Raw genomic sequence first — 57,671 nt, 5'->3', positions numbered from 1 at the left:
TCACTGAAGCATGCTTATGAGCAAAAAAGAGCAAACGTTAATGACGCCTTATCTTCACTTTAACCGCAGTCAGTGGGCTGCCCTGCGTGATTCCGTCCCTATGACGCTGACGGAAGGTGAAATCGCACGGTTAAAAGGGATAAACGAAGATCTGTCCCTGGAAGAGGTGGCAGAGATTTATCTCCCCCTCTCTCGCTTGCTTAACTTCTATATCAGCTCCAACCTGCGCCGTCAGGCTGTGCTGGAGCAGTTCCTCGGGACAAACGGTCAACGCATTCCTTATATCATTAGTATTGCAGGCAGCGTGGCCGTGGGTAAAAGCACCACCGCGCGTGTCCTGCAGGCACTATTGAGCCGTTGGCCAGAACACCGCAGCGTGGAGCTGATCACAACAGACGGCTTCCTGCATCCGAACGAAGTATTAAAAGAACGCGGGCTGATGAAGAAGAAGGGCTTCCCGCTGTCTTATGATATGCACCGTCTGGTGAAATTTGTCTCTGACCTGAAATCTGGCGTGCCTCACGTGACTGCGCCGGTCTATTCGCATCTGATCTACGACCGCATCCCGGGTGGAGATAAAACGGTAGTCCAGCCAGATATCCTGATTCTGGAAGGGCTAAACGTCCTGCAAAGCGGTATGGACTATCCTCACGATCCGCATCATGTCTTTGTCTCGGATTTCGTCGATTTCTCTATTTATGTCGATGCGCCGGAAGACTTGCTGCAGAACTGGTACATCAACCGCTTCCTGAAGTTCCGTGAAGGGGCGTTCACTGACCCGGATTCCTATTTCCATCACTATGCGCAGCTTTCTGAAGAAGAAGCGATCAATGTGGCAACAGGACTCTGGAATGAGATCAACTACGTAAACCTTAAAGAGAACATCCTGCCGACGCGCGAGCGCGCGAGCCTGATCCTCACCAAGAGCGAGAAGCACGCGGTCGACCAGATTCGCTTGCGGAAATAACAAAGCAGACATAAAAAAAACCGGCTTAGCGCCGGTTTTTTACTTTATGCATGTGGCTTCTCGCCATTTTCATCCTGATCGACCGCGAAGCAGGCAACCAGTTGACCACCATAATCCTTCAACTGAGGCTGTAGCTGGGTGCAAGGGCCAAAGCGGCGACTGCAGCGGGCGTTGAATGCACACCCCGGCGGTGGATTCAGCGGGCTTGGCAGTTCACCCGTCAGCTTAATACGCTCACGACGATCGTCCGGGTTCAGACGCGGCGTCGCAGACAGCAGCGCCTGGGTATACGGGTGACGAGGATTATTAAAGATCTGATCTTTGCTCCCCTTCTCCACGCAGCGCCCCAGATACATCACCATCACCTCATCGGCAATATGCTCTACCACCGACAGGTCGTGGGAAATGAACACATAAGACAGCCCCAGCTCCTGCTGCAGATCCATCATCAGGTTCAGCACCTGAGCACGGACGGAAACGTCGAGCGCCGACACCGGTTCATCGGCAATCACCACGTCCGGATCGAGCATCAGGCCCCGCGCGATAGCGATACGCTGACGCTGGCCGCCGGAGAACATGTGCGGGTAGCGGTCATAATGCTCGGTTTTAAGGCCAACCTTCGCCATCATTGCCAGGGCTTTTTCACGTCGCTGCTCTTTACTCAGATTGCTGTTAATCAGCAGCGGCTCTTCCAGAATCTGCCCCACTTTTTTACGCGGGTTCAAAGAACCATACGGGTTCTGGAACACAATCTGGATTTTCTGGCGACGCAGCTTCTGCGCCTGCGGATCGTGCTTGAGCAGATCCTGCCCCTGGTAATAAAGCTCCCCGCCGGTCGGCACTTCAATCATCGTCAGCAGACGGCCCAGCGTGGATTTACCGCAGCCTGACTCCCCCACCACCGCCAGCGTTTTACCGCGTTCGAGATTAAAGGAGACGCCGTCCAGTGCCTTCACCAGGCGCTCAGGGGCAAACAGCCCCTTCTTCACCGGGTAGTATTTTTTCAGGTCGATGGCCTGCAACAGCGGTTGTTGCGTGGTGGCCTGTTGCGTACTCATAGTGTTGGCCTCCCGGCATCATCGAGTGGGTAATGGCATTTCGACTGACGACCGTCAGCAAGCTGATTCAGCTCAGGCTCTTCTGCCCGGCATTTATCTGTCGCATACGGACAGCGCGGATTAAGCAGACAACCCTGCGGACGGTCATATTTACCCGGCACCACGCCCGGCAGAGACGCCAGACGCGCTTTGTCCTGGGCAAACTCTGGCAGCGCACGTAAAAGCGCCTGGGTATACGGGTGACGCGGCGCGCGGAAGATATCGTGCGAACTGCCGGTCTCGACCACCTGGCCGGCATACATCACGATGATTTTGTGCGCCGCTTCGGCCACCAGCGCCAGGTCGTGCGTAATCAGCACCAGCGCCATATTCTCTTTCTGCTGCAGCTCCAGCAGCAGTTCGATGATTTGCGCCTGAATGGTCACATCCAGCGCCGTCGTCGGTTCATCCGCAATCAGCAGTTTTGGTCGACAGGCAATCGCCATCGCGATCATCACGCGCTGGCTCATCCCACCGGAAAGCTGATGCGGGTAAACGTCCAGACGCGATGCCGGGTCAGGGATCCCCACCAGGTTCAGCAGATCGATCGCGCGCTGGCGACGGGTTTTCTTATTCCCGCCCTGATGCACCTTAATGGCTTCCATAATCTGGAAACCGACGGTGTAGCAAGGGTTCAGGCTGGTCATCGGGTCCTGGAAAATCATCGCCACTTCCGCGCCCACCAGCTGGCGGCGCTGTTTTTCAGAAATGCGCTTCAGGTCCTGACCGTTGAACTGCAGGTTTTCCGCCATCACGCGGCCCGGGTAATCAATCAGCCCCATGATCGCCAGTGAACTGACTGACTTACCGGAACCGGATTCCCCGACAATGCCAACCACTTCGCCCTGATTTACGCTGTAGCTGATGCGGTCCACGGCGCGAAACGGAGTGCCTTCATCCCCGAAGTGCACCGATAATTTATCTACATTTAATAACGCCATCTCGTGCCTCTTACTGCTTCAGTTTGGGATCAAGTGCATCACGCAGACCATCACCCATCAGGTTAAATGCCAGCACCGTCAGCAGGATTGCCAGACCCGGGAAGGTGACAACCCACCAGGCGCTTTGTGCGAACTGCAACACGTCGGAGAGCATGGTGCCCCACTCCGGTGTTGGCGGTTGCGCACCCATGCCCAGGAAGCCAAGAGCGGCCATATCAAGAATGGCGTTAGAGAAACCAAGCGACGCCTGAACAATCAGCGGCGCAAGGCAGTTAGGGAAGATATTGACGAACATCTGGCGCATCGCACCCGCCCCCGCCACGCGAGACGCCGTGACGTAATCGCGGTTCACTTCCACCAGCACCGCCGCACGGGTTAAACGTACGTAGTGAGGGAGCGCCACGAAGGTCAACGCCAGCGCAGCGTTACCAATTGACGGGCCGAAGATTGCCACCAGCACCAGCGCCAGCAGCAGACTTGGCAGCGCCAGCATAATATCGACGATACGCATGATGATGTTATCAACGATACCGCCGAAGTAACCGGCAACCAGACCGAGCACGATCCCCATAATCAGGGACAACACCACCACCAGGCAGCCGACCAGCAGCGACAGACGCGCGCCGTACATCAGACGCGACAGCACATCGCGGCCTACATCATCGGTACCTAACAGGTGCGTCAGGCTACCGCCGTCCTGCCACGCAGGGGGGGCCAACAGCGCATCGCGGAACTGGTCCGCCGGGTTATACGGCGCCAGGACGTTCGCAAACACCGCGATCAGAATCATGATGACGACATACGCCAGCCCGACTACCGCACCTTTATTGCGTTTGAAGTAGTGCCAGAATTCCTGCAGCGGCGTCATTGGCACCGGTGCTGCGACCACTTTATTTTGAGTTACTTGTGACATGATGGCCCCTTACTTCCTATGACGAATACGCGGGTTCACCACGCCGTACAGCAAATCGACCAGCAGGTTGACGAGGATAATCATCGTCGCGACCAGCAGTACACCGCCCTGCACAACCGGATAGTCACGGCGTTGCAGCGCGTCAATCAGCCAGCGGCCGAGACCCGGCCAGGAGAAGATGGTTTCGGTCAGGATCGCCCCCGCCAGCAGTGTCCCCACCTGCAGACCAATAACGGTCACCACCGGCAGCATGGCATTACGCAGCGCATGAACGATGATGACGCGCATGCGCGTCAGGCCCTTGGCGCGCGCGGTGCGAATATAATCCTCACCCAGCACTTCCAGCATGGATGAACGGGTCATACGCACGATCACCGCCAGAGGAATGGTACCCAGCACCATGGCAGGCAGGATCATGTGCGCGACGGCATCGATGAAGTTGCCCTCTTCACCCCAGATTGCCGTATCAATCAGCATAAATCCGGTGAGCGGGTTGGAGTCATCCAGGAAGACCATATCGCTGACGCGCCCGGAGACCGGTGTCAGGTTAAGCTGCACCGATACCAGCATAATCAGCATCATGCCCCACCAGAAGATAGGCATGGAGTAGCCGGTCAGCGCCAGGCCCACGGCAGTATGGTCAAAAATAGAGCCACGTTTAACGGCAGCCAGCACCCCAACAGGAATGCCCACCGCTGTGGCGAAAATCATGGCGCAGACGCCAAGTTCGAGTGTCGCTTTAAAACGCGGCACGAACTCGTCCCACACCGGAAGACGGCTTTTCAGCGAAATCCCTAAATCGCCGTGCATGACGCCCCAAATATAATGGAGGTACTGCTGCCACATCGGCTTATCGAGGCCGAGCTCAGCCAGCAGCTGTGCATGGCGCTCAGGGGAAATACCACGCTCACCCGCCATAATCATTACCGGGTCGCCGGGGATCATATGGACGAAGGCAAAAGTGAGAAGGGTGATACCGATAAACGTGGGGATAACAAGTCCCAGACGTCGGAGGATGAACTGCAACATAACCCGGATTCTCTCTGATGACGCACAACCAATGGCGTGGCGTCTGTATTGCTCACAAATCTTATTCCCTCCCCTTTTAGAGAGGGAATAAAGCACTGCTGCCGGGTGGCGCTACGCTTACCCGGCCTACATACCGTAGGCCAGTGCAAGCGCAGCGCCGCCTGGCGTTGCTTTTAATTATTCAACAGATACGCTTTCGAAGTGGTGTTTGCCCAGTGGATCAACCACGTAGCCTTTCACTTCTTTACGCACTGGCTCGTACACGGTGGAGTGAGCAACAATCAGCGCCGGAGCCTGATCGTGCATAACAACCTGAGCCTGTTTGTACAGTTCAATACGTTTGTTGTGATCGTCGGTTGCACGCGCCGGCTGGATCAGGTCTTCAAACGGCTTGTAGCACCAGCGAGAGTAGTTAGAGCCGTCTTTCGCAGCAGCGCAGCTGAACAGGGTGGCGAAGAAGTTGTCCGGATCCCCGTTATCACCGGTCCAGCCCATCATTACCGCCTGGTGCTCACCCGCTTTGGCACGCTTCAGGTACTCGCCCCACTCGTAGGTCACAATCTTGGCCTGAACGCCAATCTTCGCCCAGTCAGCCTGAACCATTTCAGCCATACGGCGTGCGTTCGGGTTGTACGGACGCTGAACAGGCATCGCCCACAGCTCAACGGTAAAGCCTTTATCCTGTCCCGCTTCTTTCAGCAGCGCTTTCGCTTTCTCAGGATCGTAGCTGTAGTCTTTAACGTCGTCGTTATAGCCCCACATGGTTGGTGGGATCAGGTTTTTAGCTGCAACGCCAGCGCCCTGGTAAACCGCCTTGATGATCGCTTCTTTGTTCACCGCATAGGTCAGCGCCTGACGCACTTTCACGTCATCAAACGGTTTCTTCTCGGTGTTGAAGGAGAGGTAGCCCACGTTCAGACCCGCCTGTTCCAGCAGGTTGATGTTTTTATCCTGCTTCATGCGCGCGATGTCAGCCGGGTTCGGGTATGGCATAACCTGACATTCGTTTTTCTGCAGTTTTGCATAACGCACTGACGCATCAGGCGTGATGGAGAAGACCAGACGGTCGATCTTCGGCTTGGTGCCCCAGAAGCCTTCAAACGCTTTGTACAGAATACGGGAGTCTTTCTGATACTGCAGCAGCTGGAATGGACCGGTACCGATTGGGTTCAGGTCGACTTTCTCCGGCGTACCGGCTTTCAGCATGTTGTCCGCATATTCTTTGGACAGAATAGAGGCGAAGTCCATGGCCAGGTCAGCCAGGAATGGCGCTTCCGGGCGGGTCAGTACGAACTGAACCGTTTTATCGTCAACTTTTTTCACTTCAGAGATCAGGTCTGGCAGACCCATCCCTTCGAAGTATTCATAGCTGCCGCCAGAAACTTTGTGGTACGGGTTCTGGGCATTTTTCTGACGGTCGAAGGAGAACACAACGTCGTCGGCGTTAAGATCGCGCGTCGGTTTGAAATCTTTGTTGTCCTGCCACTTCACGCCCTGGCGCAGGTGGAAGGTATAGGTTTTACCGTCTTCGCTGACCTCCCACTTCTCGGCCAGACCCGGAATCACTTCCGTGGTACCGGTTTTGAATTCAACCAGACGGTTATAGATCGGTACAGAGCTTGCGTCGTAAGTCGTACCAGAGGTAAAGAGCTGTGGGTTAAAGCCTTCCGGCGAGCCTTCAGAACAGTAAACCAGGGTTTTTGCCTGTACGCTTGCTGCCACGGTCATAGCCACCAGGCTCAGACCAAGCTTCAGCATCCCTGACTTCTTCAAGGAAATACTCATTATTCTGCTCCAATGTGATGTTTTGCTTTGTTGTGTTACGCCGCCAGACCTTTATTTATTTTTTACCCGGTCCGGTCGGTGATGCCCGAAGGCTTTAAAGGGATGGAGAATCCTTTCAGAAGAGCGTTTGAGTTGCAGCGCAGATCGTCCCTGAAATGCCCCTCATGCCCTACAATCTGTCAACAGAATGTGAAAACGTCAATACAGGTGACGGGGATTTACGCTGAGTGTGAGAAACCGCAAACAAAGATTAAAAAAACCATGTATGCCAGTTTTCAGCAGGGAAATTTATGCTACTCGCTATCTTGCAGCACAAATATCTTCATATTTAGCGACAGTCAGTGATTAACTTTTATTCAGAATGGGTAAATTTTCTTGCAGAATGGTGATTATCTGAGCACTAAATACCGCGAACGTTAAAACGCACAGCGAAAAATGCTGAGGTTATCCATAAGCAACGCGAAAAAAGATCAATCTATATATAAAAAAATACAATGGATTATGTCACAAAATCGTTAACAGGCAGGGAGAAGCAGGTCTAAGGGGTGTTTTGATGACTCTGGCGGGCTAAGGCCATAATGCAAAAAGGGCTAACCTTGCGGTTAGCCCTTTTCAGAATGTGGTCGGCGAGAGAGGATTCGAACCTCCGACCCACTGGTCCCAAACCAGTTGCGCTACCAAGCTGCGCTACTCGCCGAATGCGGAGCGCATCTTACTGCTGGGGTGCGCCCTCGTCAATCCCTTATTTTCAAAAAGCCATTCAACTGGCGATATTCTCGCCAGGCGAGCTACTGCGCGGCTTTCTTGCTGCTTTCAGGGAGTTTGCACCAGTTGTTATTTTCGTTAAGACCACCGTCTGGAGAGGTGTATCCCAGGCAGCCTAAAATGGTGTCGTACAGCTCAACGTGACGACGCGGCACCTTCATATCCGCCTCTTTCTTCAGGTGAGCAAACATCTTCGCTTTCTCAGGATCTTCCAGATACTTGTCAGACATCCACACCATCATAGGTACACGGAACTGCTCCGGCGGCGCCATCTTACGTGGCGTACCGTGCAGATGCTCGAATTCATTGATGGATTCACCGTGGTCCGCCGCATAGAACACAATCGCTTTCTTATCACGCACCTGGTCAATCACCGTATCAATAAAGTGATCCACATACGTCACGGAGTTGTCGTAGGAGTTAATCAGCTGCTCTTTGGTGCAGTCTTTGTCCACCCCGACACATTCCGGCGTCCATTTCGCAAAGCTACGCGGGTAGCGTTGCGTGTAGTTAAAGTGCGACCCTTTGGTATGCAGGATAATCATGTGCTTACCATCCGGGTTACCGTTGAGAGACAATTTCATCTCATCAATCAGCAGCATGTCATCGACAGGCTTACCACGGTTACGCGCCTCCGCGCCAATCTGCTCGCGGTAGGAAATATTCTGCGCCATGGTGTTGCTGTAGAACCACATCTCGCTCTGCATCGCATAGAGGTCAGATGTAAACCCAAGCTGATGAAGCACCGAGAAGACGTTTTGCTCTTTCAGCGTACGCTGTGGGTTATCGCTCGCCCCTCCCTCACGTACAAACATGCAGCGTAAGGAGAGCTTGGTGGCGGTATCACAGGAGTAGCCGCGATAGGCAATCAGGTTTTTCTCTTGCGCCAGTTTTGGGGTTGTATCGCGGTTATAGCCAAGAATACCCATATGATCCCAGCGCGTGGTTTCCCCGATGATAAAGACGATATAGGTATCATCGATATCTTTTGGCGGGACATAGGTAAACTTCTTCGCTGGGTTCATCAACGATTTATTATCAGAAGACTCATCCACCTGCGCCCATGCATACAGCCCCAGCGCGGAGATCCAGTTAGACGGTAAATACGAGTTGGCAACCACGCCGCCGTAGCTTGGCATATCCACGCCGGAGGTACGCTCATCATACTTCTGCTTCACCTCCAGCAGACGAATTGGCCCCCAGACCATCAGACCGGCCAGCAGGACTATCGCGACGCTTCTGAAACGTTTTCCTGGCGTGCGGATCTGGTGAACCAGCGTGTACCGGCAGCGGTTACTCCAGATGAGTAGCAGCGGTAAGGCACTGACCGCCACCACCCAGAGAATAAAGTGCAACCCCACGACCTCTTTAGAGAGATCGATATCCGTGGTCATCACCGAGGCAATAATGCCGTAGCCGATAACCACGTTCATAAAGGTCATGTAATAGCTGGCCCCCGCCGAGCACAGCACGATAAACGTTGCCAGCACTCGCCATACGCGACGACCAAACAGAGTAAGAATACGGAATAAAAAGAAGGTGACCAGTACCGCGGCGACCAATTCGACAACCGCTGCAATTCCTTTCCAGACGGTAAAATCTTGCGCATAACCGTCAAACCGACGGAAAAAAACTGCGCCATTCATAAACAGGCCGATGTACAACGCCAGCAAAAAGCAGAGCTTTTGTTGCGCCATCGATTTAATGTATTTCATGCAAGCTACCCGGAAAAAGGGACAGTACCGCCGCCCACCTCGATTAAAAAGTGGGCAGATTAAACATACGCTCAGGGGATCGTTCAATGAAACGTCTACAGGCGTGGTAAGTAGACCACAGGGATGGGAAAAAGTGGCAGCAGAGTGTGTGATCGGTACAGTTATTTACAAAAAAACGAATCTGGAATTTAACGATTGAGTCAACGCTGCATTTTTTACATAAGGAAAAGGCCGGATTACCGGCCTTTCTCGTCGTCATTATGCATGAACTTCTTTGAAAACTTCGCGTTGCGGTTGGCGAATTGTGGTAGAGAGCGCCAGAGAAATAATCAACAAGGCAAATATCACACAGAAAGTCACATAGAACCCACCGAACAGGGAAGCAATCAGCGAACCGCAGATACTGCCAATCCCGAAGCCCAGATAGATAACGCCGTAGTTTTTCGCCAGATTGTTCAGGCCAAAGAACTCGCTCACCAGTGACGGGAAGACGGTAATAGTGCCGCCAAAGTTAAAGGCCACGCAGGCAATCGCCGCAAAGAAGGTCGCTTCGTTCAGCGGGGCAAACAGGAGAGCCGCCATACCGACCAGCGAAACCACCTGCCCAATCGTAATCACACGGATACGGGCGATTTTGTCAGACAGAATACCGAGCACCAGACGACCGGAGAGGTTGGCAATGGAAATCACAGTCACCGCATTGGCTGCCGTGGCCGCATCCAGTTTCACCATCCCCTGGGCAATATCCTTCGCCACACCGATGACATACAGACCGCTCATGCAGGCCGTCAGGAACATCACCGCCAGCATCCAGTACTGCGGTTTACGCATGGACTGCGCGAGGGTGAAGTCGTTCTCCACCACGCCGTTAACGGTTTTGACCGCCTGCTGCGGCGCATCGGTCATCAGCGTGGCGCCGAACAGAATCATCACCAGCACGATTACGCCCCAGATCATGAAGGTTTTTTCGAGGCCAACGGACGCCAGCAGATGGGAGTCGATAAATTTGAAGCCAAGGCTGCCGAGACCATAAGAGCCGATGGCAAATGCGGAGATCAAGCCCTTACGCTCCGGGAACCACTTCACGCAGTTCGACAGGGTCAGCAGGTAGCCTGCGCCATCGGCCAGCCCCACCAGCACGCCGGCGCTCAGCCACAGCATCATCAGGTTGCTGGAGTGCGCCGTCAGGAAAAAGCCTACGCCTAACAGAATGCCGGACGCCATGGTCACACGCTTCACACCGAAACGCTCCTGCAGCTTGCCCGCAACGGAAGACGAAATCGCCAGTCCCAGGCTCAGCAGGCCAAAGGAGAACGCGACCTGGCTGACCGGTGCACCGAGTTTGTCGGAAAGCGCACTGTTAAACAGACTCCAGGTATAAACCGAGCCCAGTGCAAACTGGGTGACAATGGTGCCAAAGAGCGTGAGCCAGCGCGTGCGGTTATAAGTTGATGTGTTCATGGCAGTTGTCCTGCAAGAGAAATTAAGGAAGTTCGCTGAGGACAACAATAAACAAAACCTTAATACGCCTGGGGTAAAACGGCATGAAATGCAGGCGGAACGGAATGAAATGCCTGGAATCGGGAATGAATGACCTGCGCCGGGAATAAAGCGATAGTGTGTTAGTGTCTGCTATCGCTGTAACCCCTGCGGTTGTTGTATTCAGGATGTTATCGTAACGTTTAAAAAAGTAACAACTCTAGAAATTCGCGCTGACACCCAGGGTGTACAAAAACTCTTCACCGGTGGTGGTATGTTCCCCCTGGGCGAGCGACGCATAGGCCGCAACATGCGTGTTAAATGGAATATCCGTTCCAACGGTTACATCCATCCAGCTACCGTTTTGCGCGGGGGCTGGCGTTTGCGGCATGCCAAACTGCGATTTCCACTGGTTTTCACCAAACTGCTGGTTGTAACTAATCTGCGCCCAGGGACGAAGATCGCCATACTGGGTATTCACACGCCACCCCAGCGTGCTGACGCTGGCATGCCAGAGCGGGTCGGTGAGTGCTTGCGTCGTCGCGCTATCACCGAACTCGTTGATCATCATGGGAGTCGTGCCGTCATAACGCCACGCCACCACCGGACCGGTGGTGATACGCGCTGAAACCGGAAAATTCCAGCCCACACTCATCGCCGCTTCCATCGTGGTGCCAGACGGTACATTCAGGGCAAGGCCTGGCGCATTTTGTGAAGACTGAATACGCTCCGCAAGAATATCCTCATAACGCGGTTGGTGATCCGCGTCCCATGTATAGCGTTCCGCCGTATTATTTTGTGCATCTGAAACGATATATTCCTGTTGCCAGGCAGACGCTGTATTACAAAAAAACAGGCAGGCTGAAATTCCCACCAGGCCAGAAACAGCATGGCGACCACTGATTTTTTTTATCATCATCAACGCGACCCCAGAGAGAGCCGAATTCGGCGATATTTGTCGTTATTCAGGAAGAGCTTATAGCCCTTGTATTAACTATTGTCTTTATAGTAAACACGTCAAGCCAGTCTGGATGAAAATTTTGCGAAATCAGTATCAATAAGGGAGATTACGGATGGAACGTTGCGGTTGGGTAAGCCAGGATCAGCTTTATATCGACTATCACGATCGGGAATGGGGCGTGCCGGAAACCGATGGCAAAAAACTCTTTGAGATGATCTGCCTGGAGGGCCAGCAGGCGGGTTTGTCATGGATTACGGTACTGAAGAAACGCGAAAACTATCGTAACGCCTTCCACCAGTTCGATCCTGTCGCCGTCGCCGCCATGACTGATGAGGACGTGGAACGCCTGGTGCAGGATGCCGGCATCATCCGCCATCGGGGTAAGATCCAGGCCATCATCGGTAACGCACGCGCTTACCTGGCAATGGAACAAAACGGCGAATCGTTTTCAGACTTTGTCTGGACGTTTGTGAATAACGATCCGCAAGTCACGCAGGCCACCACGCTCGCGGAAATCCCCACTTCCACCCCGGCCTCGGATGCGCTCTCGAAGGCTCTGAAAAAACGCGGCTTTAAGTTTGTCGGCTCCACCATCTGCTACGCCTTTATGCAGGCCTGTGGCCTGGTCAACGACCATGTTACCGGCTGCTTCTGTCATCCGGGAGGCCACCATGATCCGCAAATGGCAAAGTGAGAATACCGCGCCGCTTCTGAGCTTATGGCTTGAAAGCACCGCAGAAGCGCATCCGTTTATCGAGGCGAGCTACTGGAAAGAGAACGAGGCCATGGTGCGGGACGTTTACTTGCCGTCAGCTGAAACCTGGGTCTGGGAACAGGATGGCGAACCATGCGGTTTTATCAGCGTGATGCAGTCTCAGTTTGTTGGCGCACTGTTTGTCGCACCGACGTGCATCGGGAAAGGCATCGGGCGCGCGCTGCTGAACCACGTTCAACAGCGCTTCCCACACTTAAGCCTTGAGGTGTACCAGAAAAATATCCGGGCGGTGAATTTCTACCACGCGCAGGGCTTTCGTATCGAAGACAGCGCCTGGCAGGATGATACTCAGCACCCGACCTGGATCATGAGCTGGCAGGCGGATCAAACGCCGTTAAGGTAAGCTCGGGCCCCTGATATTTCTCAACCCAGGCCAGCGCCGTGTTCCCCGCACAACCATTCCCCAGCTTCGAGCTGGGGAGATCTTTGGTCAGCACGTTAACCGCCCCGTTTTTACAGATACCGCCTTCGGTTGGCTCAAGGTCAGGCCATGCGCCCTGGTGAATGCAAATCACGCCCGGTTTAATCCCATCGCTAACCACCGCCCCTGCCAGCACCTGTCCACGATGGTTCCAGACGCGCACCACGTCACCGTCGGCAATCCCGCGGGCTTTTGCATCGAGAGTATTCAGCGTAATCGGCTCTCGCCCTGCAACCGCATACTGCTCACGCAGAGACGTGTAGTTAAGCTGGCTGTGCAGACGATGTGCGGGATGGGCTGACAACACCTGCAGCTGCTCCGGTCGGGCGTTGCCGTGCCACTCGTCCGGCTCGAGCCACATAGGGTGTGGCGGGCAGTCGGCATACCCAAAGCTGGCGATGCGCTCGCTGTAGATCACCATCTTTCCGCTCTCGGTTTTCAGCGGGTGATTTTCCGGGTCACGGCGGAAATCAGCGAAACGGACAAACTGCGCGTTCTGTTCGCTCTCCGGCATCTCGACGATCTGGTTCGCCTCCCAGAACTCAGCGAATGGCGGAAGCGTCACGCCCTGCGCCGCGCCGCGCTGCCCGGCAATCTGATAGAAGGTTTCCAGCCATTCGAGGTCAGTTTTCCCCTCGGTGAAACGCTCGCGGCCGCCCGCCTCCCACCGCTCGCTCAGTTCAGCAAACACGTCGAAATCATCACGCGCTTCATCACGCGGGGCCACGACGCGCTTCATCGGGACCATATGCTGGTTGCTGTAGTCGCCGGTCATGGTGAGATCGTTACGCTCGAACGAGGTGGTCGCCGGGAGAACGATATCGGCGTGTTTGGCCGAGGCGGTCCAGAAGCACTCTGAAATCACCACCAGCTCCGGCTTCTGCCAGGCGCGGATCAGGCGGTTGGTATCCTGATGGTGCGTGAAGTTCGACCCGCCCGCCCACCAGACAAATTTAATATCCGGGAAGTGGCGGTCCAGACCGTTGTGCTGATAAAAACCGCCCGGGTTTTCCAGGGCTTCGACAATACGCGCCACCGGAATTTTATCCACGGCATCCACGCCTCCCTGCACCGAGCCCTGCAGAGAGGCCAGCACGGCGGCTTTACGAGTGGGGTTACCGCCGTTCGCGAAGTGATAGGAGAGACCAAAACCCCCGCCCGGCGTCCCGATCTGACCGAGCATCGCGGCGAGCGTCACCAGCATCCAGTGTTTTTGCTCGCCAAACTGCTGGCGCTGCATCCCCCATCCGGACATTAACATCGTGGTATTTTTATGGAACAACGCTGCCAGTTCTCGGAGTTTATCCGCAGGAACGCCGCAAATCCCGGCCGCCCATTCTGCGGTTTTTACCACCCCATCGGATTGACCCATTAGATATTCAGCAAATTTATCGAAGCCGGTGGTGCAGCGCGTCAGGAATTCGACATCGTGCCAGCCGTTTTCTACCAGCGTATGGGCGATACCCAGCATCATCGCCACGTCGGTGCCCATATGCGGGGCAATCCACTCGGCGCTGTCGCCAAAGAAGTCCATGGTTTCAGAACGCATCGGGTCAATGCAGATGATGCGCTTACCGCTTTTGCGCAGCGCGTCGAAATACCCAATGCCCTGCTCATCGCTGGCGTTCCAGGCAATTTTCAATGTGTTAAGAGGATTGGCGCTCCACAGCACCACTACGTCGGTATGCTCCAGCACCAGCGGCCAGCTGGTCTGCTGCTGGTACACTTCGTTCCCCCCCACGACGTACGGCATGATTGCCTGCGCCGCACCGGTGGAGTAATCCCCCAGATGACCGGTATAGCCTCCCGCCAGGCTCATATAGCGCTGCAGGAGCGTCGAGGCCTTGTGCAGCACACCGTTAGAACGCCAGCCGTAGGATCCGGCAAAAATGGAGGATGGCCCCCAGGTATCGCGGATGCGCTTGTGCTGGGTATGGATCAGCGCCAGCGCGTCATCCCAGCTCACGCGAACAAACTCATCCTGACCGCGAATACCCTGCGGCTTGTCCGGCGAAGCCAGAAAACCTTTACGCACCATCGGCCAGCGCACGCGCGTTTTGCTATGCACCTGATCGCGAACGACGGTCTGCAAAGAGTTGGAATGTTGGGTTGGCAATGCCCCGCGAGACGACAGGACATTTTCACCGTCGGTTTCGACCAGCATCGGCCCCCAGTGGGCGGCGGTCAGAATGGTTTTTGTTGAGGTGCTCAAGCGTGCGCTCCTGGTTGCGTGCAGGTTTTACGGCCTTCTTATTGAGGCAGTTTATGGTTTGTCACAAATTTCAGAGTTATACCCGGAATTTTCTCCGTATCCGGACGTCATAATCAACTGCCACGCTCGTCGTGGCAAAGAATAAAAAGGATTAAGGAAAGAAGATGAAAAAACGCGTACTCGTTATTGCCGCTCTGGTGAGCGGTGCACTGGCTGTTTCTGGCTGCACAACCAACCCTTACACCGGCGAACGCGAAGCGGGTAAATCCGGTATCGGCGCAGGTATCGGCTCGCTGGTCGGCGCAGGCGTTGGGGCGCTCTCCTCCTCCAAGAAAGATCGCGGCAAAGGCGCACTGATTGGCGCAGCCGCGGGGGCAGCACTGGGCGGCGGCGTTGGTTATTACATGGACGTGCAGGAAGCGAAACTGCGCGACAAAATGAAAGGCACCGGCGTGAGCGTCACCCGCAGCGGCGATAACATCATCCTGAACATGCCGAACAACGTGACCTTTGACAGCAGCAGCGCGACGCTGAAACCGGCCGGTGCGAATACCCTGACCGGCGTGGCGATGGTGCTGAAAGAGTACAATAAGACCGCCGTGAACGTGACGGGCTACACCGACAGCACCGGCAGCCAGGATCTGAACATGCGTCTGTCTCAGCAGCGCGCCGATTCCGTAGCCAGCTCGCTGATTACCCAGGGCGTTGAAGCGAACCGCATCCGCACCAACGGAATGGGTCCTGCTAACCCTATCGCCAGCAACAGCACGGCGGAAGGCAAAGCGCAGAACCGCCGCGTTGAAATTACGTTGAGTCCTGTGCAGTAGGTAAAAGCAAAACGGCAACCCCGTTGCCGTTTTTAGTGTTTGCGCCCTCTCCCGTGGGAGAGGGTTGGGGTGAGGGCAACAGACCGCAACCTCCGGTAAGCGTAGCGCCACCGGGCAAATTACTTGCTTCGTCAGATTTTCCCGCTAAGGTATTCTCACTAAATTCAGGGAAATCAGCGATGAGCAAACCAACCCGGGCCACCATCAGCGACGTGGCGAAAGCCGCCAAAACCGGTAAAACCAGTATTTCGCGCTACCTTAACGGCGAGAAACACCTGCTGTCCGATGCATTGCTGGCTCGAATTGAACAGGCCATTGCCGATCTCGACTACCGTCCCAGCCTCATGGCGCGCGGACTCAAACGTGGCCGCACCCGCCTTATTGGGCTTATCATCGCCGATATCACCAACCCCTATTCCGTTAACGTGCTCAGCGGTATCGAAGCTGCCTGTCGCGAGAAGGGTTTCACGCCGCTGGTCTGTAATACCAACAACGAAGTCGATCAGGAGCTGCATTACCTCGATCTGCTACGCAGCTACCAGGTGGAAGGGATTGTGGTTAACGCGGTGGGCATGCGTGAAGAGGGGCTAAACCGCCTGCAGCAGTCCTCCCTGCCCATGGTCCTCATCGACCGTAAAATTCCCGAATTTGCCTGTGATGTAGTTGGGCTGGATAACACCCAGGCAGCCACGACCGCCACCGAACATCTCATCGAACAAGGCTTCGAAGCGATTCTGTTTCTGAGCGAACCGTTGGGCATGGTTAACACCCGTCGCGAACGTCTGAGCGCGTTTCGCACCACGCTGGAACGCTATCCCGGTGTGATCGCCGAAAATGCCGAAACCCCGCTTCACGAAGCCGGGCAGCTCGACAACACCCTTCGTCAGTTCCACACTCGCCATCGCGGAATGCGCAAAGCCGTTATCTCTGCCAACGGGGCGCTGACCCTGCAGGTCGCCCGTTCACTCAAGCGCATTGGCCTGCACTGGGGCAGCGACATCGGTCTACTGGGGTTTGATGAACTGGAGTGGGCGGAGCTGGCTGGCGTCGGCATTACTACCCTCAAACAACCCACCTGGCAGATTGGCTATGCTGCTGTAGAACAAGTAGTTCGTCGTATTGAAGGCACCAGCGATGCCGTTCGCGAGCAGGTCTTCTCCGGCGAGCTGATCGTTCGCGGCTCCACCGCGCGTTAATTTTCCCTTGTGATACCGATCATAAATTCGACATCCTGACCTTTTCTTTGGAACCGGTTCCATCTAGCGTAATAGTATTGATATGTTGCGATGGAGTCCGAAGATGGACAGGAAAATTATGGTGGTCACCGCCGCGTATGGCGCGGAACAGGTGCGACAGGCAGGCGGTCAGCGGGCAATGCTTCCCGTTATTGCAGGCGCAGGGGCAGACGGCGTGGAGATCCGCCGCGAGCTGTTCAACAGCGAAGAGCTGCTGGCGCTGCCTGCGCTGGGTGAATCTATTGAGCTGCTGGGCCTGCTGGCGTGCTACTCCGCTCCTGCCGCCCTGTTTATGCCGGACGGCACCCTCAACCCGGAGCTACCCCGCTATCTCTCTGAGGCCAACACCCTGAACGCGCTGTGGCTCAAGGTTTCCCTGGGCCATTTTAGCGACGCACAGCCTCTCGAAGCCCTGCGTACCCTGCTGAACGCCAGCGGCATGGCGCTGGTCGTGGAGAACGATCAGACCGACTGCGGTCAGCTTGCGCCTATGCAGCGCTTCCAGGCCGCCTGCCGGGAAATGGCGCTCCCCGTCACGCTGACCTTCGATATGGGTAACTGGCTGTGGGTCGGTGACTCTCCCGAAGAAGCGGCCCGCCATCTGGCCTCTGCCGTGAGCTATATCCACGTGAAAGCCGCCGTGCCGCATAAAGATAACTTCCGCGCCGTCGCACCGGACCGCGCCGATGCGCGCTGGCTGGATCTGCTCAGCCAGCTGCCAGCCGATGCCCCGCGCGGTATCGAATTCCCGCTGGAAGGGGCGGATTTAACCGCCGTTACCCGCCATTACGTCAACCTGCTACGCGAGGAGTAAATCATGCACAAGACGCTGGATGTCATAACGATCGGCGAGGCCATGGCGATGTTCGTCGCCACCGAAACGGGCGAGCTGAGCGCGGTGGAGCACTTTATCAAACGCGTGGCGGGCGCAGAGCTGAACGTCGCGACGGGACTTGCGCGTCTCGGCCTGAACGTCGGTTGGGTCAGCCGCGTGGGGGACGACAGCTTTGGCCATTTCGTTCTCAACTCGCTGAAAAAAGAGGGTATTGATGCCTCAGGCGTCACCCTCGACGGACGCTTCCCTACCGGCTTTCAGCTTAAATCGAAAGTCGAAAATGGAACCGATCCCATCGTGGAGTATTTCCGTAAAGGATCGGCCGCAAGCCATCTTTCCGTGGCGGATTACCACGCCGACTATTTTGCTTGTGCGCGCCATCTGCACCTGAGCGGCGTGGCGGCAGCGCTCTCTGCCAGCTCGTATGAACTGCTGGATCATGCGGCAGCCACGCTGAAAGCCCAGGGAAAAACGATCTCTTTCGATCCTAACCTGCGCCCGGTGCTGTGGAAAAGCGAAGCGGAAATGGTCGAGAAGCTGAACCATCTGGCGTTCAGGGCGGACTGGGTTCTGCCAGGCCTGAAAGAAGGGATGATCCTGACCGGAGAAAGCACGCCGGAAGGCATTGCCGACTTCTACCTGAATAAAGGCGTAAAAGCGGTGGTGCTGAAAACCGGTGCCGATGGCGCATGGTTTAAAACGGCCGACGGCGAACAGGGCGCGGTCGCTGCGGTGAAGGTTGAGAACGTTGTCGACACCGTCGGCGCGGGCGATGGTTTTGCCGTGGGCGTTATTAGCGCCCTGCTGGAAGGCAAAACGCTGCAGCAGGCCGTCGCGCGGGGTAACAAGATTGGCTCGCTGGCCATTCAGGTACAGGGCGACAGCGAAGGATTACCAACGCGAGCAGAGCTCGGCGTTTAAATTCCCTCTCCCTGTGGGAGAGGGCCAGGGTGAGGGCAGCAAGCCACACCACATAATTAAGCCACCGTGTACCCTACAGACAACGGCGGTAACAACCTCAACAACCGAGGCAAGCCTATGAACAGTTCGACCAATGCAGTAAAACGCTGGTGGTACATCATGCCAATCGTGTTTATCACGTACAGCCTGGCGTACCTTGACCGTGCCAACTTCAGTTTCGCGTCCGCGGCGGGGATCACCGAAGACCTTGGGATCACCAAAGGTGTCTCCTCCCTGCTGGGTGCCCTTTTCTTCCTGGGCTACTTCTTCTTCCAGATCCCCGGCGCTATCTATGCGGAACGCCGCAGCGTGCGTAAGCTGATCTTCATCTGTCTGATTCTGTGGGGCGCCTGCGCGTCCCTGACCGGCATGGTGAACAATATTCCAGCCCTGGCTGCCATTCGCTTTATCCTCGGCGTCGTTGAGGCGGCGGTCATGCCCGCGATGCTGATCTACATCAGCAACTGGTTTACCAAATCTGAACGCTCACGCGCAAATACCTTCCTGATCCTCGGTAACCCGGTCACGGTACTGTGGATGTCGGTGGTGTCTGGCTACCTGATCCAGTCTTTCGGCTGGCGCGAGATGTTTATCATCGAAGGGGTTCCGGCTGTGATCTGGGCATTCTGCTGGTGGGTGCTGGTGAAAGATAAACCTGCACAGGCGAAATGGCTTTCCGAAGATGAAAAAGCGGCACTGCAGGCGCAGCTGGATAAAGAACAGCAGGGGCTGAAGGCAGTACGTAACTATGGTGAAGCCTTCCGCTCCCGCAACGTGATCCTGCTGTGCGCGCAATACTTTACCTGGAGCATTGGCGTGTACGGCTTTGTGTTGTGGCTGCCGTCCATTATCCGCAGCGGCGGCGAAAACCTCGGCATGGTAGAAGTTGGCTGGCTCTCTTCCGTACCGTATCTGGCAGCAACCATCGCCATGATCGTCGCATCGTGGGCATCGGATAAGCTGCAGAACCGTAAGCTGTTTGTCTGGCCGCTGCTGCTGATCGCTGCCTTTGCTTTCATTGGCTCCTGGGCCGTGGGTGCGAATCACTTCTGGGCCTCTTACGCTCTGCTGGTCATTGCCGGTGCAGCCATGTACGCCCCGTACGGTCCGTTCTTTGCCATCATCCCGGAAATGCTGCCGCGTAACGTGGCAGGTGGCGCGATGGCGCTGATTAACAGTATGGGTGCGCTGGGTTCGTTCTGCGGCTCCTGGTTCGTCGGTTACCTGAACGGTGCCACCGGCAGTCCGTCAGCCTCGTACATCTTTATGGGGGTGGCACTTTTCGCTTCCGTGTGGCTTACTCTGATTGTTAAGCCTGCTAATAATCAACAGCACCCTGTCGGCGCTCGCCACGCCTGAATCCTTAAAAATCAACGGAGATTAGCATGAAGCCGTCCGTCATTTTGTATAAAGCACTGCCGGAAGATCTGCAGAAACGCCTTGAAGAACACTTCACCGTCACGCAGGTGAAGAATCTGAGCCCGGAGACCGTGGCACAGCACGCCGATACGTTCGCCAGCGCCGAAGGCCTGCTGGGTTCAAGCGAGAAAGTGGATGTCGCCCTGCTGGAGAAAATGCCGAAGCTACGTGCTACCTCTACCGTTTCCGTGGGTTACGACAACTTCGACGTAGATGCCCTTAACGCCCGCAAGATCCTGCTGATGCATACGCCACATGCCCTGACGGAAACCGTGGCCGACACGCTGATGGCGCTGGTACTCACCACGGCCCGTCGCGTGGTGGAAGTGGCTGAGCGCGTCAAATCGGGCGAATGGACAAAAAGCATTGGTCCGGACTGGTTCGGCGTGGATGTTCACGGCAAAACGCTCGGTATTGTTGGCATGGGGCGTATCGGGCTGGCGCTGGCGCAGCGCGCGCATTTTGGTTTTAACATGCCGATTCTGTATAACGCGCGTCGACATCACAGTGAAGCCGAAGAACGTTTCAACGCCCGTTACTGTGAACTGGATACCCTGCTACAGGAAGCCGATTTTGTGTGCCTGGTCCTGCCGCTGACGGACGAGACACGTCATCTGATTGGCAAAGAGGCATTTGAGAAAATGAAGAAGTCAGCCATTTTCATCAACGCGGGTCGTGGCCCGGTGGTGGATGAGAAGGCGCTGATTGAAGCCCTGCAAAACGGTGAGATCCACGCCGCAGGTCTGGACGTATTCGAGCAGGAGCCGCTGCCGGTGGATTCTCCACTGCTTTCGCTGCCTAACGTGGTCGCTCTGCCCCATATCGGCTCGGCAACACATGAAACACGCTACAACATGGCGGCCACAGCGGTAGATAACCTTATCGCCGCCCTGAGCGGTAAGGTGGAGATAAACTGCGTGAATCCGCAGGTACAACGGTAGAAACGAAAAAACCCGCCAGAAGGCGGGTTTTAGAATTTTTTGCTACTGGGTTGGAAGCTTACAGGCTTACAACGTTACCAGCTGCTGGGCCTTTAGCGCCGCTTTCGATGGTGAAGGAAACTTTCTGACCTTCGTCCAGAGATTTGTAGCCTTCATTCTGGATAGCAGAGAAGTGTACGAACACGTCTTTTGAACCATCGTCAGGAGTGATGAAGCCGAAACCTTTATCAGCGTTGAACCATTTTACCAGACCAGTCATTTTACCAGACATAGAAATTACCTTATTAAAAATATATTGTGCCTTCCGGCTTGATGGGTTGCGTTACAGATTTTTAAGCGATGAAGGAAGGGTCACTACGAAGGGTATCTATGGATAACAATCTGGACTGCTTTACTAAACTGCTTTAGGTCTGTGTAACAAACCGACAGGAATAGTTATACCGATATGGTAGAGGAATGACAAGCGTTATTTTCTGTATGTATAAAAAAACCCCGCCTGAGGCGGGGTTTTTTCGGTTTATTCTGTGGCCGTAACGGCTATACTCCAGGCCTGACTAAAAGCCTGATGCTGGGAGGCCAGCGGCCCAATCAGCGTATTGTACTGACTAGCCTGCTGTGAGGTTGGGAACTGAATGCCATTGGCAACAAAGCTCACCTGAGCCTCCTGCTGGGCGATAAAGTCTCCCACCTGAACCAGCTGCTGCGTGAAAATTTGCGCGGCTGGAATCAACGGTTGCAGTGCTTCAGAAGGTTTGGTCACCACTTTCTCATACACTTTATCGAAGACCGGTTTGAGATCGTCGCCCTGCTTCAGCGCAGAACGTGACGCATCAGCCTGCATTTTCGCATTCTGCAACTGCTGGCTCAGCACGCCAAGCGCACCGTTGGACTGGCGTAGCGGTTCACGCTGCGTCATATAATCCTGTGGAACGCGGATGGCGTTCACGCTATCCACCACTGGACGGATACCGGAATCCATCGCCTGGCTCACCTGCTGTGAATAACCATAAAGAATGGCGTAATCGGACACGAAGGGGCCAAACTGTTTTTTCTGATCCGCAGTCAGCGTTGGCAACCGCTCGCCGCTGCGCATCACTGTATTCTGCAGAAAATCGATAAACGCTTTGCGCTGATCGCCTTCTTTATCAAAACACCCACTCAGGCTAACAACCATCAACAACGCCGCAATAGGCGCAAACCAGCGAGAGCAGGACTTTCCTGTCGCCATTTTATTACTCCTTTCACCCAAAAAAGCGCACACCGGCACACGCGTGCCCGACGCTGACAAGGATAGTCCAGGTCAGCCTTGCAAGATACTCTTTTCATGCAAAACGGCTATTGCCGATTTATTTCTTACCATTTACAAAAAAATACCTGGCGAAGCCGACATATGACTAATCAGGGAATTAGCATAACTATCCATATCGCTGAATCGGGTAAAGCGATCGTTACCGCACGATTAATCACAACCGCGAGGATCCTGGGTTTGTATTAGGGACTATTCTTAATTGGCTCTCTGATGTTCTTGATCACGATGTGAGATTTAAGAGGAGTCCTCAATGGAATATAAAGATCCTGAGTTTGAACTGCTGAGCAGTCTGGAACAGATCATTTTTAAAGATGTACCGCAGACGATTACCCTGCAACAAAAATCCAATCCCTTTACAGAATATGAGCAATTGCGCAAAGGGACAGGACTGAAAACGGAAGAATTCGCCAGAGCGATGGGTGTCAGCGTGGCTATGGTGCAGGAGTGGGAGTCAAAACGTGAGAAACCCACCCCAACCGAGTTAAGGCTGATGCGCCTGATTCAGGCCAACCCTGCACTCAGCAAACAGATAGCATAGTGAAGTTTGAATGCCCCCGCCTTTGCGGGGGCTTGTGTTTTAAAGGCTATCACAACGCCAGCCCGCCTCTTCCCAGACCCATTCATGCGTTAATGTTAATCCTCTTAAAAAAGCCTCATCGTGTGATACCACCAGCAGGGCCCCGGGGAAACCGGCCAGCGCCGCTTCAATCGCCTGCACCGAAGCCAGATCCAGATGGTTGGTCGGTTCATCCAGGAGCAGAAGCTGCGTGGCCTCCACACGCCACAGCACGCAGGCCAGGGCGGCCTTAAGACGCTCCCCGCCGCTGAGCGCCGCCAGCGGGAGCGTGACTTTATCGGCCCCCAGCTGAAGCTGCGCTAAACGGGTGCGCAATACCCCCTCTTCCAGAGGCGTATGACTCAAGTTGAGATGCGTCATGACCGACTGCGAAAGATCGAGCTGCGACAGATGCTGGTCGAGATAAGCACAGCTGACGGAAACTTTACAGATACCTGAACGTGGGGCGATCTCGCCGAGGATCGTTTTTAACAGCGTCGATTTTCCGCATCCGTTGGGTCCCTTTAACGCCACGCGCATCGGTCCGTCCATGCGCCAGGTGATGGGTGGAACAGGCACATGCGGCAACACCAGCTCCTCCAGCACCAGCACCTGTTTGCCCTCCGGGATCTGACTTCCCGGTAGGGTAAACATCACCGGGTTATCCTCTTCAACCCTTTCGCGAGCCTTGTTGACCGCGGCGTTCAGCACCGCATTTTGATCGCTATGCTGTTTTTTCCAGGCGCCGATCCGTTCCTTTGCCGCACCTTTATATTTGACCCGCTCAAACGAGGCGATATTCAGGGTATCGACGGTGCGTAATGTCTTTGCCGAACGCCGCTGGCTGTCAGCATGCTCTTTTTGCATACGTGCCCGGGTACGTTTGCGCTCGGTTGCAGCATGTTCCAGCGCCGCGCGGGCCGCCTGCTGTTCGGCATCGCGCTGGGTTTGATAATCCGCATAATTCCCGCCGTAGCTGCGCAGGCCCGAAGGGCTCAGTTCAAGAATACGCGGCACCAGCTCAAGAAGTTCGCGGTCATGGGAGGCCACCAGCACGCCGCCCTGAAAACGACTGAGCTGGTCGTAGAACCACGCCCGGCCTTGCCGGTCCAGATGGTTAGTGGGTTCGTCCAGCAGCAGGAAGTCCGCGTCCGCCGTAAACGCCCCGCACAGCAGGGCACGAATACGCTCGCCGCCGCTGAGTTCACCGGCAGGTTTATCCGGGTCAAACGGTGGGAGCTTCGCATTGATAAACGCCTCGCTCAGACGCTCGGCGACATCCCAGTGGCCGTCGAGCGTGTCCAGATCGTCAGGCTGGTAATCGCCGCTATCAATGCGCTTACGCGCCGCAAAAATCGCGTCGTACCCGAGCAGTTCCGCAACCGTCGTCTGCGGAGAAATAGCGTGCTGCTGCGCCACATAGACATGTGAGCCAAAGCGTTCAATATGACCGGTAGCCGGTTCATCCAGCCCCGCCAGCATGCGCAACAGACGCGTTTTTCCGCTGCCGTTGCGGCCAACCAGCGCGCACAGGGCGGGTTCAAGCGTTAGATTCAGCGGACCAAAAAGAGTATCGCCCGTCGGAAACTGACAGGTGACCTGATGCAAAATAAAAGAAGGGGACTGCGCAAAATGAGCCATAAGCACTCCTGAATGAAATCAAAACATCCCCTGCCGACGCGGTGGCGTTTAGCAAGGATCGAAATTCATCAGTCGTGTTTGTTCATTTTTGGGGGGCGCTCCAGCGCGAGAAAGTTAACGCGGATAAGGATAGCGGTAATGTGTTGAACGTTTCAAGGTTAAATTTTGGACGACTTATACTCCCTCTCCCTTTGGGAGAGGCTGGGGTGAGGGGGAACAGACGGTAATTTTGCGAGCCTCTTTCCAGAAATGGTAATATCCTCAGTGGCATAGCTCAAATCTGTTGCCGCCTGTTTTGATGAGCAGTAAGTTCTCTTCGCACCTGCAAAATCAGGTGCCGGGATTGGAACCCTGAATCACTTCACTGGCGACACAGGCTCTGTGTCGTACGGCCTGTTGCATCTCAATGGCGGGCCGAACTGGAGCGCTACTGTCAGGAGATTACGCAGATGCTGATGAACGGCTCACTGCCGCGACAATCTGAAATCGTGATGGAAGATTTGCTGTGCGAACTGGTCAGCTACTTTGCCGATACGCTAAGGGCACCGCGCTGGCTGAAGACGGATAAAGGCACAATCGCGATCGGCTAAACCTGCCGGATGACGCTGCGCTTATCCGGCCTACAAAAGCCCCATAAAAAAACCCGCCGAAGCGGGTTTTTAGCATTTGTAACAACGGGCACATTACTGCAGCAGCGAAATATCCGCTACGCGCAGGAACAGCTCGCGCAGTTTCTCGAGCATGGAGAGACGGTTAATACGCAGCTCTTTATCTTCTACGTTCACCATCACTTTCTCGAAGAAGGCGTCGATGACTTCACGCAGTTCAGCCAGCTCCACCAGCGCTTCCTGGTAGCGACCTTCCGCGAAGAACGGCTCGAGCTTGTCGCGCAGCACTACAACCTGCATCGCCAGAGCAATCTCTTCCGGCTCTTTCAGCGTCGCGGCGTTCACGCGCTCGTTCAGCGTCTCGTCGGATTTCGCCAGGATGTTGGATACACGCTTGTTGGCTGCGGCCAGGGCAGATGCCGCTTCCAGCGTACGGAAGTGGGAAACCGCCTTCATGCGTGCATCGAAATCTGCCGGACGAGTCGGACGACGCGCCAGCACCGCCTGAATGGTGTCAACGGTGTAACCTTCGTCCTGATACCACGCGCGGAAACGACCGAGCATAAAGTCGATCACATCATCCACCACGTTCGCGTTGGTCAGTTTATCACCGTACAGACGCACCGCTTCTTCGGTCAGCGTTTGCAGATCGAGGTTCAGGTTCTTCTCAACGATGATACGCAGCACGCCCAACGCAGCACGACGCAGCGCAAACGGGTCTTTGTCGCCTTTCGGATGCTGACCGATACCGAAGATACCCGCCAGGGTGTCCATCTTATCGGCAATCGCCACCGCACAGGCAACCGGGTTGGACGGCAGTTCGTCACCCGCAAAGCGCGGCTGATACTGCTCGTTCAGAGCAACAGCCACATCTTCCGCTTCGCCATCGTGACGCGCGTAGTGCATGCCCATCACGCCCTGGGTGTCGGTAAATTCGAACACCATGTTGGTCATCAGGTCGCACTTGGACAGCAGGCCCGCACGCGTCGCGTGGTTGACGTCTGCGCCGATTTCACGGGCGATCCAGCCGGACAGCTCCGCGATGCGGTCGGTCTTGTCGCGCAGCGTTCCCAGCTGCTGTTGGAACAGCACGGTTTGCAGGCGCGGGAGATGATCTTCCAGACGTTTTTTACGGTCGGTGTTGAAGAAGAACTCGGCGTCAGCCAGACGTGGGCGCACCACTTTTTCGTTACCGGAGATAATCTGGATCGGATCTTTCGATTCGATGTTCGCCACGAAGATGAAGTTTGGCAGCAGCTTGCCGTCGTTGGCATAGACCGGGAAGTACTTCTGGTCACCCTTCATGGTGTACACCAGCGCTTCAGCCGGAACGGCCAGGAATTTCTCTTCAAACTTCGCGGTCAGCACGACCGGCCATTCCACCAGAGAGGTCACTTCTTCCAGCAGGCTTTCGCTCAAATCAGCGTTACCACCAATCTGACGCGCCGCTTCTTCTGCGTCCGCTTTGATTTTGGCTTTACGCTGTTCGTAGTCGGCAATAACTTTACCGCGCTCCAGCAGGATCTGCGGGTACTGGTCGGCATTGTCGATGGTGAATTCCGGTTCACCCATAAAGCGGTGGCCGCGGATCACACGATCGGACGCCACACCCAGGATGGTGGCTGGGATGACGGTATCGCCCAGCAGCAGGGTCACGGTATGAACCGGACGCACGAAGTGCACGTCGGACGCGCCCCAGCGCATCAGCTTAGGAATTGGCAGCTTCGCCAGCGAGGTGGCGATCATGTCAGGCAGCAACGCTTCTGCACTCTCACCTTTCACATGGGCGCGATACAGCAGCCACTCGCCTTTGTCGGTGGTCAGACGCTCAGCCTGGTCAACGGTGATGCCGCAACCGCGCGCCCAGCCTTCAGCCGCTTTGCTCGGCTTGCCTTCCGCGTCGAACGCCTGGGCAATTGCCGGGCCACGTTTTTCCACTTCACGATCCGGCTGAGACGCCGCCAGATTTGCCACTTTCAGCGCCAGACGACGCGGGGCAGCAAACCACTCAATTTTACCGTGTGCCAGGCCAGCGTTATCCAGCTCAGCAGTCACGTTCGCAGCGAAAGATTCAGCCAGGCTGCGCAGGGCTTTTGGTGGCAGCTCTTCGGTGCCGATTTCCACCAGGAAAGTTTTCTCAGACATGGCCGCCTCTTATTTGTTTCGGTTGCACATCGGGAAGCCAAGGGCTTCACGGGACGCATAGTAAGCTTCTGCAACGGCTTTGGTCAGGGTACGAATACGCAGAATGTAGCGCTGACGTTCAGTCACGGAGATGGCTTTGCGGGCGTCCAGCAGGTTGAAGCTGTGGGCGGCCTTCAGAATACGCTCGTAAGCAGGCAGCGGCAGTGGAGTCTCCAGCGCCAGCAACTGCTGCGCTTCTTTCTCATACTGCTCGAAGCAGGTGAACAGGAAGTCCACGTCCGCGTATTCGAAGTTATAGGTGGATTGCTCCACTTCGTTCTGATGGAACACGTCGCCGTAGGTGGTTTTACCCAGCGGACCGTCGCTCCAGACCAGGTCGTAAACGCTGTCTACGCCCTGAATGTACATGGCCAGACGCTCCAGACCGTAGGTGATTTCACCCGTGATCGGTTTACATTCCAGACCGCCAACCTGTTGGAAGTAAGTGAACTGGGTCACTTCCATTCCGTTCAGCCACACTTCCCAACCCAGACCCCAGGCACCCAGCGTTGGGTTTTCCCAGTTATCTTCCACGAAACGGATGTCGTGAATGGTTGGATCCATACCCAGCTCTTTCAGCGACCCGAGGTACAGTTCCTGAATATTGTCTGGTGATGGCTTAATCACCACCTGGAACTGATAGTAATGCTGCAGACGGTTCGGGTTCTCACCGTAACGGCCATCGGTCGGACGACGGGAAGGCTGCACATACGCGGTCGCCATTGGCTCTGGCCCCAACGCGCGTAAGCTGGTCATCGGGTGTGAAGTGCCGGCGCCGACTTCCATGTCCAAAGGTTGAACAATGGTACAGCCCTGACGAGCCCAGTAATCCTGTAAGGTCAGGATCAGGCCCTGGAAGGTCTTGGTATCAAACTTTTGCATAGTATTTCGTGCTGGATACGTGTGGTTTTAAATGGAAGGGACCAGTATACCCGCTGGCTGCAAGATATACAGTACGAAACGGGGTTGTTTAGGGAAAATTGGGAAATAAGCAGTTAAGCCAGAACGTCGTGGACGTCTGGCTGTTGATTATACGAGCAGGCTAGCGCATGGAGAGGTGTAAAAACTGGCCGTCCGCATCAAACGAGCAGACAAAGCCCTCTTTACGTGACGTATGGCCCCGCAGCTCATAGCTTCCCTGAAAGCGGACAAACCCGGTGACATCAATGTCCTGAACGTCTGAGTTATAACGTCGGGCAGCCCTATCTTTGCAAAGCGCTTCCATATTTAGTGAACGCTCCGGGCTCATTTTGCCCTGCTGCGCTTTTTGCACAGGGGCTTCTTGTGGGGCACTGCATCCCGCGAGGATTACCAGCAGAAAGAGTGACGCCGCACGCTTCATCATCATTTTTATTACCGCCCTGGTCAGTGGCTGTTATTTTTAGTATCAAAGCTTTTATAGATTAAGGTCCGGCATTCTGCGAATCTCGCGGCCTCCCTACAAGCCTGCTGAATAAAACTCAGAATTTTCCAAACGAAGACTTTTGGACAATGGTAGTCACACTCAATTTACAGGGAATACGAGGATCTGATGCAGTCAAAAATTAACTGGATTGATAACCTGCGAGGAATAGCGTGTCTGATGGTGGTCATGATCCACACGACGACCTGGTATATCACAAATGCGCACAGCATCAGCCCCGTTAACTGGGATATCGCCAATATTCTAAACTCTGCTTCACGCGTCAGCGTGCCGCTGTTCTTTATGATTTCCGGCTTTCTCTTTTTTGGCGAGCGTAGCGCGCAACCGAGGCACTTCATTCGTATCGCGGCCTGCCTGGGATTCTACAGTGCCATTGCCTTGGTCTATATCACCCTGTTCACCTCAATTAACGCCGGGCTATCGCTGAAATACGTGCTGCAAAAACCGGTGTTCTATCATCTGTGGTTCTTCTTCGCCATTATCGTTATCTATCTGGTCTCCCCCCTCATTCAGGTGAAAAATGTCAGCGGAAAAATGCTTCTGGCCCTGATGATGGTGATCGGCATTATCGCCAACCCGAATACGGTCTCGCAGAAAATCGACGGATTTGAATGGTTGCCGGTCAACCTCTATATCAACGGCGATACCTTTTACTACGTGCTTTACGGCATGCTGGGGCGCGCTATCGGCATGATGGACACGCAAAAACGCGGTCTAAACTGGCTCTGCGCGGCGCTGTTTATTGCTGGTGTGATCGTCATTGCGCGCGGGACGCTACATGAGCTGCAGTGGCGCGGCAATTTTGCCGATACCTGGTATTTGTATTGTGGGCCAATGGTCTTTATCTGTGCCGTTTCGCTGCTCACGCTCGCCAAAAACACTCTGAACACGCGTCCCCTGCCCGTACTGAGTATGATCTCGCGGCACTCTCTCGGGATTTACGGTTTTCACGCACTGGTGATCCACGCGCTGCGGACAAGAGGCGTAGAGCTAAAAAGCTGGCCGGTGCTGGATATTATCTGGATTTTTGCCGCTACGCTCATTGTCAGCCTGCTGCTGTCGATGCTGCTGCAAAAAATAGACACCCGCCGCTTCGTCAGTTAACGCTTCGCTGCCGGGCGCGATGGTACTGGCGTGGAGAGGAGAAGCCTGCCGCCAGTGAAGCTTGTTCCACACCGCGCCCCTGCAATAGCCACTGCTCCGCCACCGCCAGACGCAGCTGCTCCAGATAATCGCGAACGCTAATCCCTAAATGTAACTGGAAAAGGCGGGTAAGGTGACGCGGGCTGACGTGCGCCAGCGCGGCGATATCTGGCACGCTCCACGCTTTTTGCGGCTCGGCGGTGAGTGCATCCTGCGCCCGATGGATGGCCGGATGAAGATGATTGCGGTAGCGTAGCCACGGAGATAGCTGAGGATCGTCACCGGAACGTCGGAACCAGACCACCATCTCACGCGCCACGGTCAGCGCCTTTTCGGGGCCGCACAGGCGGTTAATCATATGCAGCGCCAGATCGATGCCCGACGTGATCCCGGCACTGGTCCAGATATTCTCATCCTGCACAAATATCCGGTTTTCTTTAATCGTCGCCGTGGGAGCCGCGGTACGCAGACGGCTAATAACGTCATGGTGGGTTGTGCACTGTCTGTTATTCAGCAGGCCCGATTTCGCCGCCAGCAGTGCCCCTGAACAAACGCACATCACAGTGATATCCTGGCGCTGGATCTGCGGCTGCAGGCGCATCAGCCAGTGCTGAATCTGCTGCGCCTGCGGCGTGGAGAACTGAAAGCGGGAGTCGCTCACCCCCGGCAGGACCAGCAGGCTGCCGGGAGGCAGACTTTCGGGCAGCGGCTTAATGCCGCTCATCGTCAGGCCTATCGACGTCGGAACCTCAGGTTGCGGGCCAATGTAGTGCAGACGAAACGCGTCGCCAGCCAGCACAAAGGTCTCTGCCGGGCCCGTCATATCTAATGACAGCACCCCAGGCAACATCACGAACCAGACGTCGATGCGCATTACAGTGACTCCAGCGTCTCCGCTACCGTTTTAATCTCGGCAAAACGCCCGGCCAGTACCGTTTCGGTACGATGGCGAATTTCCGCTGCGCTAAGGGTAATGCCCTTGTACGTCATGGGAAACGTCAGCGTTGCCTCGCTCACAAAGGTCACAGCATAACCCAGATCGGATGCCACCCGTGCGGTGGTTTCACAGCATTGTTCAGTACGAATGCCGCAGATAACCAGCTGGTTGATATCACGTTCACGCAGCCAGCGGTCGAGCCCGGTATCCGTGAAGGCATTATGGACGTGTTTCTGGAAAACCACATCCGGCTGATGACGCAAAAAGGCCATCGGTTTGACATAGCCGCTTTGCAGCGTGAAGGGGCCGTCTTCATCAACATGAAAAATATCAACGACCGGAATACCGCGCGCTTTGCAGCCTTCAATCAGCCCCAGCATCGCCTGCTGAAAGGCAGGAATTTCGTCTTCCTGCCAGTAATGACGATGATGGAATGACTGCTGAGTATCGATGTTGATTAATGCAATGCGTGACATGATGGTTCTCCTCGCCAGTGGGTGTGACACCATACTGGCAAGGAAATGAAGGCACGCACAGACCAAAAAAGGACATCGTCGTGCCTCTGTCGGACAAGCGTGTTTACGACATCAGCGGCAGTAACTGCTGATAGATTTTGCGGAACACGTCGCGCCTTTCCGCGTAACGCGCATGGCGTGCCGCGTCAGGCAAATGCGCCTGTTCAAGCGTAAGCTGCGGCAACAATTGCGAAAGCGGTTTTTCCGGGTTCATGGCTATCTGCGCCAGTCGCGCTGCACCGAGCGCTGGCCCGACATCGCCACCGGTGCGAAAATCCAGCTGTAACCCGCTGATATCGGACAGCATCTGCCGCCAGTACGGGCTTCGCGCGCCGCCGCCTATCAGGGTGACGCTTGCCGGTTTCAGGCCGCAGTCATGCACCACGTCCATCCCGTCGGCCAGTGCATACCCCACGCCTTCCAGAACCGCACGCGCCAGTTCAGCCGGGCCATGCTGATGGGTTAAGCCAAAGAACACCCCTTTCGCTTCCGGGTTGTTATGCGGCGTACGCTCTCCAGAAAGATACGGTAAAAACCAGACTGTACCCGCACCGTCATTCGCCTGCTGGGCCGCGGAAATGAGCGCCGGAACGTCGGCCATGCCGGTGAGCTTTGCCGCCCAGTCCAGGCAAGATGCTGCACTGAGCATCACCGACATCAAATGCCACTTCCCCGGAAGGGCATGGCAGAAGCTGTGCACAGCGCTTTCAGGATTGCTGCGGTACCCGTCGCTGACGGCAAAATAGACGCCAGACGTTCCCAGCGAAAGCATGGCCTGCCCTGCCTCAACCATGCCGACACCGACAGCCCCCGCCGCGTTGTCACCGCCCCCGGCAACTACCGGTACGGCAGGCATATTCCAGCGTTCAGCAACCGCTGGCAGCAATGTGCCTGTCACCTCACTACCTTCAAACAGCGCGGGCATATGTTCACGAGTCAGATGGCAGGCATCCAGCATCGCCTCGCTCCAGTCACGTTTCGCCACGTCGAGCCACATCGTGCCGGCGGCATCGGACATGTCGGAAGCAAAATCGCCCGTCATACGAAAGCGCAGATAATCTTTTGGCAGCAAAACTTTTGCCACCTGACGGAAAATGTCCGGTTCGTGGCGCTGAACCCACAGCAATTTAGGCGCAGTAAAGCCGGGCATCATCAGGTTGCCGGTAATCTCGCGAGAGGCAGGAACACGCGTCTCAAGAAGTGCACACTCTTCTGCACATCGGCCATCGTTCCAGAGAATGGCTGGACGGAGCACACGATGCTGACTGTCCAGCAGCGTAGCGCCGTGCATTTGGCCGGCAATCCCCAGCGCGTTGACGTCACGCAGACTGTGTTGTTCACCTAAGGCCTGTATTGCACGATCCGTCGCCTGCCACCACTGCTCCGGATCCTGTTCCGACCACAGCGGATGCGGACGTGAAACCTGCAGCTTTTCTGTCTGCGTTGCTAACACGTCGCCCTGCTCGCTTAACAGGATGGCTTTCACACCCGATGTGCCAAGATCGATCCCGATGTACATATAGTGGATTCCTTAACTGAAAATGCCCGGTGGCGCTGCGCTTACCGGGCCTACATGCTGTTATTTATCGAACAGGTAGTGATTGACCAGATTTTCCAGCAGTTCCTGGTGCCCGCTCTGGTGCTGCGGTGCCAGTTTATTTTGTTCAGCGTACTTCGCAATTTCCGCCAGCGATAACTGGCCTTTCAAAATTTGCTGACCCAGCTCACTGTTCCAGCCGCTATAACGCTTCGCTACGCGTTTATCCAGCTCGCCGTCTTCAATCATGCGCGCGGCCACTTTCAGCGCCAGCGCCATCGTGTCCATCGCGCCAATGTGGCCGTAGAACAGATCGTATTTATCGGTACTCTGGCGACGCACTTTGGCGTCAAAGTTCAGGCCGCCGGTGGTGAAGCCGCCCGCTTTGATGATTTCGTACATCACCAGCGCATTCTCTTCCACGCTGTTCGGGAACTGGTCTGTATCCCAGCCCAGTTGCGCATCACCACGGTTAGCATCGACAGAGCCGAAGATACCCAGCGCAATCGCAGACGCGATCTCATGGTGGAAAGAGTGGCCCGCCAGGGTGGCATGGTTGGCTTCAATGTTAACTTTAATCTCTTTTTCCAGGCCGAACTGCTTCAGGAAGCCATACACCGTCGCTACATCGTAATCATACTGGTGCTTCGTCGGTTCCTGTGGTTTCGGCTCAATCAGCAGCGTGCCGCGGAAACCGATTTTGTGCTTATGGTCGACAACCATCTGCATAAAGCGCCCAATCTGCTCGCGCTCCTGACGCAGGTCGGTGTTCAGCAGGGTTTCATAGCCTTCACGGCCACCCCACAGGACATAGTTTTCACCGCCCAGCTGATGCGTGGCGTTCATTGCCGTCACCACCTGCGTAGCCGCCCAGCTAAACACTTCTGGATCCGGGTTGGTTGCCGCACCCGCGCCGTAGCGAGGATTAGTGAAGCAGTTTGCCGTGCCCCACAGCAGCTTCACGCCACTCTGCTGCTGCTTCGCAGCCAGCACATCCACCATCTGCGCAAAGTTGTTCAGGTACTCTTTCAGCGATGCGCCTTCTGGCGACACGTCAACGTCATGGAAGCAGTAGTACGGCACATTCAGCTTGTGGAAGAACTCAAACGCCACATCGGCTTTACGTTTCGCCAGCTCGATGGCCTCACCCGGCTGTTGCCACGGACGGTCAAAGGAACCCACGCCGAACATATCGGCGCCGTTCCAGCAGAAGGTATGCCAGTAACAGGCGGCAAAGCGCAAGTGATCTTCCATGCGCTTACCCAGCACCAGCTCATCCGGGTTGTAGTGACGAAATGCTAAAGGATTGGTCGTTTTTGGGCCTTCGTAACGAACACGATCGAGTTGGTCGAAATAAGCTTGCATATTGAGCTCCATAATCAGGGTATGCGGCGAGTCGTTGATACAGGAGTAATAGTGAATAGACATTTTGGGTTGCTCAATTACGTTATTTCACACTGCTATTGAGAGAATGCACAACTGTGCGCTGGCTCGCAAAATAAAGCGCAGGCAAACTATTTTTCGGCGTTTATTCCAGAATCAAATGTAATTAATAGGTTACGCATTTTAAAACCCGATCGCGGTCATAAATTCAGAAATAAACCAAATATCATAATGAGAAGATAAAAATCTGTAATTGCCAGCGGGCCTTTCCACGTTAAAAATTTGCTGCGTCTCAGCAATGAATGTTTCTTTTATCTCAGCAACACATACCCCTACAAAAAGGCCTAATAATTATGAAGATAAAGAACCTGACCCTAACACTCTGCACTACGCTCCTGCTTGCCAGTTTTGCCGGTCATGCCAAAGAGGTCAAAATTGGTATGGCGATTGACGACCTGCGTCTGGAGCGCTGGCAAAAAGATCGCGATATTTTTGTTAAAAAAGCAGAATCACTTGGCGCAAGCGTGTTTGTTCAGTCGGCTAACGGCAACGAAGAAACGCAAATGTCGCAAATTGAGAATATGATCAACCGTGGCGTTGATGTCCTGGTCATTATCCCCTATAACGGCCAGGTATTAAGTAACGTGGTGAAAGAAGCCAAACAAGAAGGCATAAAAGTTCTGGCCTATGACCGCATGATTAATAATGCGGATATTGATTATTATATTTCGTTCGACAATGAAAAAGTCGGGGAATTACAGGCGCAAAGCCTGATCGATAAAGTGCCTCAGGGCAATTATTTCCTGATGGGCGGTTCCCCGGTGGACAACAACGCCAAACTGTTCCGTGAAGGACAAATGAAAGTCCTTAAGCCATACATCGACAACGGGAAAATTAAAGTGGTTGGCGATCAATGGGCCGACGGATGGCTGCCAGAAAACGCGCTGAAAATTATGGAAAACGCGCTGACGGCCAACAACAACAAAATTGATGCGGTCGTAGCCTCCAACGATGCCACCGCAGGCGGTGCTATTCAGGCTCTGAGCGCCCAGGGGCTGGCCGGAAAAGTCGCCATCTCAGGGCAGGATGCCGATCTGGCCGGTGTAAAACGCATTATCGCAGGCACCCAAACCATGACGGTCTACAAACCGATTACCCAGCTTGCCAATACGGCGGCGGAAATCGCAGTGGAGCTGGGCAATGGTAAGCAACCTAAAGCAGACGCAACGCTGAATAACGGGCTTAAAGACGTTCCGGCTCGTCTGCTCACGCCAATTGAAGTCAATAAAGAGAACATTGACGCCACCGTCATCAAAGATGGTTTCCACAAGAAGAGCGAACTGTAATCCGGCGCGGCCCCTGCTCCGCGGGGGCGCATCACGTTGTACTGTTCTTCCCTCGGGTTATGTGGAGCAGTTATGCCTTATTTACTTGAAATGAAAAGCATCACCAAGCGCTTCGGCACGGTGAAAGCCGTCGATAACGTCAGTCTCCGGCTGAACCCCGGCGAGGTGGTTTCGCTGTGTGGCGAAAACGGTTCGGGCAAGTCAACGCTGATGAAAGTGCTGTGCGGGATCTACCCACACGGCAGTTACGAAGGCGAAATCGTCTTTGCCGGCGAAGTTATCCAGGCGACGCACATTCGCGATACCGAACGTAAAGGCATCGCCATCATCCACCAGGAGCTGGCACTGGTGAAACATCTCACCGTGCTCGAGAACATTTTCCTTGGGGCCGAAATTTCCCGCCACGGCGTACTGGATTACGACACTATGACGCTACGCTGTGAAAAGCTGCTGGCACAGGTGAGCCTCAACATTTCACCGGATACCCGCGTGGGGGATCTGGGCCTTGGGCAACAGCAACTGGTCGAAATAGCGAAAGCGCTTAATAAACAGGTCAGGCTGCTGATCCTTGACGAGCCAACGGCCTCGCTCACCGAACAGGAAACCGCGGTCCTGCTCAATATCATCCGCGACCTGCAAAACCACGGCATCGCCTGCATCTACATTTCGCACAAGCTGAACGAGGTTAAAGCTATTTCGGACACCATCTGCGTGATCCGCGACGGGCAACATATCGGCACGCGTGAAGCCGCGGGCATGAGTGAAGATGACATCATCACCATGATGGTGGGCCGCGAGCTGACGGCGCTCTACCCTAATGAGCCTCACACACAGGGTGACGAAGTGTTACGCGTGGAAAACCTGACGGCATGGCACCCTGTTAACCGACACATCAAGCGCGTCAATAACGTCTCGTTTTCTCTTCACAGCGGCGAAATTCTCGGCATTGCGGGACTCGTCGGCGCCGGGCGTACCGAAGCCGTACAGTGCCTGTTTGGCGTGTGGCCGGGGCGCTGGGAGGGCACTATTTATATCGACGGCCAGCCGGTGAAAATCGATAACTGCCAGCAGGCAATTGCCCGCGGCATTGCCATGGTCCCGGAAGATCGTAAAAAAGACGGCATCGTGCCGGTCATGGCGGTAGGTAAAAACATTACGCTTGCGGCACTCGATCGGTTCTCAGGTGCGCTGAGCAGCCTGGACGATGCCGCAGAGCAGCAGTGCATCCTTCAGTCGCTTGCCAGACTGAAGGTAAAAACATCCTCACCGGAACTGGCCATTGGCCGGCTGAGCGGCGGCAACCAGCAGAAGGCGATTCTGGCGCGCTGCCTGCTTCTCAATCCACGCATATTAATCCTTGATGAACCAACGCGCGGGATTGATATCGGAGCCAAATATGAAATCTACAAACTGATTAATCAGCTTGTACAGCAAGGGATTGCCGTCATTGTCATTTCGTCTGAGTTACCCGAAGTGCTCGGCCTGAGCGACCGCGTGCTGGTCATGCACGAGGGAAAACTGAAAGCCAACCTGATTAACCATAACCTGACGCAGGAGCAGGTGATGGAAGCCGCTTTAAGGAGCGAACGTCATGTCGAAAAGCAATCCGTCTGATATCAAAGTCGCTGTTCCGACGCCCGGTGCGTTCGCGGGGCTAAAAGCGTTGAACCTGCAGGTTTTCGTGATGATCGCAGCAATTATCGTCATCATGCTGTTCTTTACCTGGATGACCGATGGCTCGTACTTAAGCGCGCGTAACGTCTCTAACCTGCTCCGCCAGACTGCCATCACCGGCATTCTGGCCGTGGGCATGGTGTTCGTGATTATCTCTGCGGAAATCGACCTGTCGGTCGGTTCGATGATGGGACTTCTCGGCGGTGTGGCGGCCATTTTTGACGTCTGGCTTGGCTGGCCGCTGCCACTGACCGTGGCGGTCACGCTGGTATTGGGGTTGGTACTGGGCGCCTGGAACGGCTGGTGGGTCGCCTACCGTAAAGTGCCGTCGTTCATTGTCACCCTGGCGGGGATGCTGGCCTTCCGTGGGATCTTAATCGGCATCACCAACGGCACCACCGTCTCCCCCACCAGCGCGGCAATGTCGGAGATTGGCCAGAGTTACCTCTCAGATAGCATAGGTTTTACGATCGGTGTGATTGGGTTGCTGGCGTTTGTTGCCTGGCAGTGGCGTGGTCGTATGCGCCGTCAGGCGCTGGGTCTGGCTTCTACGGCGTCAACGTCTGTCGTGGGGCGTCAGGCGCTCACGGCAGTCATTGTGCTGGGCGCAATCTGGCTTCTTAACGACTATCGCGGTGTCCCGACACCCGTACTGCTGCTGGCGCTTCTGCTGCTGGGCGGCATGTTTATGGCCACGCGCACCGCGTTTGGCCGCCGTATTTATGCGATTGGCGGCAACCTTGAGGCCGCCCGTCTGTCGGGTATTAACGTTGAACGCACCAAACTCGCGGTCTTCGCCATTAACGGCCTGATGGTCGCCATCGCCGGGTTGATCCTCAGCTCGCGTCTGGGGGCCGGTTCGCCCTCCGCCGGTAACATTGCCGAGCTGGATGCTATCGCCGCCTGTGTTATTGGTGGCACCAGCCTCGCAGGGGGTATCGGTAGCGTGGCGGGGGCAGTCATGGGGGCATTTATTATGGCTTCGCTGGATAACGGGATGAGTATGATGGACGTTCCGACGTTTTGGCAGTATATCGTCAAGGGGGCCATTCTTTTACTGGCAGTCTGGATGGACTCGGCAACCAAGCGACGGGCCTGATAACGGTATTGTGACTTAATTGGGAAGTGAGCCATGTTTGAAAAGCGTCACCGCATTACGTTGTTATTCAATGCCAATAAAGCCTATGACCGTCAGGTTGTAGAAGGTGTTGGTGAATATTTGCAGGCGTCGCAATCCGAGTGGGATATCTTTATTGAAGAAGATTTCCGCACCCGTCTGGAAAACATCAAAGACTGGCTGGGCGATGGCGTCATCGCCGACTATGACGATCCCGTCATCGAGCAACTGCTGACCGACGTCGACGTCCCGATAGTGGGCGTCGGCGGCTCCTACCATTCGCCCGAACACTATCCGCCGGTCCACTATATTGCTACCGATAACCATGCCCTGGTCGAGGCCGCCTTTCTCCATTTAAAAGAGAAAGGCGTTCACCGCTTCGCGTTTTATGGCCTACCCGCTACCAGCGGCAAGCGCTGGGCCGTTGAGCGCGAACACGCGTTTTGCCAGCTGGTCGCGCAGGAGAAGTATCGCGGCGTGGTGTACCAAGGGCTGGAGACCGCTCCGGAAAACTGGCAGCACGCGCAAAACCGCCTGGCGGACTGGCTGCAAACGCTGCCGCCGCAAACCGGAATTATCGCCGTGACGGACGCCCGCGCGCGCCACGTACTGCAGGTCTGCGAACATTTACACATCCCGGTGCCTGAAAAACTGTGCGTGATTGGCATTGATAACGAAGAACTGACCCGCTATCTGTCTCGCGTGGCGCTCTCCTCAGTAGCGCAAGGAACGCGTCAGATGGGCTACCAGGCGGCGAAGCTGCTGCATCGTCTGCTGGATAAAGAATCTCTGCCGCTTCAGCGCTTGCTCGTACCGCCTGTCCGCGTCGTAGAGCGTCGCTCAACCGACTATCGTTCCTTAAGCGACCCCGCCGTTATTCAGGCCATGCACTATATTCGCAACCATGCCTGCAAAGGGATTAAGGTCGATCAGGTGCTGGATTCGGTGGGCATTTCGCGTTCGAATCTGGAGAAGCGCTTCAAAGAAGAAGTGGGCGAAACCATTCATGCTGTCATCCACGCTGAGAAGCTGGAAAAAGCCCGCAGCCTGCTCATCTCCACGTCACTGTCGATCAATGAAATCTCGCAGATGTGTGGTTACCCGTCCCTGCAATATTTCTATTCGGTGTTTCGCAAAGAGTATGACACCACACCAAAAGAGTACCGGGATCGCTACAGCGAGGTGCTGATATAGAAAAGAAAACGCCTTCCAGTGGAAGGCGTTTTTTGAGATTACATGTGGGCGGCGATTAAGCGCTGGTTATCCTGGTACATGGCGAACAGATAGTTGTTATAGCTCTGTCCCTTCGTCGAATACCCTTTCAGCTTGTGGATCATCGTACTGGCCGTCACTTCCTGATCCGCTTTACGCAACTGCGCGCGTGATTTACGGAATGAGGAGTAGGCCGGGTGCGTGTTCAGATTCACCACGTAGGCACTCACTGAATCTTTCACTGATTCAAACTGGGAATAGCCTTTCACCTTGCCTGGTGCATTGTTACAACGGCCTTTCCCACACTTCATACCGAAGAGGTTGTTGTTGCTGCGCGCCAGCTTAGAAGTACCCCAGCCACTTTCGGCAGCAGCCATGGTCGCAACCATGCTACCCGGGATGATATCCACACGCTCAAGGAGAGCATTCCACGGCACACGACGCGTGTTACCGTTCCAGCTCAGCTTGTAGCGCTTCGTGATATCTTTAAGACGCGCTCGTTCTGACGGCGACCAGCGGCTGTCGTACTGTTTTGAAATCAGCCAGTTACGATCCGCAGTAATCGCGGCATTTTGACTCGTGATGTAAGGCATTACCGTCCGGAGAAACGCTTTTTTCCTTGGTGTTCCGGAAGGGTATTTTCGCAAATCAGGAAGTGAACTACTCTTTGCACTATTGCGAGAATACTCTTGTTTACTGCTAACCTTACTACTTGTCGTCTGTATTACGTGGGCTTTCTTACTCGTTGTATCCGTGTGCGTCTTCGCAAGCACCTCACCCGAAAATGCCGTGGTGAGTAACATGAGTATCGCAGCCCCATATCGTCGAATGGGAGTCGATATCATTAGGTCTCCTGGTCGGATGTAATCATCCCAACACCTTATTTTTTTCACAAATTTGAGAGCGGAATCTCAAATCATATCAAAAATAGACTTCAAGAGCACGTATAGAAATAGTCCAATTCCGAAACTATGTCATCTAAAAAGTGCTCACAAAAACACCATTCCCGAAAAAATGTGTGCGGTATCGCAGTTAACTGCTTAATTTTGCGCGGGATCACTCATCCTCACGCATCCTCCTGGCAGAAAGCGATGGGGGATGAGTTTTTACCCTCCGCCTGATGGCACACTGGTCAAAAATGCCGCGACAGGAAAATGGAATGAAACGCACCGCAATAGCCTTTCTGATGTTACCCGCACTGGCACATGCAGACTGGTCATCGCCCGGGTTTACTGCATTTAGTCCCGAAGGCACGGGGATTTTCACCAGCCAGGCAAAGCTTGCGAAGGGTACGCGCCCTTTGACCGTGAGTTTTGACAACACGTGCTGGCAACCCTCAGAAGCAATAAAACTCAACGAGATGCTGTCGCTCAAACCCTGTGACGCCACGCCGCCCCAGTGGCGCCTGTTCCGCGACGGTGAATACCAGATGCGGATTGATACCCGTTCCGGCACGCCCACCCTGCTGCTGACCATTCAGAGTGCCGCAGAACAGCCGGTGGCAAACGTTATCCGCCAGTGCCCGAAGTGGGACGGTAAACCGCTGACGCTGGACGTAAGCCATACCTTCCCGGAAGGCTCCGTGGTGCGCGACTACTACAGTAAACAGACGGCGACGGTGCAGAATGGCAAAATCACCCTGCAGCCAGCCGCCAACAGTAACGGCCTGCTGCTGCTTGAACGCGCAGAAACCGACAAGCCTGCGCCGTTTAGCTGGCAAAACGCCACCGTCTATTTCGTACTGACTGACCGTTATGTGAATGGCGACCCAGGCAACGACAACAGCTATGGCCGTCATAAAGATGGCATGCAGGAGATCGGCACGTTCCACGGTGGCGACCTTAAGGGACTCGCCAGCAAGCTCGATTATTTACAGCAGCTGGGCGTAAACGCCCTCTGGATAAGCTCTCCGCTTGAGCAGATCCACGGCTGGGTTGGGGGGGGGACCAAAGGTGATTTCCCGCACTACGCCTATCACGGCTACTACACTCAGGACTGGACGACGCTCGACGCCAACATGGGCACCGAAGAGGATTTACGCCATCTTGTTGATGAAGCGCATAAACGCGGCATTCGCATCCTGTTTGATATCGTGATGAACCATACGGGCTACGCAACGCTTGCGGACATGCAGGAGTATCAGTTTGGCGCCTTGTATCTGCAGGGCGATGAACTCAAAAAGACGCTGGGAGAGCGCTGGACGGACTGGAAGCCGGGCGCGGGCCAAAGCTGGCACAGCTTTAACGACTACATCAACTTTAGCGATAAAGCCGCATGGGAAAAATGGTGGGGTAAAAAGTGGATCCGCACCGACATTGGCGATTACGACAACCCGGGCTTCGATGATTTAACCCTGTCGCTGGCCTTTCTGCCGGACCTGAAAACGGAATCCCCTATCCCGTCAGGTTTGCCAAACTTTTACCAACACAAGCCAGACACCCACGCGAAAGCCATTCCGGAATATACCCCGCGCGATTACCTGACCCACTGGCTCAGCCAGTGGGTACGTGAATACGGCATCGACGGTTTCCGGGTGGATACCGCGAAGCACGTTGAGCTTGCGGCATGGCAACAGTTGAAAGACCAGGCAAGCCAGGCGCTGGCCGCCTGGAAAGGCGCGAATCCGGACAAAAAGCTCGACAACGCGCCATTCTGGATGACCGGCGAATCCTGGGGCCATGGGGTAATGCAGAGCGATTACTACCGCCACGGTTTTGATGCGATGATCAACTTTGATTATCAGGAGCAGGCGGCAAAAGCAGTGGATTGCCTGGCCGATATGGACCTCACGTGGCAGCAGATGGCGGAAAAGCTGCAAAGCTTCAACGTTCTGAGTTATCTCTCTTCGCATGACACGCGCCTGTTCCGTGAAGGCGGCCAGCGCGCGGCCGAGCTGCTCCTGTTAGCGCCGGGTAGCGTACAAATCTATTACGGGGATGAATCTGAACGTCCGTTCGGCCCGACGGGCTCCGACCCGCTGCAGGGCACCCGCTCAGATATGAACTGGCAGGACGTGACGGGCAAACAGGCCTTAACCGTCGCCCACTGGCAGACGCTGGGTCAGTTCCGCGCCCGACATCCCGCGATAGGTGAAGGCAAACAAACCACACTGTCGCTGAAAGAAGGGTATGGCTTCGTGCGCGAGCATAATGACGATAAGGTGATGGTGGTATGGGCAGGTAATCAATAACGGCTCACTCCAGTTCCCTCTCCGACAAGGAGAGGGTTAGGGTGAGAGCAAATTCCCAGAACTATTCACTAAAAAAATCCAAACCCACCCTATAAAACAACAAATCCGACCACATCACCCGATTTGCACCAACACGGTGCTAGCGTTATGGTTACCCACTTTCAAAATCAGCCCGACAGATCACCTGCTATGACGTTTTCACTTTTCGGCGACAAATTTACCCGCCATTCAGGCATTACTCGCCTGATGGAGGACCTCAACGACGGGCTGCGCACACCAGGCGCAATCATGCTCGGCGGCGGAAACCCGGCTCAAATCCCGGAGATGAATACCTATTTCCAGACCCTGCTCGCTCAGATGCTGGAAAGCGGCAAAGCAACCGATGCGCTTTGCAATTACGACGGCCCGCAGGGTAAAACCGAACTGCTGGCACTCCTCGCCGAAATGCTGCGTAAAGAGCTGGGCTGGGATATCGAACCACAGAATATTGCACTGACAAACGGCAGCCAGAGCGCATTTTTCTACTTGTTTAATCTGTTCGCCGGACGTCGCGCCGACGGCACCACCAAAAAAGTGCTGTTCCCGCTGGCCCCGGAGTATATCGGCTATGCCGATTCGGGCCTGGAAGAGGACCTGTTTGTCTCCGCGCGCCCGAACATTGAGCTGCTGCCGGAAGGCCAGTTCAAATATCACGTCGATTTTGAACACCTGCATATTGGTGAAGAGACAGGCATGATCTGCGTATCACGCCCGACGAACCCAACGGGCAACGTGATCACCGACGACGAACTGATGAAGCTGGATGCGCTGGCGAATCAGCACGGCATTCCGCTGGTGATCGATAACGCCTACGGCGTGCCGTTCCCGGGCATTATCTTCAGCGAAGCACGCCCGCTGTGGAACCCGAACATTGTCCTGTGCATGAGCCTCTCCAAGCTGGGCCTGCCGGGAAGCCGCTGCGGCATCATCATCGCCAATGAGAAAATCATTACCGCCATTACCAACATGAACGGCATTATCAGCCTTTCACCGGGCGGCATTGGCCCGGCGATGATGTGCGAAATGATCAAACGCAACGATCTGCTGCGTCTGTCCAATGAGGTGATCAAACCGTTCTATTACCAGCGCGTTCAGGAGACGATTGCGACACTTCGCCGCTACTTACCGGAAGAACGCTGCCTGATCCACAAACCTGAAGGGGCGATTTTCCTGTGGCTGTGGTTTAAGGATTTGCCTATCACCACCGAACTGCTTTACCAGCGCCTGAAAAAGCGCGGCGTGCTGATGGTGCCGGGCGACTACTTCTTCCCGGGTCTGGATAAGCCGTGGCCGCATACGCACCAGTGCATGCGCATGAACTACGTGCCCGATCCGGAAAAAATCGAAGCGGGTGTCAAAATTCTGGCTGAAGAAATTGAGAAAGCCTGGCGCGAAGACGGTCAGTAAAACCTTACGCCAGATGACGTTGCCGCTCGGCGCGTAATCTGGCGGGATCAACACAGCGCAACGCGTGGGTTGGACAGGCTTCCACACAGGCCGGTCCGCCTTCGCGATGCATGCACAAATCACATTTCACCGCTTGCGCCCTGTTTCCCTCCAGCCGAACCTGCATCGCCCCAAACGGACACGCCACCATACAGCTTTTGCACCCAATACAGCGCGTCTGCTCAACGAGCCAGGCTCCTGCAGTGCGGCGAATAGCATGGGTTGGGCAGATGTTGGCACACGGCGCGTCCTCGCACTGATGACAACCCACTGCCGTGGTGTATGAACCGCCCTTCACCACCCGAAGGCGGGGCATAAAGGCATTTGCGGAGACGGCGTCCTGATGCGACACCGCACAGGCCGCTTCGCAGGTGCGGCACCCGATGCATTTTTCCGCATCCGCCATGATAAATCGGTTCATGTGTTATGCCTCGCGCACGTTAAAACCCAGCTCTCTTGAGATAGCCTCTGCCGTTTCGCGCAGCGGCTTGAGTAAGTTCTTCTCACCCACCTGCTTCATGCGCGACGTCGAAAGCGAAATAGAAATCGCATACGGGACGCGGCCGTGGATATCAAACACCGGCACGGCAATACAGGAGACGCCCAGCTCGTTCTCTTCTTTATCCATCGCCATGCTGCGATCGCGAATTTCCGCCAGCTCATCGTACATGGCACTCAGTTCAGTGATGGTGTTGCGCGTCAAAGGTTGGATTTGTTCCTGATGGCTTTCCCAGTAGCTCGTCACATAATCCTGATGACCAAACGCCATGTAGATCTTGCCCATCGCAGAGCAGTACAGCGGCATATGCTGACCGATATAAGCACGCGTGCGCAGCATACCGGTTGTCGGTTCAAGCTTATAAATCAGGATGGCGTGGTCGTCTTCCCGGCTGGAAAAGTTCACCGTCTCGCCAGTGGCAATATTCAGCGCTTCAAGGTGCGGCGCCGCCACGTGGATGATATTGAGCGAGGACAGCGCCTTTTGCCCGACGGCGATAAATTTAGTAGTCAGCCGATAGCTACCCGCCGCGGGTGCTGGCGTAACGTACCCACACGACTGCAACCCCTGCAACAGCCGGTGCACGGTGCTCTTATTCAGCCCCGCAAGTTCCGATAAATGCGCAAGCGGACACCCGTTCGGATAGTTACTGAGGATCTCAATCAGCATCAGGCCGCGAAACAAGCTCTGGCTACCTGCTGGCCTCTCTTTTTCTTGCGTCATTTCGCTCTCTTTCATGCTCATTAAATGGCTCCTTTTTATCGCGCCCTGATGGTAGCGCAAAGTGTGGTTCAGTTCACGATCTCAACAGAAAAAACACAACCATTTGATTTTAATCGATTTTGAAAAACATGAATGTCGTTGATCTGGCAAAATTTGATCGCTATATTTGAAATCAGATTTCGCATAGTGAAATTTAGCGATAAAAAAGCACTCGCACTTGCCCTTAAAAAAACAGGAGAACAGGGATGAAAGTGACCTTCGAAGAGTTAAAAGCGGCGTTCAATCGGGTTCTTCTCGATCGCGGTGTCAACGCGGATACCGCAGACGCCTGCGCGGAAATGTTTGCCCGCACCACGGAATCCGGCGTCTATTCACACGGCGTCAACCGCTTCCCGCGTTTTATTCAGCAGCTTGACGCTGGCGACATCATTCCCGACGCCCAGCCCAAACGGGTGACGACATTAGGGGCTATCGAACAGTGGGACGCCCAGCGCTCAATCGGCAACCTGACGGCGAAAAAGATGATGGATCGCGCCACTGAGCTGGCATCCGATCACGGCATTGGTCTGGTGGCACTGCGTAACGCTAACCACTGGATGCGCGGCGGCAGCTACGGCTGGCAGGCGGCGGAGAAGGGCTACATCGGCATTTGCTGGACCAACTCCATTGCCGTTATGCCCGCGTGGGGATCAAAAGAATGCTGCATCGGCACGAACCCGCTGATCGTTGCCATTCCCTCCAGCCCGATCACCATGGTCGATATGTCGATGTCGATGTTCTCTTACGGCATGCTGGAAGTGAATCGCCTTGCCGGGCGCGAGTTGCCGGTAGATGGCGGCTTTGACGACGAGGGTAATCACACCCGAGAGCCCGGCGTGATTGAGAAAAACCGCCGGATTCTGCCAATGGGTTACTGGAAAGGTTCAGGCTTATCCATCGTGCTCGACATGATCGCCACCCTGCTCTCCAACGGCTCTTCCGTCGCGGAAGTGACGCAGGACAACAGTGACGAATACGGCGTGTCTCAGATCTTTATCGCCATCGAGGTCGATCGCCTGATCGACGGTCCGACCCGCGATGCCAAACTGCAGCGCATCATGGACTTCATCACCACCGCCGAACGCGCTGATGAAAATGTCGCCGTTCGTCTGCCGGGGCATGAGTTCACCCGTTTGCTTGAAGAGAACCGCCGCAACGGCATCACGGTAGACGACAGCGTGTGGGCGAAAATCCAGTCTCTGTAAGGAGTAGGCCATGATATTCGGACATATTTCACAGCCAAATCCGTGTCGCCTGCCGCGGGGGATTGAAAAAGCGTTAGATTTTCTGCGTACCACGGATTTCAGCATGCTACAGCCGGGTGTCGTTGAAATTGAGGGGCGCAACATCTTTGCCCAGGTGCTCGATCTCACCACCCGGGAACAGCACGAGAATCGCCCGGAAGTGCATCGCCGTTATCTGGATATACAGTTTCTGGCCTGGGGTGAAGAGAAAATCGGTATCGCCATTGATACCGGCAATAACGAAATAAGCGAATCATTACTGGAACAGCGGGATATTATTTTTTATCACGACAGCGAACACGAATCGTTTATCGAAATGATACCCGGCAGTTATGCCATATTTTTCCCGCAGGATGTACACCGTCCTGCCTGTATTAAAAACAAGGAATCCGCAATTCGTAAAATTGTGGTGAAAGTGGCAATCAGCGAATTAGATTAATTTTCTGAAAAATACAGGAACGCGAAATGACCAACACCGGTTTTATTATTGGTGCGTACCCCTGCGCACCCTCGTTTCACCAGAAAGGGGAACAAGAAGAACAAACCTTCTGGCGGGAACTTTCCGACACGCCCAACATCAGAGGGCTGGAACAACCTTGCCTGGAAAACCTCCATCCGTTTGGTGATGAATGGTTGTTCCGTCATACGCCTGGGGACTGGCAAATCGTCGTCACCGCGGTAATGGAAACCATGCGCCGCCGCGGCACTCACGGCGCGTTTGGCCTGGCGTCTGCTGACGAAGAACAGCGTAAAGCATGCGTTGAATATTACCGCCATCTGCATCAAAAGATTAGTGCGGTTAACGCCCGTTTTCCCGGCAAAGTGATCGCCCTGGAAATGCAGGCAGCACCGCAGGCGGGCAATGCTTCAGTTGAGCAGGCTACCGAGGCGTTCGCCCGTTCCATCCGTGAAATCGCGGGCTGGGACTGGTCCTGCGATCTTGTGCTGGAACACTGCGACGCCATGACGGGACCCGCGCCGCGTAAAGGCTTCCTGCCCCTGGCGCAAGTGCTGGAGGTGGTGAAAGGAACGGACATCAGCGTTTGTATCAACTGGGCGCGCTCGGCCATCGAAGGCCGTAATACGACCCTTCCGCTTGACCATGTTCAGGCCGCGCTCGATGCCGGGAAACTGGGAGCCTTGATGTTCTCGGGTACGACCACCCTGGGCGCGTACGGAGAATGGCAGGATCTGCACGCGCCGTTTTCTTCGTTCTGCGCCGACAGTTTGATGTCTACTGAACACGTAAAAGCACTGTTTACTGCGGCGAACGCCGCAACATTGAAATTCTCCGGTATTAAGTTACTGGAAATAAATGCTAATGCTGACGTCAACCATCGCATTGCTATTTTGCGCGACGGCATTAGCGCCATGAAAAAAGCAACACAATAACAATTAAAAAATCGTATTCCGGTTACCTACACTGAGAGATTAAATATGAATACGTCTACTCAAGCTCTACATGCGGATATTCCGCGTCAGCGCTGGCTAAGAATCATTCCTCCCATTCTTATCGCCTGCATTATTTCGTATATGGACCGCGTGAATATCGCGTTTGCGATGCCGGGTGGCATGGATGAAGAGCTGGGTATTTCCGCCACCATGGCAGGCCTGGCAGGCGGGATATTCTTTATCGGCTATCTGTTTCTGCAGGTCCCCGGCGGCAAGATTGCCGTGCACGGCAGCGGCAAGAAGTTTATCGGCTGGTCACTGGTCGCCTGGGCGGTGATCTCGGTTCTGACCGGGCTAGTAACTAACCAGTATCAGCTTCTGGTGCTGCGCTTCTTACTCGGCGTGGCGGAAGGCGGGATGTTGCCCGTTGTGCTCACGATGATCAGTAACTGGTTCCCGGACGCCGAGCGCGGTCGCGCCAACGCGATTGTGATCATGTTTGTGCCCATCGCCGGGATCATCACGGCTCCGCTGTCAGGCTGGATTATTACCGCACTCGACTGGCGCTGGCTGTTCATTATTGAGGGTCTGATGTCCGTCGTGGTGCTGGTACTGTGGGCGTTCACCGTTTACGACCGTCCGCAGGAAGCCCGCTGGATAACAGACGCCGAGAAAAACTATCTGGTGCAAACGCTGGCGGCGGAACAGCAGGCCATCGCCGGAAAAGAGGTGAAAAATGCCTCGCTCAGCGCGGTGCTGTCTGACAAAACCATGTGGCAGCTGATCGCCCTGAACTTCTTCTATCAGACCGGGATTTACGGTTACACCCTTTGGCTGCCCACCATTCTGAAGGAGCTGACGCACACCAGCATCGGCCAGGTGGGAATGCTCGCTATTCTGCCCTACATCGGTGCCATTGCGGGCATGTTCCTGTTCTCTACGCTCTCTGACCGCACCGGCAAGCGCAAGCTGTTTGTCTCCCTGCCGCTGATTGGCTTCGCGCTCTGCATGTTCCTTTCCGTGGCGCTGAAAGCAAACACCTGGCTGGCCTATGCCGCACTGGTGGGCTGCGGCTTCTTCCTGCAATCCGCTGCGGGCGTGTTCTGGACCATTCCGGCGCGTCTGTTCAGCGCCGAAATGGCGGGCGGTGCGCGTGGCGTGATCAACGCTCTGGGGAACCTCGGTGGGTTCTGTGGTCCGTATGCCGTGGGCGTGCTGATCACCCTGTACAGCAAAGATGCGGGCGTTTACTGCCTGGCGATCTCTCTGGCACTGGCATCGCTGCTGGCCCTGCTGTTGCCGGCGAAATGCGATGCCGGCGCAGAGCCCAATCCCACGGTGACCCCACATAAACGTGCGGCCTGATGCCCTCAACTAACCCACTAAACCAAACCGTAGGCCGGGTAAGCGAAGCGCCGCCCGGCAATTAAGCGAGAAGAAGATGAGTGAAAAAGAGCCTTTCTGGCTGGGTATCGATTGTGGCGGTACTTATCTGAAAGCCGGTTTGTACAACAGCCAGGGCAAAGAAGTCAGTATCGAACGCCGCTCCGTTGCCACGCTCAGCCCTCGAGCAGGCTATGCCGAGCGGGATATGCATCAGCTATGGCAGTACTGTCACGCGACCGTTGCCTTGCTGCTCAAAAATTCAGGGGTAAACGGAAAACAGATCAAAGGTGTCGGTATTTCTGCACAGGGCAAGGGACTGTTTCTGCTCGATAAACAGGACCAACCGCTGGGCAACGCCATCCTCTCCTCTGACCGCCGGGCACTGGACATTGTGCAGCGCTGGCAGCAGGACGGCATCCCCGAAAAACTCTACCCGCACACGCGCCAGACGCTGTGGACCGGGCATCCGGCCTCGCTTCTGCGCTGGGTCAAAGAGAACGAGCCGCAGCGGTATCAGCACATTGGCTGCGTGATGATGGCACACGACTATCTGCGCTGGTGTCTGACCGGCGTGAAAGGTTGCGAGGAGAGCAACATCTCCGAGTCCAATCTCTACAACATGAATACCGGGCAGTACGATCCCCAGCTCACGCGCTGGCTCGGTATCAGCGAAATTGACGGCGCCCTGCCGCCGATTGTCGGTTCAGCAGAAATTTGCGGGGAAATCACCGCTCAGGCAGCCGCACTTACTGGTCTCGCGGCGGGAACTCCTGTCGTTGGCGGACTGTTTGATGTGGTTTCCACCGCGATCTGTGCCGGACTGCACGACGAACATACGCTGAACGCCGTGATGGGCACCTGGGCCGTCACCAGCGGGATTGCCAATGCGCTTCGGGACAACGAACCGTTTCCCTATGTGTATGGGCGTTACGTTCACCCACAGCAGTACATTGTTCACGAAGCCAGCCCGACCTCGTCCGGCAACCTTGAATGGCTGACCGCGCAGTGGGGCGATATGCCGTTCGACGAAATCAACCGCGCCGTGGCCAGCCTGCCGAAGGCCGAAAGCGATCTGCTCTTCCTGCCGTTCCTCTACGGCAGCAACGCCGGGCTGGAGATGACCAGCGGTTTCTACGGCATGCAGGCGCTACACACTCGTGCGCACATGCTCCAGGCGGTTTACGAGGGTGTGGTGTTTAGCCACCTGACCCACCTCAACCGCATGCTTGAACGCTTTACCCACGTACACGCCCTGCGCGTGACGGGTGGCCCCACCCATTCGGATGTATGGATGCAAATGCTCGCAGACGTCAGCGGGCTGGCCATTGAACTGCCGCAGGTGGAAGAGACGGGATGTTCCGGCGCGGCGCTGGCTGCGATGGTGGGCACCGGCGTTTTCACCGACTTCCACTCCGCGCAGCGCGCGCTTAAACATGACATCCGGGTCATCGAACCCGACATGCACGCCCATGCGGCCTACCAGCGCAAATATCACCGCTACCAGTTACTGATTTCAGCATTACAGGGTTACCACGCCCAAATTAAGGAGTACGACCTATGAGCCGACCATTACTGCAGCTGGCGCTCGACCACACTTCACTTCAGGACGCGCAGCGCGATGTTGCGACGCTTTCAGATCACGTCGATATCGTCGAAGCGGGCACCATTTTGTGCCTGACCGAAGGGCTGAGCGCCGTACGCGCCCTGCGCGAACAGTGCCCGGATAAAATCATCGTGGCGGACTGGAAAGTCGCCGATGCCGGAGAAACGCTGGCTGAGCAGGCGTTTGGCGCGGGCGCGAACTGGATGACCATCATCTGCGCCGCCCCGCTGGCAACCGTTGAGCGAGGCCACGAGGTCGCACTGCGCTGCGGGGGAGAAATCCAGATGGAGCTGTTTGGCAACTGGACGCTGGACGACGCGCGCGCGTGGCATCGCGTCGGCGTGAAGCAGGCTATCTACCACCGCGGTCGCGACGCGCAGGCCAGCGGACAGCAGTGGGGTGAAGCTGATCTCGCGAAAATGAGGGCGCTCTCCGACATCGGTTTGCAGCTCTCGGTTACCGGCGGTATCACCCCTGCCGACCTGCCGCTGTTTAAGCAGATCAACGTTAAAGCCTTCATTGCAGGACGCGCGCTGGCAGGCGCCGCTAATCCACCGCAGGTGGCACAGGCATTCCACTCACAAATCTGCGACATCTGGGGAGCGTAATCATGCGTCAGCATCCGTTAGGTATCTACGAAAAAGCGCTGCCGAAAGATCTCTCCTGGCCCGAGCGCCTGGTTCTGGCGAAAAGCTGCGGGTTCGATTTTGTTGAGATGTCCGTCGACGAGACCGACGAACGATTATCGCGCCTTGAGTGGAGCACCACGCAGCGCGCCTCGCTGGTGGAAGCGATGCTGGAGACCGGCGTGGCGATCCCCTCCATGTGTTTGTCTGCCCACCGTCGCTTCCCATTTGGCAGCCGCGATGAAACCGTGCGCGAACGGGCCCGAGAAATCATGACGAAGGCCATTAAGCTGGCGCGTGACTTAGGCATTCGCACCATCCAGCTTGCGGGTTATGACGTGTACTACGAAGAGCACGACGAGGGCACGCAGCAGCGCTTTGCCGAAGGGCTGGCGTGGGCCGTAGAGCAAGCCGCTGCCGCACAGGTGATGCTGGCGGTGGAGATCATGGACACCGCGTTTATGAACTCCATCAGCAAATGGAAAAAATGGGACGACATGCTCGCCTCGCCGTGGTTCAGCGTTTACCCGGACGTCGGCAACCTGAGCGCATGGGGCAACGATGTGGCTGCCGAGCTGACACTGGGTATTGACCGCATCGCTGCGATCCACCTGAAAGATACCCAACCCGTGACCGAGCAAAGCCCCGGCCAGTTCCGCGATGTGCCGTTTGGCGAAGGCTGCGTCGATTTTGTTGGCGTGTTTAACACGCTCAATCAGCTGAACTATCGCGGCGCATTTCTGATTGAAATGTGGACTGAAAAAGCAAAAGAGCCGGTGCTGGAGATTATCCAGGCGCGCCGCTGGATTGAAGCCCGTATGCAGGAAGGAGGCATGGCATGTTAGAAAAACTCAAAGACGAGGTGCTGGCGGCAAACCTGGCGCTGCCTGCCCACCAGCTGGTGACGTTTACCTGGGGAAACGTCAGCGCGGTCGACCGGGAAAGCGGCATGATGGTCATCAAGCCCTCCGGCGTGGAATACGAGGTGATGACAGCAAAGGATATGGTGGTGGTGAATATCGCCACTGGTGAGGTGGTCGAAGGTAGCAAAAAGCCCTCGTCAGACACGCCGACCCATCTTGCGCTGTATCGCCGTTATCCAGAGATTGGCGGCATCGTACACACCCATTCCCGCCACGCCACCATCTGGTCGCAGGCGGGGCTGGATTTACCGGCGTGGGGCACAACGCACGCCGACTATTTCTACGGGCCAATTCCCTGCACGCGCCTGATGACCACGGCCGAAATTGCAGGGGAGTACGAATACCAGACGGGTGAAGTGATCATTAAAACCTTTGAGGAGCGCGATCTCAGTCCAATGCAGATCCCGGCGGTTCTGGTTCACTCCCACGGCCCGTTCGCCTGGGGTAAAGATGCTGCCGATGCGGTCCACAATGCCGTCGTGCTGGAAGAGTGCGCGTACATGGGCCTGTTCTCGCGCCAGCTGGCACCGCAGTTACCGGTTATGCAGCAGGAACTGCTCGACAAACATTACCTGCGCAAGCACGGGGCGAATGCCTATTACGGCCAGTGATCAGCCGGAATTAATATGCTCTTTACAGTACCGCCGTTTCCAGACGGCGGGGGTTAAGCCCGTGTGTTTTGAAAATATCTGCCGAAAATAGCCCACGTCATTAAAACCGCAGCGGGTTGCCACTTCGGTGAGCGAGGCAGAGCCATCCAGCAACAGCTTTTCTGCCGCCCTGACGCGCTGGCGATGTATTGCCTCCGTCAGGGTTAAATGGAAAGTCCGGCGAAACACGCGTCCGAGGTAATCAGCATTGCAGTGCAACTCTTTTGCCAGCTGCGACGTAGAAAGCGGCAAATGAAACTGCGTGCGAATAAGTTGCTTCGCCTTCCACGCCATCGCCGCACCGGCCTCATCGGCTTTATCTTCATATCCCGAAGAGCTCGACAACTGCTGTAGAATCAATAATAAAATCATCTCCAGCGCCACGCTTCGCTGTAATTTCTCCTGCTCGCTGAGGAATTGCCGAAATAGCGCAATGACATATTGCGCGTCCCTTACACGACAGTGTTGCTCTATTGCCAGAGGGGCGGCATTTGGCAACAAACCATGTTGTGTTTCAACCTCAAAATGGAGCCAGTAAAAGCGCAGGTCCGCCGGGAAATCCTCCACGCCCACATGTCGACGGCCCGGCCAGAGAAGCAAACTTTCTCCCGCATTCACCTCAAAGACATGCTGTTCTTCCTGGATCGTTAATGTCCCTTTTTCGACAAAAATAATCTCCCACGATGTTAACTTCCGCGCAGGGTGGCGGCCCACGCCCCTGGAAATAAACAGCCCGCCATTCTGGACGTTAATCGGAAGCGCTATGGATAATTCAAGCATGGATATTCACCATTCCGCTTTTATTGTCGTCAACATTCGACTTACACATTGATTATTAATCAATATATGAATATCTGTCCGATCGGAATCACATTTTTATCATCAGGTCGGAATCGTCATCTTTTTATACTTTTCCCTTCCCTTGTTGGCCTCTCCATTCGGTGCAGAATAAATGCGTACCTTGCATAAAGACGATAATAAATTCGATTACCGAGGAGTTACCCGATGACTTCCACACCAATTACAGAATCAGACCTGACGCAAGAGGCAACAGATAGCCGCTTGTCCGTCCGCGAAAAAATTGGCTACGGCCTGGGCGATGCGGGCGGGACGGTGATTACCTGCCTGATCATGAATTTTCTGACTTTTTTCTATACCGATATTTTTGGCCTGACCCCGGCGCTCGTGGGTACGCTGTTTATCGCCCTGCGCGTGTTTGATGCCATTTCCGATCCGGTGATGGGCGTGATTGCCGACCGCACGCAAAGCCGCTGGGGACGTTTTCGTCCCTGGCAGCTGTGGGTGGCGCTTCCCATCGGCATTATCGGCGTGCTGACCTTCACCGTACCGGAAGCCAGCATGGGCGTGAAAATCGCCTGGGCGTTCGGAACCTATCTGCTGTTGTCCGTCGGCTATACCGCCATCAACGTGCCCTACTGCGCGCTGATCAATACCATGACGACCCGCCACAGCGAGGTAATCTCCTGCCAGTCATGGCGCTTTGTGCTGTGCGGTGTGGCCGGCTTTTTGGTCTCCGTGGGCCTGCCGTGGCTGGTCGCGGTACTGGGCCAGGGCAACGCCGCGCGGGGCTACCAGTTAGGTGTCGGCGTACTGTGCGCTATCGCCGTGATGATGTTCCTCTGCTGCTTTTTCTGGGTGCGTGAGCGCGTTCCGCTGGCGCTGATGGGTAAATTCACCCTACGCGAGCATCTGGCCGGCCTGCGTAAAAACGACCAGCTGCTGCTGATGCTGGTGATGTCGTTCCTGCTGATCAACGTGTTTAACATTCGCGGCGGCGGTTACATGTACTTCATCACCTACGTGCTGCAGGGCAGCACCGCATACACGTCGCTGTTTTTCACCATGGTGACCTTTGCGGCTATTCTGGGCGCGGTGATCGTAAACCCCCTTTCTCGCCGCGTTGATACCGTCAAACTCTACTATTACACCAACCTGGTCCTCGCCGCGCTCGCGGTGGGAATGTGGTTTCTGCCCGACGGCCCGGCCCACCAGACGCTCTGGTTGATCGTCATTCTGAGCAATGGCGTCATTCTCGGATTTACCCTGCCGCTGCACTTCTCGCTGATGGCGTTTGCCGACGACTACGGCGAGTGGAAAACCGGAGTGCGCTCGTCGGGCATGAACTTCGCCTTCAACCTGTTTTTCATCAAGCTTGCGTGGGCATCCAGCGCGGGGATCATCAGCCTGGTGTTTATCGCCGTCGCCTACCAGCCAGGCGCGGGCAATCAGACGCCTGCTTCACTGCAGGGCATCACCGCCATGGAGACGCTGCTGCCTGCCCTTTTTCATCTGCTGCTGGCCGTCTCTATCCGCTGGTGCAGACTCAACAACCCTATGATGTCGCGCATTGCAACCGACCTGCGCCAGCGTCACATACCCTCCTGAGGAGAACACGATGTCCATTATGGAAGCCGACCTGCATCAACTGAAAATTAACGACCCGTTTCTCGGGCAGTATCAACGGCTGGTACGTGAGGTGGTGATCCCCTACCAGTGGGACGCGCTGAACGATCGCGTGACGGAAGCCGAACCCAGCCACGCCATCACCAACTTCCGCATTGCGGCGGGCCAGGAGCAGGGCGAGTTCTACGGCATGGTGTTTCAGGACAGCGACGTGGCGAAATGGCTGGAAGCCGTGGCGTGGTCGCTGTGCCAGAAACCGGATGCTGAACTGGAAAAAACCGCCGACGAGGTCATTGAACTGATTGCCGCAGCGCAGTGTGAAGATGGTTATCTCAACACGTACTTTACGGTAAAGGCCCCCGACGAGCGCTGGACCAATCTGGCCGAATGCCACGAACTGTACTGCGCCGGGCATATGATTGAGGCCGGCGTGGCGTATTTTCAGGGAACCGGAAAACGCCGTCTGCTGGAGGTGGTGTGCAGGCTGGCAGACCATATCGACAGCGTGTTTGGCCCCGGTGAGAACCAGTTACACGGTTATCCGGGCCACCCGGAAATCGAGCTGGCGCTGATGCGGCTTTACGACGTCACGCAGGAGCCACGTTATCTCTCGCTGGTGAAATATTTCATTGAACAACGCGGCGTGCAGCCTCACTTCTACGATATCGAATATGAGAAGCGCGGCAGAACGTCATACTGGAACACCTATGGCCCGGCATGGATGGTCAAAGACAAAGCCTACAGCCAGGCGCATCAGCCGCTTGCCAAACAGCAAACAGCTATTGGACACGCGGTGCGTTTTGTCTACCTGATGGCGGGCATGGCGCATCTGGCACGCCTGAGCCATGACGAGGGTAAACGACAGGACTGCCTGCGGCTGTGGAAAAACATGGCGCAGCGCCAGCTGTATATTACCGGCGGGATCGGGTCGCAAAGCAGCGGTGAAGCCTTCAGCAGCGATTATGATTTACCCAACGATACGGTCTATGCCGAAAGCTGCGCCTCCATCGGTCTGATGATGTTTGCCCGCCGGATGCTGGAGATGGAGGCCGACGGCCACTACGCCGACGTGATGGAGCGCGCGCTATACAACACGGTGCTTGGCGGCATGGCGCTGGACGGAAAACACTTCTTCTATGTGAACCCGCTGGAGGTACATCCGAAAACCCAGGCATTCAACCATATCTACGATCACGTGAAACCCGTCCGCCAGCGCTGGTTTGGCTGCGCCTGTTGCCCGCCGAATATCGCGCGCGTGCTGACGTCGCTGGGGCATTACATTTACACCGTTCGCCCGGATGCGCTGTTTATAAATCTCTACGTGGGCAACGATGTCACCATTCCGGTTGGCGACGAAACCCTGGCGCTGCGAATTAGAGGCAATTATCCGTGGCAGGAAGAGGTGAATATCGAGATCGTCTCGCCTGTGCCGGTGAGGCATACCGTGGCCCTGCGCCTCCCGGACTGGTGCGCGGCACCTGCCGTGTCGTTGAACGGTGAAACCGTTGCGGGTGAAATCTCCCGGGGATATTTCTACCTGACCCGTACCTGGCAAGAAGGAGATGTCGTCACGCTGACGCTACCGATGCCGGTTCGCCGCGTGTACGGAAACCCGCAGGTACGCC

Annotated in this window: 51 protein-coding genes and 1 tRNA gene (1 of these 52 only partly in view); 28 read left to right on the top strand and 24 right to left on the bottom strand. The window is 55.4% G+C overall.

Annotation, left to right across the window (positions count from 1 at the left end; translation table 11 throughout):
- Positions 1-16: 16 nt before the first annotated feature.
- Positions 17-967 (top strand): type I pantothenate kinase, encoded by a 951-nt coding sequence (gene coaA / locus E3U32_RS08515; RefSeq protein WP_021242480.1) that lies wholly within the window; start codon positions 17-19, stop codon positions 965-967.
- Between the two features lie 44 nt (positions 968-1,011).
- Here the strand turns inward: coaA and dppF are convergent, their stop codons facing one another.
- From dppF to E3U32_RS08465, 9 genes are all read right to left on the bottom strand, one after another.
- Positions 1,012-2,025 (bottom strand): dipeptide ABC transporter ATP-binding subunit DppF, encoded by a 1,014-nt coding sequence (gene dppF, locus E3U32_RS08510; RefSeq protein WP_134348423.1) that lies wholly within the window; start codon positions 2,023-2,025, stop codon positions 1,012-1,014.
- The gene (gene dppD / locus E3U32_RS08505) at positions 2,022-3,005 is read right to left on the bottom strand and encodes a dipeptide ABC transporter ATP-binding protein (protein WP_134348422.1); all 984 of its coding nucleotides are present in this window, start codon (positions 3,003-3,005) and stop codon (positions 2,022-2,024) included. Before dppD ends, dppF begins: the two co-directional genes overlap by 4 nt.
- A 10-nt stretch (positions 3,006-3,015) precedes the next feature.
- A complete protein-coding gene (dppC, locus tag E3U32_RS08500; protein WP_063957891.1) occupies positions 3,016-3,918 on the bottom strand; it encodes a dipeptide ABC transporter permease DppC in 903 nt (300 codons plus the stop codon).
- 9 nt (positions 3,919-3,927) lie between these two features.
- Positions 3,928-4,947: a dipeptide ABC transporter permease DppB gene (gene dppB / locus E3U32_RS08495; RefSeq protein ID WP_134348421.1), complete on the bottom strand. Its 1,020-nt coding sequence runs from the start codon at positions 4,945-4,947 to the stop codon at positions 3,928-3,930.
- A gap of 177 nt (positions 4,948-5,124) precedes the next feature.
- The gene (gene dppA / locus E3U32_RS08485; protein WP_134348420.1) at positions 5,125-6,732 is read right to left on the bottom strand and encodes a dipeptide ABC transporter periplasmic-binding protein DppA; all 1,608 of its coding nucleotides are present in this window, start codon (positions 6,730-6,732) and stop codon (positions 5,125-5,127) included.
- A gap of 620 nt (positions 6,733-7,352) precedes the next feature.
- A tRNA-Pro gene (locus tag E3U32_RS08480) sits at positions 7,353-7,429 on the bottom strand.
- Positions 7,430-7,520: 91 nt separating this feature from the next.
- Entirely contained in the window at positions 7,521-9,212 is a 1,692-nt protein-coding gene (gene eptB / locus E3U32_RS08475; protein ID WP_134348419.1) for a kdo(2)-lipid A phosphoethanolamine 7''-transferase, read from the bottom strand.
- Between the two features lie 258 nt (positions 9,213-9,470).
- On the bottom strand, positions 9,471-10,673 hold the full coding sequence (locus E3U32_RS08470) for an L-lactate MFS transporter (protein WP_134348418.1): 1,203 nt from the start codon (positions 10,671-10,673) through the stop codon (positions 9,471-9,473).
- A 238-nt stretch (positions 10,674-10,911) separates the two neighbouring features.
- Positions 10,912-11,610, bottom strand: coding sequence for an autotransporter domain-containing protein (locus E3U32_RS08465; protein ID WP_134348417.1), 699 nt, complete (start codon positions 11,608-11,610; stop codon positions 10,912-10,914).
- Positions 11,611-11,764: 154 nt separating this feature from the next.
- Between E3U32_RS08465 and tag the strand changes: the two genes are divergently transcribed.
- Complete coding sequence (tag, locus tag E3U32_RS08460) at positions 11,765-12,346, top strand: DNA-3-methyladenine glycosylase I (RefSeq protein WP_134348416.1); 582 nt, start codon at positions 11,765-11,767, stop codon at positions 12,344-12,346.
- Complete coding sequence (locus tag E3U32_RS08455) at positions 12,324-12,770, top strand: N-acetyltransferase (RefSeq protein WP_134348415.1); 447 nt, start codon at positions 12,324-12,326, stop codon at positions 12,768-12,770. The genes tag and E3U32_RS08455 overlap by 23 nt, the downstream gene beginning before the upstream one ends.
- Here the strand turns inward: E3U32_RS08455 and E3U32_RS08450 are convergent.
- Positions 12,733-15,012: a molybdopterin guanine dinucleotide-containing S/N-oxide reductase gene (locus tag E3U32_RS08450; protein ID WP_286164256.1), complete on the bottom strand. Its 2,280-nt coding sequence runs from the start codon at positions 15,010-15,012 to the stop codon at positions 12,733-12,735. The two genes, E3U32_RS08455 and E3U32_RS08450, sit on opposite strands and share 38 nt — an antisense overlap.
- A 212-nt stretch (positions 15,013-15,224) precedes the next feature.
- Here E3U32_RS08450 and E3U32_RS08445 point away from each other — a divergent pair, with 212 nt between their 5' ends.
- From E3U32_RS08445 to ghrB, 6 genes are all read left to right on the top strand, one after another.
- Complete coding sequence (locus E3U32_RS08445) at positions 15,225-15,887, top strand: OmpA family lipoprotein (RefSeq protein ID WP_134348413.1); 663 nt, start codon at positions 15,225-15,227, stop codon at positions 15,885-15,887.
- Positions 15,888-16,066: 179 nt separating this feature from the next.
- Entirely contained in the window at positions 16,067-17,083 is a 1,017-nt protein-coding gene (locus E3U32_RS08440) for a LacI family DNA-binding transcriptional regulator (RefSeq protein ID WP_134348412.1), read from the top strand.
- 103 nt (positions 17,084-17,186) lie between these two features.
- Entirely contained in the window at positions 17,187-17,936 is a 750-nt protein-coding gene (locus tag E3U32_RS08435) for a sugar phosphate isomerase/epimerase family protein (RefSeq protein WP_134348411.1), read from the top strand.
- A 3-nt stretch (positions 17,937-17,939) separates the two neighbouring features.
- Positions 17,940-18,878: a sugar kinase gene (locus E3U32_RS08430; RefSeq protein WP_134348410.1), complete on the top strand. Its 939-nt coding sequence runs from the start codon at positions 17,940-17,942 to the stop codon at positions 18,876-18,878.
- Between the two features lie 117 nt (positions 18,879-18,995).
- Positions 18,996-20,276 carry an MFS transporter gene (locus E3U32_RS08425; protein ID WP_134348409.1) on the top strand — a complete coding sequence of 427 codons (1,281 nt, stop codon included), beginning with the start codon at positions 18,996-18,998 and terminating at the stop codon, positions 20,274-20,276.
- Positions 20,277-20,302: 26 nt separating this feature from the next.
- Positions 20,303-21,277 (top strand): glyoxylate/hydroxypyruvate reductase GhrB, encoded by a 975-nt coding sequence (ghrB, locus tag E3U32_RS08420; protein ID WP_134348408.1) that lies wholly within the window; start codon positions 20,303-20,305, stop codon positions 21,275-21,277.
- Between the two features lie 58 nt (positions 21,278-21,335).
- On the opposite strand, the gene cspE is transcribed toward ghrB, so the two are convergent.
- Positions 21,336-21,548: a transcription antiterminator/RNA stability regulator CspE gene (gene cspE / locus E3U32_RS08415; protein WP_006177792.1), complete on the bottom strand. Its 213-nt coding sequence runs from the start codon at positions 21,546-21,548 to the stop codon at positions 21,336-21,338.
- Positions 21,549-21,794: 246 nt separating this feature from the next.
- Positions 21,795-22,505: a DUF3053 domain-containing protein gene (locus E3U32_RS08410; protein ID WP_134348407.1), complete on the bottom strand. Its 711-nt coding sequence runs from the start codon at positions 22,503-22,505 to the stop codon at positions 21,795-21,797.
- A 331-nt stretch (positions 22,506-22,836) separates the two neighbouring features.
- On the opposite strand from E3U32_RS08410, the gene E3U32_RS08405 reads away from it, so the two are divergent.
- On the top strand, positions 22,837-23,124 hold the full coding sequence (locus tag E3U32_RS08405; RefSeq protein WP_008502755.1) for an HTH-type transcriptional regulator: 288 nt from the start codon (positions 22,837-22,839) through the stop codon (positions 23,122-23,124).
- Positions 23,125-23,163: 39 nt separating this feature from the next.
- Here E3U32_RS08405 and E3U32_RS08400 read toward each other — a convergent pair whose 3' ends face one another.
- Positions 23,164-24,783 carry an ABC-F family ATP-binding cassette domain-containing protein gene (locus E3U32_RS08400; protein ID WP_134348406.1) on the bottom strand — a complete coding sequence of 540 codons (1,620 nt, stop codon included), beginning with the start codon at positions 24,781-24,783 and terminating at the stop codon, positions 23,164-23,166.
- A gap of 449 nt (positions 24,784-25,232) precedes the next feature.
- Between E3U32_RS08400 and E3U32_RS23635 the strand changes: the two genes are divergently transcribed.
- On the top strand, positions 25,233-25,373 hold the full coding sequence (locus E3U32_RS23635) for a hypothetical protein (RefSeq protein WP_166790918.1): 141 nt from the start codon (positions 25,233-25,235) through the stop codon (positions 25,371-25,373).
- A gap of 93 nt (positions 25,374-25,466) precedes the next feature.
- Here the strand turns inward: E3U32_RS23635 and glyS are convergent, their stop codons facing one another.
- The 3 genes from glyS to E3U32_RS08385 form a co-directional block, all read right to left on the bottom strand.
- Positions 25,467-27,536: a glycine--tRNA ligase subunit beta gene (gene glyS / locus E3U32_RS08395; protein ID WP_134348405.1), complete on the bottom strand. Its 2,070-nt coding sequence runs from the start codon at positions 27,534-27,536 to the stop codon at positions 25,467-25,469.
- A 9-nt stretch (positions 27,537-27,545) separates the two neighbouring features.
- Complete coding sequence (gene glyQ / locus E3U32_RS08390) at positions 27,546-28,457, bottom strand: glycine--tRNA ligase subunit alpha (protein WP_003860141.1); 912 nt, start codon at positions 28,455-28,457, stop codon at positions 27,546-27,548.
- 160 nt (positions 28,458-28,617) lie between these two features.
- Entirely contained in the window at positions 28,618-28,923 is a 306-nt protein-coding gene (locus tag E3U32_RS08385) for a YsaB family lipoprotein (RefSeq protein ID WP_134348404.1), read from the bottom strand.
- A 183-nt stretch (positions 28,924-29,106) separates the two neighbouring features.
- Between E3U32_RS08385 and E3U32_RS08380 the strand changes: the two genes are divergently transcribed.
- Positions 29,107-30,102, top strand: coding sequence for an acyltransferase (locus E3U32_RS08380; protein WP_134348403.1), 996 nt, complete (start codon positions 29,107-29,109; stop codon positions 30,100-30,102).
- Here E3U32_RS08380 and E3U32_RS08375 read toward each other — a convergent pair.
- From E3U32_RS08375 to xylA, 4 genes are all read right to left on the bottom strand, one after another.
- On the bottom strand, positions 30,095-31,015 hold the full coding sequence (locus E3U32_RS08375; protein WP_134348402.1) for a GlxA family transcriptional regulator: 921 nt from the start codon (positions 31,013-31,015) through the stop codon (positions 30,095-30,097). The genes E3U32_RS08380 and E3U32_RS08375 overlap by 8 nt on opposite strands.
- Complete coding sequence (locus E3U32_RS08370; RefSeq protein WP_134348401.1) at positions 31,015-31,554, bottom strand: isochorismatase family protein; 540 nt, start codon at positions 31,552-31,554, stop codon at positions 31,015-31,017. Before E3U32_RS08370 ends, E3U32_RS08375 begins: the two co-directional genes overlap by 1 nt.
- A 103-nt stretch (positions 31,555-31,657) precedes the next feature.
- The gene (xylB, locus tag E3U32_RS08365; RefSeq protein WP_134348400.1) at positions 31,658-33,112 is read right to left on the bottom strand and encodes a xylulokinase; all 1,455 of its coding nucleotides are present in this window, start codon (positions 33,110-33,112) and stop codon (positions 31,658-31,660) included.
- A 60-nt stretch (positions 33,113-33,172) separates the two neighbouring features.
- Entirely contained in the window at positions 33,173-34,495 is a 1,323-nt protein-coding gene (gene xylA / locus E3U32_RS08360) for a xylose isomerase (RefSeq protein WP_134348435.1), read from the bottom strand.
- Positions 34,496-34,866: 371 nt separating this feature from the next.
- Here xylA and xylF point away from each other — a divergent pair, with 371 nt between their 5' ends.
- The 4 genes from xylF to xylR all read left to right on the top strand — a co-directional run bounded on the left by xylF (position 34,867) and on the right by xylR (position 39,844).
- Positions 34,867-35,859, top strand: coding sequence for a D-xylose ABC transporter substrate-binding protein (gene xylF, locus E3U32_RS08350; protein WP_047347624.1), 993 nt, complete (start codon positions 34,867-34,869; stop codon positions 35,857-35,859).
- 72 nt (positions 35,860-35,931) lie between these two features.
- Positions 35,932-37,473 (top strand): xylose ABC transporter ATP-binding protein, encoded by a 1,542-nt coding sequence (locus E3U32_RS08345; protein ID WP_134348399.1) that lies wholly within the window; start codon positions 35,932-35,934, stop codon positions 37,471-37,473.
- Positions 37,451-38,632, top strand: a complete 1,182-nt coding sequence (gene xylH, locus E3U32_RS08340; RefSeq protein WP_134348398.1) for a xylose ABC transporter permease XylH — start codon at positions 37,451-37,453, stop codon at positions 38,630-38,632. The genes E3U32_RS08345 and xylH overlap by 23 nt, the downstream gene beginning before the upstream one ends.
- 33 nt (positions 38,633-38,665) lie before the next feature.
- Positions 38,666-39,844, top strand: coding sequence for a D-xylose utilization transcriptional activator XylR (gene xylR, locus E3U32_RS08335; RefSeq protein WP_134348397.1), 1,179 nt, complete (start codon positions 38,666-38,668; stop codon positions 39,842-39,844).
- 38 nt (positions 39,845-39,882) lie between these two features.
- Here the strand turns inward: xylR and E3U32_RS08330 are convergent, their stop codons facing one another.
- Positions 39,883-40,707, bottom strand: coding sequence for a protein bax (locus E3U32_RS08330; RefSeq protein WP_134348396.1), 825 nt, complete (start codon positions 40,705-40,707; stop codon positions 39,883-39,885).
- A gap of 314 nt (positions 40,708-41,021) precedes the next feature.
- Here E3U32_RS08330 and E3U32_RS08325 point away from each other — a divergent pair, with 314 nt between their 5' ends.
- Both E3U32_RS08325 and avtA read left to right on the top strand, forming a co-directional pair.
- Positions 41,022-43,052, top strand: coding sequence for an alpha-amylase (locus E3U32_RS08325; protein ID WP_134348395.1), 2,031 nt, complete (start codon positions 41,022-41,024; stop codon positions 43,050-43,052).
- A 189-nt stretch (positions 43,053-43,241) separates the two neighbouring features.
- The gene (avtA, locus tag E3U32_RS08320; protein WP_134348394.1) at positions 43,242-44,498 is read left to right on the top strand and encodes a valine--pyruvate transaminase; all 1,257 of its coding nucleotides are present in this window, start codon (positions 43,242-43,244) and stop codon (positions 44,496-44,498) included.
- A gap of 4 nt (positions 44,499-44,502) precedes the next feature.
- Here avtA and E3U32_RS08315 read toward each other — a convergent pair whose 3' ends face one another.
- Together E3U32_RS08315 and yiaJ are read right to left on the bottom strand one after the other, a co-directional pair.
- Positions 44,503-44,958 carry a 4Fe-4S dicluster domain-containing protein gene (locus tag E3U32_RS08315; RefSeq protein WP_134348393.1) on the bottom strand — a complete coding sequence of 152 codons (456 nt, stop codon included), beginning with the start codon at positions 44,956-44,958 and terminating at the stop codon, positions 44,503-44,505.
- Between the two features lie 3 nt (positions 44,959-44,961).
- Positions 44,962-45,780, bottom strand: coding sequence for an IclR family transcriptional regulator YiaJ (gene yiaJ, locus E3U32_RS08310; RefSeq protein ID WP_134348392.1), 819 nt, complete (start codon positions 45,778-45,780; stop codon positions 44,962-44,964).
- Between the two features lie 224 nt (positions 45,781-46,004).
- Between yiaJ and yiaK the strand changes: the two genes are divergently transcribed.
- The 8 genes from yiaK (at position 46,005) to araD (ending at position 53,583) form a co-directional block, all read left to right on the top strand.
- Positions 46,005-47,003 (top strand): 3-dehydro-L-gulonate 2-dehydrogenase, encoded by a 999-nt coding sequence (gene yiaK, locus E3U32_RS08305; RefSeq protein WP_134348391.1) that lies wholly within the window; start codon positions 46,005-46,007, stop codon positions 47,001-47,003.
- Positions 47,004-47,013: 10 nt separating this feature from the next.
- Positions 47,014-47,481 (top strand): YhcH/YjgK/YiaL family protein, encoded by a 468-nt coding sequence (locus E3U32_RS08300; RefSeq protein ID WP_134348390.1) that lies wholly within the window; start codon positions 47,014-47,016, stop codon positions 47,479-47,481.
- 26 nt (positions 47,482-47,507) lie between these two features.
- Positions 47,508-48,434: a DUF4862 family protein gene (locus E3U32_RS08295; RefSeq protein ID WP_134348389.1), complete on the top strand. Its 927-nt coding sequence runs from the start codon at positions 47,508-47,510 to the stop codon at positions 48,432-48,434.
- A 45-nt stretch (positions 48,435-48,479) separates the two neighbouring features.
- The gene (locus tag E3U32_RS08290) at positions 48,480-49,799 is read left to right on the top strand and encodes an MFS transporter (protein WP_134348388.1); all 1,320 of its coding nucleotides are present in this window, start codon (positions 48,480-48,482) and stop codon (positions 49,797-49,799) included.
- 76 nt (positions 49,800-49,875) lie between these two features.
- Positions 49,876-51,381, top strand: a complete 1,506-nt coding sequence (locus E3U32_RS08285; protein WP_134348387.1) for an FGGY-family carbohydrate kinase — start codon at positions 49,876-49,878, stop codon at positions 51,379-51,381.
- The gene (ulaD, locus tag E3U32_RS08280) at positions 51,378-52,031 is read left to right on the top strand and encodes a 3-keto-L-gulonate-6-phosphate decarboxylase UlaD (RefSeq protein WP_134348386.1); all 654 of its coding nucleotides are present in this window, start codon (positions 51,378-51,380) and stop codon (positions 52,029-52,031) included. Before E3U32_RS08285 ends, ulaD begins: the two co-directional genes overlap by 4 nt.
- A 2-nt stretch (positions 52,032-52,033) precedes the next feature.
- Positions 52,034-52,894 carry an L-ribulose-5-phosphate 3-epimerase gene (locus E3U32_RS08275; RefSeq protein WP_047347612.1) on the top strand — a complete coding sequence of 287 codons (861 nt, stop codon included), beginning with the start codon at positions 52,034-52,036 and terminating at the stop codon, positions 52,892-52,894.
- A complete protein-coding gene (araD, locus tag E3U32_RS08270; protein WP_134348385.1) occupies positions 52,888-53,583 on the top strand; it encodes an L-ribulose-5-phosphate 4-epimerase in 696 nt (231 codons plus the stop codon). Before E3U32_RS08275 ends, araD begins: the two co-directional genes overlap by 7 nt.
- Here araD and E3U32_RS08265 read toward each other — a convergent pair whose 3' ends face one another.
- Complete coding sequence (locus E3U32_RS08265) at positions 53,584-54,402, bottom strand: helix-turn-helix domain-containing protein (RefSeq protein ID WP_134348384.1); 819 nt, start codon at positions 54,400-54,402, stop codon at positions 53,584-53,586. It abuts the gene before it with no gap.
- 225 nt (positions 54,403-54,627) lie between these two features.
- On the opposite strand from E3U32_RS08265, the gene E3U32_RS08260 reads away from it, so the two are divergent.
- On the top strand, positions 54,628-56,028 hold the full coding sequence (locus tag E3U32_RS08260) for an MFS transporter (RefSeq protein ID WP_134348383.1): 1,401 nt from the start codon (positions 54,628-54,630) through the stop codon (positions 56,026-56,028).
- 10 nt (positions 56,029-56,038) lie between these two features.
- Positions 56,039-57,671 carry the 5' portion of a glycoside hydrolase family 127 protein gene (locus E3U32_RS08255; RefSeq protein ID WP_134348382.1) on the top strand. The gene runs 317 nt beyond the window's last position, so only the first 1,633 of its 1,950 coding nucleotides appear in the window; it begins with the start codon at positions 56,039-56,041; its stop codon lies off the right edge, out of view.

The organism is Lelliottia nimipressuralis, from assembly GCF_004402045.1.
Classification (GTDB): domain Bacteria; phylum Pseudomonadota; class Gammaproteobacteria; order Enterobacterales; family Enterobacteriaceae; genus Enterobacter; species Enterobacter chinensis.
The sequence above is the reverse complement of the archived record's forward strand: the minus strand, read 5'-3'. Positions and strand labels throughout refer to the sequence as shown.

Excerpts from the sequence above, each read along its gene's own strand:
- coaA (WP_021242480.1), top strand. The coding sequence starts at position 17 with ATGAGCAAAAAAGAGCAAACGTTAATGACGCCTTATCTTCACTTTAAC.
- dppF (WP_134348423.1), bottom strand. The coding sequence starts at position 2,025 with ATGAGTACGCAACAGGCCACCACGCAACAACCGCTGTTGCAGGCCATC.
- dppD (WP_134348422.1), bottom strand. The coding sequence starts at position 3,005 with ATGGCGTTATTAAATGTAGATAAATTATCGGTGCACTTCGGGGATGAA.
- dppC (WP_063957891.1), bottom strand. The coding sequence starts at position 3,918 with ATGTCACAAGTAACTCAAAATAAAGTGGTCGCAGCACCGGTGCCAATG.
- dppB (WP_134348421.1), bottom strand. The coding sequence starts at position 4,947 with ATGTTGCAGTTCATCCTCCGACGTCTGGGACTTGTTATCCCCACGTTT.
- dppA (WP_134348420.1), bottom strand. The coding sequence starts at position 6,732 with ATGAGTATTTCCTTGAAGAAGTCAGGGATGCTGAAGCTTGGTCTGAGC.
- eptB (WP_134348419.1), bottom strand. The coding sequence starts at position 9,212 with ATGAAATACATTAAATCGATGGCGCAACAAAAGCTCTGCTTTTTGCTG.
- E3U32_RS08470 (WP_134348418.1), bottom strand. The coding sequence starts at position 10,673 with ATGAACACATCAACTTATAACCGCACGCGCTGGCTCACGCTCTTTGGC.
- E3U32_RS08465 (WP_134348417.1), bottom strand. The coding sequence starts at position 11,610 with ATGATGATAAAAAAAATCAGTGGTCGCCATGCTGTTTCTGGCCTGGTG.
- tag (WP_134348416.1), top strand. The coding sequence starts at position 11,765 with ATGGAACGTTGCGGTTGGGTAAGCCAGGATCAGCTTTATATCGACTAT.
- E3U32_RS08455 (WP_134348415.1), top strand. The coding sequence starts at position 12,324 with ATGATCCGCAAATGGCAAAGTGAGAATACCGCGCCGCTTCTGAGCTTA.
- E3U32_RS08450 (WP_286164256.1), bottom strand. The coding sequence starts at position 15,012 with ATGCTGGTCGAAACCGACGGTGAAAATGTCCTGTCGTCTCGCGGGGCA.
- E3U32_RS08445 (WP_134348413.1), top strand. The coding sequence starts at position 15,225 with ATGAAAAAACGCGTACTCGTTATTGCCGCTCTGGTGAGCGGTGCACTG.
- E3U32_RS08440 (WP_134348412.1), top strand. The coding sequence starts at position 16,067 with ATGAGCAAACCAACCCGGGCCACCATCAGCGACGTGGCGAAAGCCGCC.
- E3U32_RS08435 (WP_134348411.1), top strand. The coding sequence starts at position 17,187 with ATGGACAGGAAAATTATGGTGGTCACCGCCGCGTATGGCGCGGAACAG.
- E3U32_RS08430 (WP_134348410.1), top strand. The coding sequence starts at position 17,940 with ATGCACAAGACGCTGGATGTCATAACGATCGGCGAGGCCATGGCGATG.
- E3U32_RS08425 (WP_134348409.1), top strand. The coding sequence starts at position 18,996 with ATGAACAGTTCGACCAATGCAGTAAAACGCTGGTGGTACATCATGCCA.
- ghrB (WP_134348408.1), top strand. The coding sequence starts at position 20,303 with ATGAAGCCGTCCGTCATTTTGTATAAAGCACTGCCGGAAGATCTGCAG.
- cspE (WP_006177792.1), bottom strand. The coding sequence starts at position 21,548 with ATGTCTGGTAAAATGACTGGTCTGGTAAAATGGTTCAACGCTGATAAA.
- E3U32_RS08410 (WP_134348407.1), bottom strand. The coding sequence starts at position 22,505 with ATGGCGACAGGAAAGTCCTGCTCTCGCTGGTTTGCGCCTATTGCGGCG.
- E3U32_RS08405 (WP_008502755.1), top strand. The coding sequence starts at position 22,837 with ATGGAATATAAAGATCCTGAGTTTGAACTGCTGAGCAGTCTGGAACAG.
- E3U32_RS08400 (WP_134348406.1), bottom strand. The coding sequence starts at position 24,783 with ATGGCTCATTTTGCGCAGTCCCCTTCTTTTATTTTGCATCAGGTCACC.
- E3U32_RS23635 (WP_166790918.1), top strand. The coding sequence starts at position 25,233 with ATGCTGATGAACGGCTCACTGCCGCGACAATCTGAAATCGTGATGGAA.
- glyS (WP_134348405.1), bottom strand. The coding sequence starts at position 27,536 with ATGTCTGAGAAAACTTTCCTGGTGGAAATCGGCACCGAAGAGCTGCCA.
- glyQ (WP_003860141.1), bottom strand. The coding sequence starts at position 28,457 with ATGCAAAAGTTTGATACCAAGACCTTCCAGGGCCTGATCCTGACCTTA.
- E3U32_RS08385 (WP_134348404.1), bottom strand. The coding sequence starts at position 28,923 with ATGATGATGAAGCGTGCGGCGTCACTCTTTCTGCTGGTAATCCTCGCG.
- E3U32_RS08380 (WP_134348403.1), top strand. The coding sequence starts at position 29,107 with ATGCAGTCAAAAATTAACTGGATTGATAACCTGCGAGGAATAGCGTGT.
- E3U32_RS08375 (WP_134348402.1), bottom strand. The coding sequence starts at position 31,015 with ATGCGCATCGACGTCTGGTTCGTGATGTTGCCTGGGGTGCTGTCATTA.
- E3U32_RS08370 (WP_134348401.1), bottom strand. The coding sequence starts at position 31,554 with ATGTCACGCATTGCATTAATCAACATCGATACTCAGCAGTCATTCCAT.
- xylB (WP_134348400.1), bottom strand. The coding sequence starts at position 33,112 with ATGTACATCGGGATCGATCTTGGCACATCGGGTGTGAAAGCCATCCTG.
- xylA (WP_134348435.1), bottom strand. The coding sequence starts at position 34,495 with ATGCAAGCTTATTTCGACCAACTCGATCGTGTTCGTTACGAAGGCCCA.
- xylF (WP_047347624.1), top strand. The coding sequence starts at position 34,867 with ATGAAGATAAAGAACCTGACCCTAACACTCTGCACTACGCTCCTGCTT.
- E3U32_RS08345 (WP_134348399.1), top strand. The coding sequence starts at position 35,932 with ATGCCTTATTTACTTGAAATGAAAAGCATCACCAAGCGCTTCGGCACG.
- xylH (WP_134348398.1), top strand. The coding sequence starts at position 37,451 with ATGTCGAAAAGCAATCCGTCTGATATCAAAGTCGCTGTTCCGACGCCC.
- xylR (WP_134348397.1), top strand. The coding sequence starts at position 38,666 with ATGTTTGAAAAGCGTCACCGCATTACGTTGTTATTCAATGCCAATAAA.
- E3U32_RS08330 (WP_134348396.1), bottom strand. The coding sequence starts at position 40,707 with ATGATATCGACTCCCATTCGACGATATGGGGCTGCGATACTCATGTTA.
- E3U32_RS08325 (WP_134348395.1), top strand. The coding sequence starts at position 41,022 with ATGAAACGCACCGCAATAGCCTTTCTGATGTTACCCGCACTGGCACAT.
- avtA (WP_134348394.1), top strand. The coding sequence starts at position 43,242 with ATGACGTTTTCACTTTTCGGCGACAAATTTACCCGCCATTCAGGCATT.
- E3U32_RS08315 (WP_134348393.1), bottom strand. The coding sequence starts at position 44,958 with ATGAACCGATTTATCATGGCGGATGCGGAAAAATGCATCGGGTGCCGC.
- yiaJ (WP_134348392.1), bottom strand. The coding sequence starts at position 45,780 with ATGAGCATGAAAGAGAGCGAAATGACGCAAGAAAAAGAGAGGCCAGCA.
- yiaK (WP_134348391.1), top strand. The coding sequence starts at position 46,005 with ATGAAAGTGACCTTCGAAGAGTTAAAAGCGGCGTTCAATCGGGTTCTT.
- E3U32_RS08300 (WP_134348390.1), top strand. The coding sequence starts at position 47,014 with ATGATATTCGGACATATTTCACAGCCAAATCCGTGTCGCCTGCCGCGG.
- E3U32_RS08295 (WP_134348389.1), top strand. The coding sequence starts at position 47,508 with ATGACCAACACCGGTTTTATTATTGGTGCGTACCCCTGCGCACCCTCG.
- E3U32_RS08290 (WP_134348388.1), top strand. The coding sequence starts at position 48,480 with ATGAATACGTCTACTCAAGCTCTACATGCGGATATTCCGCGTCAGCGC.
- E3U32_RS08285 (WP_134348387.1), top strand. The coding sequence starts at position 49,876 with ATGAGTGAAAAAGAGCCTTTCTGGCTGGGTATCGATTGTGGCGGTACT.
- ulaD (WP_134348386.1), top strand. The coding sequence starts at position 51,378 with ATGAGCCGACCATTACTGCAGCTGGCGCTCGACCACACTTCACTTCAG.
- E3U32_RS08275 (WP_047347612.1), top strand. The coding sequence starts at position 52,034 with ATGCGTCAGCATCCGTTAGGTATCTACGAAAAAGCGCTGCCGAAAGAT.
- araD (WP_134348385.1), top strand. The coding sequence starts at position 52,888 with ATGTTAGAAAAACTCAAAGACGAGGTGCTGGCGGCAAACCTGGCGCTG.
- E3U32_RS08265 (WP_134348384.1), bottom strand. The coding sequence starts at position 54,402 with ATGCTTGAATTATCCATAGCGCTTCCGATTAACGTCCAGAATGGCGGG.
- E3U32_RS08260 (WP_134348383.1), top strand. The coding sequence starts at position 54,628 with ATGACTTCCACACCAATTACAGAATCAGACCTGACGCAAGAGGCAACA.